Origin of the sequence: Enterobacter sp. 04-C-12-SI-ECC (assembly GCF_047530715.1) — a bacterium.
Lineage (GTDB): Bacteria > Pseudomonadota > Gammaproteobacteria > Enterobacterales > Enterobacteriaceae > Enterobacter > Enterobacter bugandensis.
The window spans coordinates 56,092-111,479 of the sequence record NZ_JBLKDI010000009.1 but is presented as its reverse complement, the minus strand read 5'-3'; the positions used below and the strand labels follow the sequence as shown (position 1 = coordinate 111,479).

General features: G+C 58.7%; 53 protein-coding genes and 2 pseudogenes (2 of these 55 only partly in view). 25 read left to right on the top strand and 30 right to left on the bottom strand.

All coding sequences use genetic code 11. The features are described 5' to 3' along the window. The 6 genes from ACMWL8_RS14015 to trpS form a co-directional block, all read right to left on the bottom strand. Positions 1-110, bottom strand: partial view of a bacteriocin immunity protein gene (locus ACMWL8_RS14015; RefSeq protein WP_045259639.1) — the beginning only. 139 nt of this gene lie to the left of the window's left edge; 110 of the gene's 249 nt are visible here — the first part of the coding sequence; it begins with the start codon at positions 108-110; the stop codon falls past the left edge of the window. Between the two features lie 58 nt (positions 111-168). Then, on the bottom strand, positions 169-393 hold the full coding sequence (locus ACMWL8_RS14010) for a colicin E3-like toxin immunity protein (protein WP_321029301.1): 225 nt from the start codon (positions 391-393) through the stop codon (positions 169-171). A gap of 72 nt (positions 394-465) precedes the next feature. Continuing rightward, entirely contained in the window at positions 466-717 is a 252-nt protein-coding gene (locus tag ACMWL8_RS14005; protein ID WP_045259569.1) for a hypothetical protein, read from the bottom strand. Then, the gene (locus ACMWL8_RS14000) at positions 717-2,258 is read right to left on the bottom strand and encodes a colicin E3/pyocin S6 family cytotoxin (RefSeq protein WP_045259568.1); all 1,542 of its coding nucleotides are present in this window, start codon (positions 2,256-2,258) and stop codon (positions 717-719) included. The genes ACMWL8_RS14005 and ACMWL8_RS14000 overlap by 1 nt, the downstream gene beginning before the upstream one ends. Positions 2,259-2,261: 3 nt before the next feature. Further along, positions 2,262-2,744 carry a hypothetical protein gene (locus ACMWL8_RS13995; protein ID WP_045259567.1) on the bottom strand — a complete coding sequence of 161 codons (483 nt, stop codon included), beginning with the start codon at positions 2,742-2,744 and terminating at the stop codon, positions 2,262-2,264. A 251-nt stretch (positions 2,745-2,995) separates the two neighbouring features. Next, on the bottom strand, positions 2,996-3,997 hold the full coding sequence (gene trpS / locus ACMWL8_RS13990) for a tryptophan--tRNA ligase (RefSeq protein WP_045259566.1): 1,002 nt from the start codon (positions 3,995-3,997) through the stop codon (positions 2,996-2,998). Between the two features lie 199 nt (positions 3,998-4,196). Between trpS and fosA the strand changes: the two genes are divergently transcribed. After that, the gene (fosA, locus tag ACMWL8_RS13985; RefSeq protein WP_045259565.1) at positions 4,197-4,622 is read left to right on the top strand and encodes a FosA/FosA2 family fosfomycin resistance glutathione transferase; all 426 of its coding nucleotides are present in this window, start codon (positions 4,197-4,199) and stop codon (positions 4,620-4,622) included. Here the strand turns inward: fosA and ACMWL8_RS13980 are convergent. Beyond that, a complete protein-coding gene (locus tag ACMWL8_RS13980; protein WP_045259564.1) occupies positions 4,608-5,615 on the bottom strand; it encodes a LacI family DNA-binding transcriptional regulator in 1,008 nt (335 codons plus the stop codon). The genes fosA and ACMWL8_RS13980 overlap by 15 nt on opposite strands. Positions 5,616-5,800: 185 nt before the next feature. On the opposite strand from ACMWL8_RS13980, the gene ACMWL8_RS13975 reads away from it, so the two are divergent. Then, positions 5,801-6,889, top strand: coding sequence for a cellulase family glycosylhydrolase (locus ACMWL8_RS13975; protein ID WP_045259563.1), 1,089 nt, complete (start codon positions 5,801-5,803; stop codon positions 6,887-6,889). 45 nt (positions 6,890-6,934) lie between these two features. After that, entirely contained in the window at positions 6,935-8,329 is a 1,395-nt protein-coding gene (locus ACMWL8_RS13970) for an MFS transporter (RefSeq protein ID WP_414751597.1), read from the top strand. Positions 8,330-8,363: 34 nt separating this feature from the next. On the opposite strand, the gene ACMWL8_RS13965 is transcribed toward ACMWL8_RS13970, so the two are convergent. From ACMWL8_RS13965 to ACMWL8_RS13940, 6 genes are all read right to left on the bottom strand, one after another. Next, positions 8,364-9,668 carry an McrC family protein gene (locus ACMWL8_RS13965; protein WP_032608430.1) on the bottom strand — a complete coding sequence of 435 codons (1,305 nt, stop codon included), beginning with the start codon at positions 9,666-9,668 and terminating at the stop codon, positions 8,364-8,366. After that, positions 9,665-11,728: an McrB family protein gene (locus ACMWL8_RS13960; RefSeq protein ID WP_045259561.1), complete on the bottom strand. Its 2,064-nt coding sequence runs from the start codon at positions 11,726-11,728 to the stop codon at positions 9,665-9,667. Before ACMWL8_RS13960 ends, ACMWL8_RS13965 begins: the two co-directional genes overlap by 4 nt. A gap of 131 nt (positions 11,729-11,859) precedes the next feature. Beyond that, positions 11,860-12,681 carry an alpha/beta fold hydrolase gene (locus ACMWL8_RS13955; protein ID WP_045259560.1) on the bottom strand — a complete coding sequence of 274 codons (822 nt, stop codon included), beginning with the start codon at positions 12,679-12,681 and terminating at the stop codon, positions 11,860-11,862. A 30-nt stretch (positions 12,682-12,711) separates the two neighbouring features. After that, a complete protein-coding gene (locus ACMWL8_RS13950; protein WP_045259559.1) occupies positions 12,712-14,331 on the bottom strand; it encodes an MFS transporter in 1,620 nt (539 codons plus the stop codon). After that, positions 14,328-14,735 (bottom strand): DoxX family protein, encoded by a 408-nt coding sequence (locus ACMWL8_RS13945; RefSeq protein ID WP_045259558.1) that lies wholly within the window; start codon positions 14,733-14,735, stop codon positions 14,328-14,330. The genes ACMWL8_RS13950 and ACMWL8_RS13945 overlap by 4 nt, the downstream gene beginning before the upstream one ends. Next, on the bottom strand, positions 14,735-16,606 hold the full coding sequence (locus ACMWL8_RS13940; RefSeq protein ID WP_045259557.1) for an amidohydrolase: 1,872 nt from the start codon (positions 16,604-16,606) through the stop codon (positions 14,735-14,737). Before ACMWL8_RS13940 ends, ACMWL8_RS13945 begins: the two co-directional genes overlap by 1 nt. A gap of 219 nt (positions 16,607-16,825) precedes the next feature. Here ACMWL8_RS13940 and ACMWL8_RS13935 point away from each other — a divergent pair, with 219 nt between their 5' ends. The 5 genes from ACMWL8_RS13935 (at position 16,826) to ACMWL8_RS13915 (ending at position 24,048) form a co-directional block, all read left to right on the top strand. Then, on the top strand, positions 16,826-17,512 hold the full coding sequence (locus tag ACMWL8_RS13935) for a hydrolase (RefSeq protein ID WP_023331928.1): 687 nt from the start codon (positions 16,826-16,828) through the stop codon (positions 17,510-17,512). Positions 17,513-17,573: 61 nt separating this feature from the next. After that, the gene (locus ACMWL8_RS13930; protein ID WP_028015362.1) at positions 17,574-17,795 is read left to right on the top strand and encodes a DUF1427 family protein; all 222 of its coding nucleotides are present in this window, start codon (positions 17,574-17,576) and stop codon (positions 17,793-17,795) included. After that, complete coding sequence (locus tag ACMWL8_RS13925) at positions 17,792-18,052, top strand: XapX domain-containing protein (RefSeq protein WP_028015363.1); 261 nt, start codon at positions 17,792-17,794, stop codon at positions 18,050-18,052. Before ACMWL8_RS13930 ends, ACMWL8_RS13925 begins: the two co-directional genes overlap by 4 nt. Before the next feature lie 23 nt (positions 18,053-18,075). Continuing rightward, positions 18,076-18,456 (top strand): response regulator transcription factor, encoded by a 381-nt coding sequence (locus ACMWL8_RS13920; protein ID WP_028015364.1) that lies wholly within the window; start codon positions 18,076-18,078, stop codon positions 18,454-18,456. Positions 18,457-18,465: 9 nt separating this feature from the next. Continuing rightward, entirely contained in the window at positions 18,466-24,048 is a 5,583-nt protein-coding gene (locus ACMWL8_RS13915; RefSeq protein ID WP_045259556.1) for an ATP-binding sensor histidine kinase, read from the top strand. Between the two features lie 3 nt (positions 24,049-24,051). Here the strand turns inward: ACMWL8_RS13915 and ACMWL8_RS13910 are convergent, their stop codons facing one another. Beyond that, positions 24,052-24,669 (bottom strand): response regulator transcription factor, encoded by a 618-nt coding sequence (locus tag ACMWL8_RS13910; RefSeq protein WP_045259555.1) that lies wholly within the window; start codon positions 24,667-24,669, stop codon positions 24,052-24,054. A 179-nt stretch (positions 24,670-24,848) separates the two neighbouring features. Beyond that, positions 24,849-25,235, bottom strand: coding sequence for a VOC family protein (locus ACMWL8_RS13905; protein WP_028015367.1), 387 nt, complete (start codon positions 25,233-25,235; stop codon positions 24,849-24,851). Between the two features lie 85 nt (positions 25,236-25,320). Here ACMWL8_RS13905 and ACMWL8_RS13900 point away from each other — a divergent pair. Both ACMWL8_RS13900 and ACMWL8_RS13895 read left to right on the top strand, forming a co-directional pair. Further along, positions 25,321-25,926, top strand: a pseudogene (locus ACMWL8_RS13900) (ATP-dependent Clp protease proteolytic subunit); the annotation flags it as partial. A 135-nt stretch (positions 25,927-26,061) separates the two neighbouring features. Then, positions 26,062-27,183: a cupin domain-containing protein gene (locus ACMWL8_RS13895; protein WP_045259554.1), complete on the top strand. Its 1,122-nt coding sequence runs from the start codon at positions 26,062-26,064 to the stop codon at positions 27,181-27,183. 38 nt (positions 27,184-27,221) lie between these two features. On the opposite strand, the gene ACMWL8_RS13890 is transcribed toward ACMWL8_RS13895, so the two are convergent. Further along, entirely contained in the window at positions 27,222-27,410 is a 189-nt protein-coding gene (locus ACMWL8_RS13890) for a hypothetical protein (protein ID WP_028015370.1), read from the bottom strand. Positions 27,411-27,629: 219 nt separating this feature from the next. On the opposite strand from ACMWL8_RS13890, the gene ACMWL8_RS13885 reads away from it, so the two are divergent. The 3 genes from ACMWL8_RS13885 to foxA all read left to right on the top strand — a co-directional run bounded on the left by ACMWL8_RS13885 (position 27,630) and on the right by foxA (position 31,185). Beyond that, positions 27,630-27,863, top strand: coding sequence for a DUF2171 domain-containing protein (locus tag ACMWL8_RS13885; RefSeq protein ID WP_028015371.1), 234 nt, complete (start codon positions 27,630-27,632; stop codon positions 27,861-27,863). Positions 27,864-28,001: 138 nt separating this feature from the next. Beyond that, a complete protein-coding gene (locus ACMWL8_RS13880) occupies positions 28,002-28,955 on the top strand; it encodes an AraC family transcriptional regulator (protein WP_045259553.1) in 954 nt (317 codons plus the stop codon). A gap of 121 nt (positions 28,956-29,076) precedes the next feature. Further along, on the top strand, positions 29,077-31,185 hold the full coding sequence (foxA, locus tag ACMWL8_RS13875) for a ferrioxamine B receptor FoxA (RefSeq protein WP_120266847.1): 2,109 nt from the start codon (positions 29,077-29,079) through the stop codon (positions 31,183-31,185). A 79-nt stretch (positions 31,186-31,264) separates the two neighbouring features. Here foxA and ACMWL8_RS13870 read toward each other — a convergent pair whose 3' ends face one another. Beyond that, entirely contained in the window at positions 31,265-32,680 is a 1,416-nt protein-coding gene (locus tag ACMWL8_RS13870; protein WP_041911335.1) for a PLP-dependent aminotransferase family protein, read from the bottom strand. A 176-nt stretch (positions 32,681-32,856) separates the two neighbouring features. Here ACMWL8_RS13870 and ACMWL8_RS13865 point away from each other — a divergent pair, with 176 nt between their 5' ends. Further along, positions 32,857-33,018, top strand: a complete 162-nt coding sequence (locus ACMWL8_RS13865) for a DUF1127 domain-containing protein (protein WP_032644967.1) — start codon at positions 32,857-32,859, stop codon at positions 33,016-33,018. A gap of 37 nt (positions 33,019-33,055) precedes the next feature. On the opposite strand, the gene ACMWL8_RS13860 is transcribed toward ACMWL8_RS13865, so the two are convergent. Further along, positions 33,056-34,444, bottom strand: coding sequence for a PLP-dependent aminotransferase family protein (locus ACMWL8_RS13860; RefSeq protein ID WP_045259551.1), 1,389 nt, complete (start codon positions 34,442-34,444; stop codon positions 33,056-33,058). Positions 34,445-34,545: 101 nt separating this feature from the next. Here ACMWL8_RS13860 and ACMWL8_RS13855 point away from each other — a divergent pair, with 101 nt between their 5' ends. Then, positions 34,546-35,025: a carboxymuconolactone decarboxylase family protein gene (locus tag ACMWL8_RS13855; RefSeq protein WP_045259550.1), complete on the top strand. Its 480-nt coding sequence runs from the start codon at positions 34,546-34,548 to the stop codon at positions 35,023-35,025. On the opposite strand, the gene ACMWL8_RS13850 is transcribed toward ACMWL8_RS13855, so the two are convergent. Beyond that, positions 35,012-35,914: a LysR family transcriptional regulator gene (locus ACMWL8_RS13850; RefSeq protein ID WP_045259549.1), complete on the bottom strand. Its 903-nt coding sequence runs from the start codon at positions 35,912-35,914 to the stop codon at positions 35,012-35,014. The two genes, ACMWL8_RS13855 and ACMWL8_RS13850, sit on opposite strands and share 14 nt — an antisense overlap. 100 nt (positions 35,915-36,014) lie before the next feature. Between ACMWL8_RS13850 and ACMWL8_RS13845 the strand changes: the two genes are divergently transcribed. The 7 genes from ACMWL8_RS13845 to ACMWL8_RS13815 all read left to right on the top strand — a co-directional run bounded on the left by ACMWL8_RS13845 (position 36,015) and on the right by ACMWL8_RS13815 (position 41,622). After that, positions 36,015-37,427 carry an aldehyde dehydrogenase family protein gene (locus tag ACMWL8_RS13845; protein ID WP_045259548.1) on the top strand — a complete coding sequence of 471 codons (1,413 nt, stop codon included), beginning with the start codon at positions 36,015-36,017 and terminating at the stop codon, positions 37,425-37,427. A 75-nt stretch (positions 37,428-37,502) separates the two neighbouring features. Next, positions 37,503-37,826: an antibiotic biosynthesis monooxygenase family protein gene (locus tag ACMWL8_RS13840; RefSeq protein WP_045259547.1), complete on the top strand. Its 324-nt coding sequence runs from the start codon at positions 37,503-37,505 to the stop codon at positions 37,824-37,826. Next, complete coding sequence (locus ACMWL8_RS13835; RefSeq protein ID WP_045259546.1) at positions 37,819-38,214, top strand: amino acid-binding protein; 396 nt, start codon at positions 37,819-37,821, stop codon at positions 38,212-38,214. Before ACMWL8_RS13840 ends, ACMWL8_RS13835 begins: the two co-directional genes overlap by 8 nt. Beyond that, on the top strand, positions 38,189-38,884 hold the full coding sequence (locus ACMWL8_RS13830; protein ID WP_045259545.1) for an ArsR/SmtB family transcription factor: 696 nt from the start codon (positions 38,189-38,191) through the stop codon (positions 38,882-38,884). The genes ACMWL8_RS13835 and ACMWL8_RS13830 overlap by 26 nt, the downstream gene beginning before the upstream one ends. A gap of 149 nt (positions 38,885-39,033) precedes the next feature. Beyond that, entirely contained in the window at positions 39,034-39,504 is a 471-nt protein-coding gene (locus ACMWL8_RS13825) for a MarR family winged helix-turn-helix transcriptional regulator (protein WP_028015381.1), read from the top strand. After that, entirely contained in the window at positions 39,501-40,568 is a 1,068-nt protein-coding gene (locus tag ACMWL8_RS13820) for an HlyD family secretion protein (RefSeq protein ID WP_028015382.1), read from the top strand. Before ACMWL8_RS13825 ends, ACMWL8_RS13820 begins: the two co-directional genes overlap by 4 nt. Continuing rightward, complete coding sequence (locus ACMWL8_RS13815; RefSeq protein ID WP_045259544.1) at positions 40,558-41,622, top strand: DUF2955 domain-containing protein; 1,065 nt, start codon at positions 40,558-40,560, stop codon at positions 41,620-41,622. Before ACMWL8_RS13820 ends, ACMWL8_RS13815 begins: the two co-directional genes overlap by 11 nt. Here the strand turns inward: ACMWL8_RS13815 and ACMWL8_RS13810 are convergent. Further along, on the bottom strand, positions 41,613-41,993 hold the full coding sequence (locus ACMWL8_RS13810; protein WP_045259543.1) for a tautomerase family protein: 381 nt from the start codon (positions 41,991-41,993) through the stop codon (positions 41,613-41,615). The two genes, ACMWL8_RS13815 and ACMWL8_RS13810, sit on opposite strands and share 10 nt — an antisense overlap. After that, the gene (locus ACMWL8_RS13805; RefSeq protein ID WP_028015385.1) at positions 41,993-42,301 is read right to left on the bottom strand and encodes a carboxymuconolactone decarboxylase family protein; all 309 of its coding nucleotides are present in this window, start codon (positions 42,299-42,301) and stop codon (positions 41,993-41,995) included. The genes ACMWL8_RS13810 and ACMWL8_RS13805 overlap by 1 nt, the downstream gene beginning before the upstream one ends. 97 nt (positions 42,302-42,398) lie before the next feature. Between ACMWL8_RS13805 and ACMWL8_RS13800 the strand changes: the two genes are divergently transcribed. After that, positions 42,399-43,262 carry a LysR substrate-binding domain-containing protein gene (locus ACMWL8_RS13800; RefSeq protein ID WP_045259542.1) on the top strand — a complete coding sequence of 288 codons (864 nt, stop codon included), beginning with the start codon at positions 42,399-42,401 and terminating at the stop codon, positions 43,260-43,262. Here ACMWL8_RS13800 and ACMWL8_RS13795 read toward each other — a convergent pair. From ACMWL8_RS13795 to ACMWL8_RS13785, 3 genes are read right to left on the bottom strand one after another with little or no spacing between them, the layout of a single operon-like run. After that, complete coding sequence (locus tag ACMWL8_RS13795; RefSeq protein ID WP_028015387.1) at positions 43,243-44,520, bottom strand: DUF445 domain-containing protein; 1,278 nt, start codon at positions 44,518-44,520, stop codon at positions 43,243-43,245. The two genes, ACMWL8_RS13800 and ACMWL8_RS13795, sit on opposite strands and share 20 nt — an antisense overlap. Before the next feature lie 3 nt (positions 44,521-44,523). Then, positions 44,524-45,177, bottom strand: coding sequence for a LysE family translocator (locus tag ACMWL8_RS13790; RefSeq protein WP_045259541.1), 654 nt, complete (start codon positions 45,175-45,177; stop codon positions 44,524-44,526). Between the two features lie 47 nt (positions 45,178-45,224). Continuing rightward, positions 45,225-45,968 (bottom strand): AraC family transcriptional regulator, encoded by a 744-nt coding sequence (locus ACMWL8_RS13785; RefSeq protein ID WP_045259540.1) that lies wholly within the window; start codon positions 45,966-45,968, stop codon positions 45,225-45,227. A 151-nt stretch (positions 45,969-46,119) separates the two neighbouring features. Between ACMWL8_RS13785 and ACMWL8_RS13780 the strand changes: the two genes are divergently transcribed. Next, the gene (locus ACMWL8_RS13780) at positions 46,120-47,490 is read left to right on the top strand and encodes an NAD-dependent succinate-semialdehyde dehydrogenase (protein WP_045259539.1); all 1,371 of its coding nucleotides are present in this window, start codon (positions 46,120-46,122) and stop codon (positions 47,488-47,490) included. A 45-nt stretch (positions 47,491-47,535) separates the two neighbouring features. On the opposite strand, the gene ACMWL8_RS13775 is transcribed toward ACMWL8_RS13780, so the two are convergent. Both ACMWL8_RS13775 and ACMWL8_RS13770 read right to left on the bottom strand, forming a co-directional pair. After that, complete coding sequence (locus tag ACMWL8_RS13775) at positions 47,536-47,856, bottom strand: hypothetical protein (protein ID WP_045259538.1); 321 nt, start codon at positions 47,854-47,856, stop codon at positions 47,536-47,538. Continuing rightward, the gene (locus ACMWL8_RS13770; RefSeq protein ID WP_028015391.1) at positions 47,856-48,401 is read right to left on the bottom strand and encodes a YfaZ family outer membrane protein; all 546 of its coding nucleotides are present in this window, start codon (positions 48,399-48,401) and stop codon (positions 47,856-47,858) included. Before ACMWL8_RS13770 ends, ACMWL8_RS13775 begins: the two co-directional genes overlap by 1 nt. 410 nt (positions 48,402-48,811) lie before the next feature. Between ACMWL8_RS13770 and ACMWL8_RS13765 the strand changes: the two genes are divergently transcribed. Then, a complete protein-coding gene (locus tag ACMWL8_RS13765; protein ID WP_045259537.1) occupies positions 48,812-50,170 on the top strand; it encodes an esterase-like activity of phytase family protein in 1,359 nt (452 codons plus the stop codon). Positions 50,171-50,235: 65 nt separating this feature from the next. Here the strand turns inward: ACMWL8_RS13765 and ACMWL8_RS13760 are convergent. The 4 genes and pseudogenes from ACMWL8_RS13760 to ACMWL8_RS13745 form a co-directional block, all read right to left on the bottom strand. Continuing rightward, positions 50,236-52,084 (bottom strand): annotated as a pseudogene (locus tag ACMWL8_RS13760) (3'-5' exonuclease). A gap of 186 nt (positions 52,085-52,270) precedes the next feature. Beyond that, positions 52,271-53,224: a GTPase gene (gene yjiA, locus ACMWL8_RS13755; RefSeq protein ID WP_045259536.1), complete on the bottom strand. Its 954-nt coding sequence runs from the start codon at positions 53,222-53,224 to the stop codon at positions 52,271-52,273. A gap of 10 nt (positions 53,225-53,234) precedes the next feature. Further along, positions 53,235-53,438, bottom strand: a complete 204-nt coding sequence (locus tag ACMWL8_RS13750; protein ID WP_003856610.1) for a YbdD/YjiX family protein — start codon at positions 53,436-53,438, stop codon at positions 53,235-53,237. 54 nt (positions 53,439-53,492) lie between these two features. After that, positions 53,493-55,388 carry the 3' portion of a carbon starvation CstA family protein gene (locus ACMWL8_RS13745; protein ID WP_045259535.1) on the bottom strand. It continues 258 nt past the right edge of the window, so the window shows 1,896 of its 2,154 coding nt (coding positions 259-2,154); its start codon lies off the right edge, out of view; the stop codon is at positions 53,493-53,495.

Sequence of the window (55,388 nt, the reverse complement as noted above, 5' to 3'; positions counted from 1 at the left end):
AATTCGAGGATGTTTTTTATATCTTCAGCTTCAGTGGTACCAGATACATCAAAAATTTTTCTTACAAATTCCAAAAATTGCTCTTCTGTGTAATCTTCAATTTTATCCATTTTTAAATCGTAGATGAGATCTTTTAATGTGCCCGATAAGATTATCGGGCAATGCCTCTCACCAATTATCCCTATAGTCGAAAGAAACCTGATAGTCATAAATAGTGGGGGTTATTTTATGTACGAAGTGGGGCTGAAGAACGGGTATCCATTCGGCTTCAACATCAAAAAAACCATTATTCACATTGTTCTTAGTCGGCATATGAAAACCTTTGGTCATGATCTTCGCATTATCGCCGAAATCGTTCGAAAATTCTCTACCTTCACCTAGTTCAGTCCTCATATCATACCATTGCAATCTAATTTTCAAACCCATGGTAGCCCTCTTTTTTAAATTATTGATTCTAAAGTTAGGTTAAATTTCCCCTCCAGAGAGCTGAAAGGTTAAATCATCAGAATAAAATTTTTTCCCAAGAAGGCTTTCTAAACGATGTGCCTGATGCTCATTGATATTATAGACGCCGATACCATGCGAAAAATCGCTTCTATCTTCTGCATTCATTCCCATAATCATGCATAGATCATTGAGGTTTTGATGCGGTATTTCGATTTCGAAAAGCAAATTTTCATCCGTTTTACTGTATGCATCAATTGTGTAAACGATCATTATTTTTCTACCTTTCTGGTTGGATCTGCTGGTTTAGTTTGCTTACCCGTAGTGGGATCAAACTCACCGAGGTGACTGCGTCCTGAGCGATCATAGACCTCAACTGTACCGTGTTGAGAATCCCATTCGTAAATTTTACCTTTTGAATCCTTCCAACGGGTACGAAGTTTTCCTCCCCCCTTAATTGGTGTTTTCGCTTGAGCTTTCTTAGCATCAGGAAATGCAGATAAGGGAGGATTTCCTTTAGGAGGTGAATGGTATTTGTGATCTGAATTACTATAGACATAAATCGGCGGCACCCCGCCCACCGGCAGAATCAGAATATAATCCGCAAACGTCCTCTCTTCCGGTGTCGGGCTGGTCGTCACACCAATCCCCGTATCCTCCGGCAGCGGGTCAACCACAACCGGGTTCGGTATCCGTACCGGGTTGTGATTGCCCGTATCCCACGGCTTACTGTCTCCGGTGCGGTCCGGTGTCCAGATGAGGGTGATACCGGGGTCTTCTTCGGTGGTAAAGGTGTACGCCTGGCGTTGGCTATCCCACTCCATCCTGCGAACGCGCACGCTGTCTTTGCCCGGCGGCGTATGCCAGCCGCGCGGTGTCGGGTTACCGCTGGCGTCGTTCTCCCAGGTGAAGCGAACGCGGGTAGGGGCTTCCCGCATCTGTTCGGCGCGCATCCTGTCGATAAAATCCTGTTCGCCGTCGTTCAGCTTGCCGGGGTACATTCCTATCAGCAGCCCTGCGACAGGGGCACCAAGGCCTCCCGTGGCTATCTCGCCAAGTGCAGCGCCGCGCACGGCCCAGGTGCCAGGAGTGATTGTGCTCCCGCCAACCAGAACAAGTTCGCTGGCATCGGCGATCGCGGTCCGTGCAATCCAGGCCCTTTCTTCGTCCGCAACGGCAGCCTGATAGTCCATCTCCTCGTGATGCCCATTCCACCAAAGATAAAGCGCGCTGCGTTGCTTCGGCTTTGGGATCGCCTTACGCTTTGCCGCCTGAGCGTGTTGCGGGGCGTCTTTAGGCATGGCCTGGTAAAATGCCATCTCGGCGAAGTTGGTGTGCGGCTCGCTTCCGGTGCCTGCATCGTTACAGCCTTCACCACGCAGGCAGGATTTCGCAAAGACCCGATTGCGATCGCGTTCTTCTGTTCGCCGCAGCGCTTCGGCCTCTTGCTCTTTTTGGCGCACTGCGAGCATGGCCTGATGCTTTTCCTGTGCGATCTGTTCAGGAGAGGGACCGGATCCGAGCCACTCTCCCGATGGGGCAATCACGCGGTTGGTTCCGCGCGGGCATCCACAAATGACGACAGAACCATCGACGGCTGAGGCTTGCCCCATCCAGTTGACGCGTGGCTCACCGTTGGCAATCACGCCCTGTTTGCCGCATTTAGGGCATGCCGTGGTTTTATCGCCAACACGAACGATGCCGCGACCATGCTCGGTGCAGTTGGGCAGAGTTGTGCAGCATATTGCGCCGGTGGTTGTTCTGTCGCCGTGCAGCGCCTGACCGCGTCCATGGTTATCGGAACGGTAGCCCATGTCCTATTCTCCGGGCCAGGTTAAGAAGTCCTCATGAGGTGGAATACCTTCGCGGGTGACCAGATAAGTACTGCCTAGCGGTGTGCTGATAATCTCGTCATCGTTATCAAGCAGGCTGCCAACCAGCGCAACGCCCTGACGTCTCCAGGAAAACGCTTCGCCAGCTGAGGTCATAATCGTGGCGAGCGTTCCATCCGGATAGGCCACACAGTCTCCTTCGACAATCACGCTGGTGTAACTCCCATCGTCCATGAGCATTGTGGCTTCACGATCGACGGGAAGAACAACGCCGCCCAGTCGGGTCTGGCTGCCAGCCGTGGCGATCCGCCAGATGGCGGTGACGGGATGTTGTCGATGAAAGGCTTCCTGTTCGGCAATGATGGCGCGCGCGTCCTCGGGCATGGCGGCCAGTTCTTCATCGGAAAACGGTGAACGATCTATTTCCGCTTTTAACTCAGCGGTAAATTCATTGGTATAAAGCTGCATGACAATTCCTTGTAGGGGCAGAAGAGTAAATGCAGCAATGCTAGGTTTTAGACTGTATGGCGAATATACATAAAGTGGTTAATAAACCGGGCTAAAATCCGAAATAAATATCCAGATTGATATCAGTCATATTCTAATCCAGGGGCTGTAATGGTTCCTGTTAATTAAAAATGTAATACTCTCTGAGTTGCCGATAAATAATATTATGCAGCGCATGTAATATTTGAATACATACGCTGCATGACGTTATTTCAAAACACCGGCACCCCCAGCCCAACCTTCACCTCCCTCAACGTCTCCTGCGTCACCCCCTGCGCCCGTTCGGTCCCGTGCTTCAGCATCGCCATCAACTCCCCCTTGTCCTGCATATACATCGTCCGCCGCTCCCGCATCGGTGCAATCAGTTCCTGCAAACACGCCTCCAGTTCGTTCTTACATACCCGGTCACCCAGCCCGCCCGCCTGATAGTGCGCCTTCATCGCCGCCACTTTCTCCTTGTCCGGATGAAACGCGTCGAGGTAAGTAAACACCACGTTCCCCTCAATCTGCCCCGGGTCGCTCACCTTCAGGTGGTTCGGGTCGGTGTACATCGCGCTGACCGCACGATGAATGGTCTCTTCGCTGGCCGAAAGGTGCAGCGTGTTGCCCAGCGATTTCGACATCTTGGCGCTGCCGTCGATGCCGGGCAGGCGGCTGGTGTCGCTCAGCATCGCCTTGCAGTGGCGCAGCACCGGGGCGGGCAGCAGGCTGTTCATCTTGTGCACAATCTCGTTGGTCTGCTCAATCATCGGCAGCTGGTCGTCGCCGACGGGCACGCACTCGGCCTTAAACGCGGTGATGTCCGCCGCCTGGCTGATGGGGTAGGCCATAAACCCGACCGGCAGCGAGCGGGCGAAGCCCTTCTGCGCAATCTCGTTTTTCACCGTCGGGTTACGCTCCACGCGGGCGACGGTGACGATGTTCATGTACAGCATCGTCAGCTCGGCGAGGGCGGGCAGGGCGGACTGGAGGCAGATCGTGGTCAGGTTCGGATCGATGCCGGCGGCGAGGTAGTCGGCCAGCACTTCGGGGATGTTGTCGCGAATTTTTTGCGGGTTGCTGCCGTTGTCGGTCAGCCCCTGAAGGTCGGCAATCAGCACAAACTGGTTGTGTGTGTGCTGGAGCGCCACGCGCTGGCGCAGCGATCCGACAAAGTGGCCGAGGTGCAGCGGGCCGGTTGGGCGATCGCCGGTGAGGATGGTGGGTGCGTTCATAAAGACTCCTTAACGTTGTAATGCCGAAAGGGGTCTTAGAAAAGTGAAAGCCGCCTTTCGGCGGCTATCTGAAAATGGGGAAAACTACTCCGTGCCGCCTTTAAGAAGGCAGCCACCAGCGGTTTACGGTGAGGACGGCTTGGTTTATGTTCATCTCTTTACCGTACCACGTCCGGCGCGAAAAACAAAAGGGCACGTCATGCTGCAATCACTCAACCACCTGACCCTCGCGGTCAGCGACCTGCAAAAAAGCGTCACCTTCTGGCACGAGCTGCTGGGACTAGCGCTGCATGCCCGTTGGAATACCGGGGCCTATCTCACCTGCGGCGAACTGTGGGTCTGCCTGTCGTACGACGAGGCGCGCCGGTACGTGCCGCCGCAGGAGAGCGACTATACCCACTACGCGTTTACCGTGGCGGAAGCGGATTTTGAACCGTTCTCGCAAAGGCTTGAGCAGGCGGGCGTCACCGTCTGGAAGCAGAACAAAAGCGAGGGGGAATCGTTCTACTTTCTCGACCCGGACGGGCACAAGCTGGAGCTGCACGTGGGCAGCCTCGCCGCGCGGCTGGCGGCGTGTCGCGAGAAGCCCTACGCGGGCATGGTGTTTACCTCAAACGAGGCTTGAGGCGCGCACCTTCAGCCTGCCCGCCAGCGTCACGTGCGTGGCGGCATCTTCCTGATTGCACAGGTACTCCACCGCCAGCCGTCCCAGCTCGCTGTAGGGCAGTTGGATACTGGTCAGCGGCGGGGTGAGCTGCTCGGAGATCTTCTGGTTGTCGTAGCCCGCCAGCAGCATGTCCTGCGGAATGCGCACGCCGTTCACCGCCAGCGCCTGATAGCAGCCAATCGCCAGCCAGTCGCTGGCGCAGAAGATGGCGTCCGGGCGCTCGGCCAGTTCCAGCAGGGCCGTGGTCGCGGTAAAGGACTCGCTGAACTGCCAGTTGGTCTGGCGCACCAGGCCGTCGTCGCACGCTAATCCGGCCTGCTGTAGCGCCGCCCGGTAGCCCGCCAGACGCTGGCGGGAGGCCTCCATCCAGCTCTCGCCGGTGATGTGGGCGATGCGCGTGGCCCCGCAGGCGATGAGGTGTTTAGTCACCTGGAATGCGTTGGCGTAGTCGTCCGGGATAAACGACGGCAGCAGCGGCGAGCCGGGGTCTCGCTGGTTGAGTAGCACCAGCGGGATGCGGGGGCAGTCGTGAAACGCCGTCATGTCCACCAGCGTGGTGACCGGAGAGGCGAGAATAATCCCGATGCAGTTGCGCTTCTCCAGCTGGCGGATAATGTTCAGCGCCAGCTCCACGTCGTCGCCGTAGTCGTAGACGGTGAGCAGGGTCTCGTTGCGCCACGCCGCTTCCCGCGCCTGGCTGATGGCGTCGATAAACGGGTCAAAGCTCTGCAGCGAGCTGACCAGCAGGGCGATCTCTTCCTGGTTGCGTGGGGCGTGAACGGCGGGGAGGCGGTTGTAGCCGAGCTCGGTGGCGACGCTAATCACCCGCTGGCGGGTGTCGTCGCTGAGCTTGATGTTGCGGGACTGGTTGAGCACCAGCGATACCGTTGCCTGCGACACCCCTGCCGCCCGCGCAATATCGTTCATCGTCACTTTTGTTTTTCGCTTCATCCGTCCTCTCCCTTTCGCGACTTCGCATCATACCCTAACCGCACGCTTTAGCGCCGTCGATCACGTTTCTCATTCATCGAAGCGTGAACTTTGTGAGGGGCATCGCTTTTCTAAACGCCGTGATTTGCGCATTTATCCCGCAACTAATATTTATTAGCTAAACATTATCAGTAAGAGGATGCGTAATGAAAGAGCAGTGGAGCAGGGAGCAGGCACAGGCGTGGTATGAGCAGAAAGGCTGGCTGTGCGGGTTTAACTATTTGCCGTCGACGGCGGTGAACTGGACCGATATCTGGCAGGCAGAGACCTTCGATGCCGCAACCATTGACCGCGAGCTGGGCTGGGCGGCGGAGGCGGGCTATAACACCCTGCGCATCAACCTGCCGTTTATCGTCTGGGAGCATGACCGCGACGGGCTGATGGCGCGCATCGACCGCTTTTTGACGATTGCCGACGATCACGGGTTCAGCACCATGCTGACCCTGATGGACGACTGCGGCTTCTCCGGTGACGAGCCGTACCTCGGCCCGCAAAAGCCGCCCGTGCCGGGCAAACACAACAGCCAGGCGGCGGCGAGCCCCGGTCGCGATAAGGTGTGCGATCCCGACTGCTGGGAAGACATTGAACGCTATATCCGCGACGTTGTTCGCCAGTTCCGTGACGACAGGCGCGTGCTGCTGTGGGATCTCTATAACGAGCCGGGCAACCGCGGCATTTTCGCGACGGGCACGCAGGAGGTGCAGTACGACGCGAAGCTGGAGACCTGCGCCCACGCGCTGATGAAGCTGGCGTTCCAGTGGGTGCGTGAAGAAGACCCGACCCAGCCGCTCACCGTCTGCGCGTGGCGCGTCCCGCCGGAAGAGGAGGGCGAGACGTTCTTCCAGCACCCGCTGGACCAGACCGCGCTGGCGCTCTCGGACGTGGTGAGCTTCCACGCCTACACCCACACGGGGCGCATGACGGCGATGATTCAGCAGCTGCAAAAGCTCGGTCGCCCGCTGTTCTGCACAGAATGGCTGGCACGCCACGTGGGCAGCACAATCGAAGAGCAGCTTCCGCTGATGTACATGGCAAAGGTTGCGCCGTATCAGTGGGGGCTGGTGCGCGGCAAAACCCAGACGTGGCTGCCGTGGCCGGTGGTGATGAAAGAGTCCACGGACTACTGTCGCCTCTGGTTCCACGACGTGTTTGAGGAGAACGGCATTCCGTTCTCGCGCCGTGAAATCGCCCTGATGCAGCAGCTGCGCAAAATCGCCCCGAATCCGCAGGGCTAATAATAACGACCCGGCGCGCTGTCGCCGGGCAACCAGGTACGCACTATGGCAACGACAATGAAAATACCGTCTCGCGAGTTGTGGTCTTATTTTGGCTATGGTTTAGGTCAGTGTTTTAGCTTTGGTTTAGTGGGTTCGTTTATTAACTATTTTTACACCGACGTGCTGGGGATCTCGGCGCTGGCGGCGAGCACCATCTTCCTGATTGCCCGCGCGTGGGACGCGGTTCACGATCCGCTGTTTGCCAGCATAATGGACACCATTAACAGCCGGTTCGGCAAGTTTCGGCACTTTTTGCTGATCGCGCCGCTGCTGATTACCGGCATCACGCTGCTGTCGTTTTATAAAATCGAAGCGGACATGACCACCAAAATCCTCTACGCCGGGGTGACATATATCCTGTGGGGGACGCTGTACGCCATCTCCGATATCCCGTTCTGGTCGATGTCGTCGGTGATGACCAACGACTCCGCCCAGCGCACCCGCGCGGTGACGGCGGCGATGCTCGGGGTGAACGCCGGGATTGCCTGCGCCAATATCTTCTTCCCGAAGCTGGCGGCGTTCTTCGCCCAGTACAGCAACGATAAAGGCTACTTTATGGCGGCGCTGGTGATGATGCTGGTGGGCCTGCCGCTGATGCTTAACGGCTTTATGCAGATCAAAGAGCGCGTACCGCCGAGCCCGGAAAAGGTGACCATCCGCGACACCTTCCACAACCTGCGCCAGAACAAGCCGCTGTTTATCGTCCTGCTGTCGTTCTTCTTTTGCGTGTTCCACAACGTGGCGGGCGGGCTGTATATCTATTTCTTTATCAACAACCTGGGCGACGGCAGCCTGCAGATGGCGATTGGCGTGATGGGCATTGTGGCGGCGGTGCTGTGCCTGGTCGCCCCGATGCTGACGCGCCGGATGCAGAAGCGGAAGCTGTTTATGATCCTCTGCGGGCTGGACGTGGCGGTGCGCGTGGTGATGTGGTTTGTCGGCTATCAGCAGGTGACGATGCTGTTTATTCTGCTCGGCCTGAGCACCCTGTTCGTGATGATGACCAACATCCTCACCTCGTCGATGATTGCCGACACCATCGAGTACGCGGAGTACCACACTAACAAGCGCTGCGCGGCGATCACCTTCTCCGGGCAGACCTTTACCGGCAAGATGTCGGTGGCGGTGGGCGGCGGGTTAATCGGCGTGTTTCTGACGATGATTGGCTACGTGCCGCAGGCGCAAATTCAGAGCGAAGGCGTGCTGTCGGGTCTGTTCTTTGGGATTTGCCTGCTGCCGGCGATTGGGTCGCTGATCCGGATTGGGTTCATGTCGCGCTTTACCTTTACCGAGGAGAAGTATGCGGAGGTTTGTCGGCTGCTGGCGGAGCGCAGGCGGGGGAGCGAGCAGAATGGCATCGTGGATGAGGCGTTGACCCGCCCGGTATCGGTCAATTAATCGCTTCAGACGCCTGCTTTGCAGGCGTCTGCTTCTAATTCCGCAGCTTCAGGGACTCGGGGAGGTGGAGTATCGAGCTCTGAATACTGGTTCCGATGGTAAAAGGGACGATCCATAAACGTAGCGCATGGCTGTCCGGCTTATGAAGTTCGAAGGGATGGGGAAGCGCATCGCTAAAACCGTCATGCTGCGGGTAGATCAGGATCATATCGCCGCGGCTATCGAGATATTTCGTTCCGTAGGCCAGCATCTGGTAAAGATCGCTTTGCGAAATGTTAAAGCCAGGTTTATGAGGCTTAATCTTTTTCCATTTCGTATCGCAAATAATTGAAGAATGTTTCGACGTGTCATACGGGCGAAGCCAGATATCCGGCTTGAGTCTAAACATATACCTGGTGTGATAGCGAGCCAGAGTGTGTGTTTTTGCTTGGGTATCAATTTGGTAACGTTGATGATGATGATGCCTCATCCACGCCGCAACAAAGGATTCAAATACCGCTTCCATTGGAAAGAGCAGCGATATGGCATCAGCATGACCCTGCATACAAAGTGGTGACTCCCCGTGTAGGATCAATTTGGCCCACTCCAGCGCCTGTTCATAGTGATGCATATGCCTGTCGAGGCGAACCAGATCGAACGCGTGAGCGGTATCAACAACGGGAGGAATACCTTCGAAGGCCGACTGCAAGGGGCGAAGCTGCTGGATGAGCTGAGGGTTGCGGGTCAGGCGCGAAACCGTATCGATGGCCGTTTTGAGAATGCGGTTCTCCGGTCGGTCAACACTGTACTCGTCATACTCCACCTGAAAGCGATCCCGGCGAACGCTATTTGTCGACAGTTGTGCTGAAACCCGCAGTTTTCCCTTCATCCACGGTAGATTCTCCTGCTGGCGAAGGTAGTCACGCTTAAGACCCTGCTGCAGGACCGCCTGGACGCTCTGGATAAATTGATGAATAAAGATATCCATCAGCGGCATGCGCGAGGTTTTGATACTGGCGGAGGTTGTGGCGATGTGCCGGAAGGTTTTCAGCGTGCGCAGCATCATCATCAGCTGTTCGCGGGCGTTATCATGGCCGGTCTTTGGCAACACCTCGATGAACGCTCCTCCCGGCAGCGCAATGACGCCGACATAGTTTTTCACCTGCAGCACCTTCACGCGCCCGACCGTTTTCAGCGTTAGCAGGCGCGCGTCGTATTCCGCATCGTCGTTCAGGCAGCATTGCTCCAGCCACGCAAAACAGGCCGGAGGAAGCTCCACTGCGTCCTTAACCCGGCCGCTGTCCTCTTTACTGACCAGATAACCGTATTCAAAGGTGGACCACTGCCGCCGCCCGGTCATTCGTCGTTCTCCGCGCCTCGCGCACCTGCATCGTAAATCTGACGCCAGGCGATGGCATTATTCCAGACAGGATCGTCTTCGCCTGCAAGGTGATAGCGCTCTCCCTCTTCCTGCAGATCGTCCGATGCATCCGTTCCAAACAGCCGCTGAATATTTCCCTCGTTTTTGATCGAACGGATGAAGCACAGGGCGGGATCCTGCTTCTGGTTATCTCCAAGGACCAGACGAATTTTCTGCCAGTCGTTGTAAAAGTACTCCTCCAGCAGCGGCAGTACTTTATTTTTCATCACCCGCTGCAGACGGGCGAAAGCAATGTCATCGTCCTCCGTCTCAATTACCGGTATGAAAAAAGCGTGCCCGAGCGTGTGCTCGCTATCATACAGCGCCTCAATGCGTTCATTGAGCATCTGCAGTAGCCGTTTGAGATCGATACCTTTGATGACGTGGCCTTCCAGAATGGAGGCTTTCGGCAGCATGGCCTTAAACTCGAAGCGGCGGCGCAGGGCGGTGTCCAGAGCGGTCAGGGAACGGTCCGCGGTATTCATGGTGCCGACCAGGAACAGGTTGTTTGGCACGCTGAATTTTTCGCCCGAATAGGGTAGCGTCACGCTCAGGGCCTCGGGTTCACCCATGCGCTTGGATTTCTCAATTAAGGTGATGAGCTCTCCGAAAATTTTGGAGATATTGCCACGGTTAATCTCGTCAACAATCAGCACGTAGTTCTGGCGTTTTGCCGGTGCATTTTTTTTCGGTGTGACGGGAAGATTATAATTATCATGAAGATAGTTGAGGATACCCCGGACATACGACTCGTTGTGGATATCAATCCCGTTGTTCTGATACCAGGCTTTGATGTCCTTCACGTAGGCGTTGTATCCATTCCCCAGATCCCCTTTTTTGCTGTTTAAAGGGAAGATGCCGAAGTTCGTTTCACTTTTATAGGTGACGCCGAACGGTTTACCTGATGTCGTTTTGAGCGTGGCGGCTTCGCCATTCAGCAGTTCTTTTTGAAACTTTGATAGCGCCTCGTTCAGCGCCAGCTGTTCACCTGCGTAACCAAACGCCGCATCCTCACAGATTTGCTTAAAGACGCCGGATTTAATGTCATAGCGAACGTTACCGTCACGGGTGGTATCGGCGCGTAGCCCTTCAATAAACTCTTCATAACCAAAGCTTTGGTGGAAAGTGACAAAGCGGATGCGCTGTTCGGAGACCAGCCGGTCATAAAGCGCTTTAAGTGCGTTCCGGTAATCACTGCCCTGAAGGCCATCCAGCAGGCGGGAATACTCAGCGGGTTCACAGGCGCGGACGGCATGCTCAACGGTGGAATAGGTTTTACCCGTCCCCGGAGGGCCATAGAGAATGACGTTCAGTGGAACATCCGCCACGCTCTCATCCGTATCCTGATCGTCGTCTTCGGCCCAGGACTCGCTACCTACCAGGCCGATATCGCTCTTATCTTTGATGAAATGCGTGTAGAGATGCCACAGCGACATATTGAGTTCGACAGGGTCTACATGGCCGCCCAGCTCGCGGTTCAGAGCCGCCTTCAGCTCCAGGTTTTTTTCAAACCACGTCCCTTTCCCGGCGAGCCCAAGCCCGAAGCGGTTATTACAGTAGTTATAAATGCGGGAAAACATTTTGGTATTTACCACGTTCGAAACCCGCTCAGGGTACAGCGTGGCAAAAGCCCGGTGACACAACGCCCAGTACTGTTTCTTGAGAATGGATTTGGCCTTAAGCGCCTGTAGCTTGTTGACCACCTTTTCATATACGGCCGGGGTGCAGCCCTGTGCCATCAGGGTTGTGATTTCCCGCAGGTGAATCTGGGCCGCATTGTATTCGTTCTGCGACATTCCACCCTGTTTAATGCTGGCGACGCCGTTGGAGCGTTCATACCAAAGTGCCTTGATAAGGCTTTGATCACGAAACTCGGGCCGCTCTGTCGCTACGCGTTTGACCATCTGGTGATAGGCTGGCCCCCATTTAGGGCTGTATCGGCTGTTGTTATTGATATGCTCATTAAAGAAGGGGGCTAACGCGGTGCGATCCTGAACCATCACAAACTCCGGAAGTCGGGTAAAGGCGGTAAAGGTCAGTATCTTATAGGATTAATCTGAATAGTGTCACTGCTTGTTCAGGTGGGTTGAGGTGATAAGGGGGCTGTCGCCATTGGCGTCAGCCCTCAGACTTACAGCGACTTCACAAACGCCAGCAGATCTTCGTTGAGCTGGTCCTGGTGGGTCAGCGCGAAGCCGTGCGGCGCGTTGTCGTACACCTTCAGCGTGGCGTTTTTGATCATCTCCGCCGCCAGCTTGCCGGTGCTTTCAAACGGCACGATCTGGTCGTTGCTGCCGTGGATCACCAGCGTCGGCACGTCGATTTTCGCCATATCCGGGCGGAAGTCGGTTTCGCCGAACGCGGTCACGCAGTCGATGGTGCCCTTCAGGGACGCCAGCAGGGCGATGTTCAGCGTCTGGGTCAGCGCGCCTGCGGACACGGTCTGCCCGGCGTTGATGCCGTAGAACGGCGTCGCGAAGTCGCTGATGAACTGGGCGCGATCTTTACGCAGTCCGTCGCGAATGCCGTCGAACACGCTATGATCCACACCCTCCGGGAAGGAGTCGGATTTACCGAAGATCGGCGTCACCGCGCCCAGCAGCGCCAGACCGGCCACGCGCGCGCTGCCGTAGTTGTTGATGTAGCGGGTCACGTCGCCGCCGCCCATGGAGAAGCCCACCAGCGTCACGTCCTGGAGGTCCAGGGTGGTGATCAGGTCGTTAATGTCGGACGCAAAGGTGTCGTAGTCGTAGCCGTTCCACGGCTGATCCGAGCGGCCAAAGCCGCGACGGTCAAAGGCGATGGCGCGGAAGCCGCGCTCCGCCAGGTAGTTCAACTGGCTATCCCACATGTCGCCGTCCAGCGGCCAACCGTGGCTGAAGAGAACCGGTTTGCCCGCGCCGCAGTCTTTGTAGTAAATCTGCGTGCCGTCTTTTGCCTTAAACGTTGCCATAGTGTGTTCCTGTACAGGTGATGGTTATGGTTATACCGGCGCGACCAGATAGCGAATTGCCGGTGATGTTGTGCCCTGATGAAAAGCCAGAACGCGGCTCTGCAGCAGGAGGTCATTCATGGTGTGGCGCTCCTGCTGGCGCAGATGCTCAATCCACGAGCCCATCAGGAAGGTCTCGATAAACAGACCGGGGCGCTCAATATCCTCGTACACCGCCCAGCTCATCGCGCCGGCGCGGCGGCGCACCCGGCGCAGCTCGTGTACCGCCTCCAGGAAGGCTTTCGCGTTCTGCGGGTCGATGATGTACTCGTGCGACACCAGCACCGGGCCGCGCTCGTTCGGCAGCTCAATCTCCACGCCGTCCAGCGGCTGGCCGCTCAGGTCGAGGTTCAGGTCCGGATCTTTCTCCAGCTTCCAGCGGAACACCGTGGCGCTTGCCAGCACCATCCCCAGCGTGGCGACAACCAGCGAGGTCGGGGTGCCAAACTGAGAGGCGATCTGCCCCCAGATGGCGCTGCCCGTGGTCATCGAGCCGAAGAACACCGTCAGGTAGACCGCCAGCGCGCGGGCCTTCACCCAGCGGGCGGCGCTGCGCTGCGCGCCGAGGTTGAGGGTGGAAAGCACCGCAATCCACGCAAAGCCGGTGAAGAACTCAAACAGGTTGAGCAGCCAGACGTGGCGCACGAACGCCAGCGCCAGCATGGTGAGGGCAAAAACCAGGCTCGCGGCCACCATCAGCCGATCGGCGTTCAGCCGCTGGCGCAGGCGCGGCAGCAGGATCGCCCCGGCAATCGCCCCCAGGCCGATGCACGCCAGCATCACGCCGTAGCCCGCCGGGCCTAAGCCCAGCTCGCGGCGCGCCACCAGCGGCAGCAGCGCCCAGCCCGCGCTGCCGAAAACGAAGAAGGCCACGGTGCGCACCAGCACGTTGCGCAGCACGGGCGCGGCGTGCACGTAGCGAATACCGGAGCGCACCGCGGAGAAGAAGTGTTCCGGCGGCAGGCGCTGCACGGACGGGGCCGGACGCCAGCGCCACAGCACCCACGCGACGCCCACCACGGACAGCGCGTTCAGGGCAAACACCATCCACGGCCCGGCGAGCGAAAGCAGAAAACCGCCCAGCGCGGGACCAATCGCCCGGCTGATGTTCACCCCGAGCGAGTTCAGCGCCACGGCGGCACCCAGCTCCGGCTTGCTCACCAGATCGGGCACCACGGCCTGGAACGGCGGCGAGCTCATCGCCGCGCCCACGCTCAGCAGGAACGTCGCCACCAGCAGAACCGTAGGGGTGACGTGTCCGGTGAAGGAGAGCACCGTCAGCCCGGCGGCGGCGATGAACACCCACAGCTGGGAGAAGAGCAGGTATTTACGCCGGTCAACGATGTCCGCCATCACCCCGGACGGCAGGGCGAAGAGAAACATCGGCAGGCTGCTCGCCGCCTGCACCATCGCGATATCTAGCAGGTCGGCACTCAGGGTCAGCATGCTCCAGTTGATGCCGACGTCGCTCATCCATGAGCCGACGTTAGAGACCACCGTGGCGATCCACAGCATGCGGAACACCGGCTGGCTCAGCGGCTGCCAGGGCGAAACCGCCCGCGCGGGCGCCGTCTCGACGTGTGCGTCGCGAACGTCGTTAACCTGGGTCATGCGAACCTCTCCGTTGCCTTACGCTGCAGCCGCCACTGGCCCGGCCCGGTGAGGGCGAGAGTGGTGAAGATAATCAGCAGCAGCCAGCCAAACTGCCCTTCGGCAATCGACCAGTCCGGGTGTACCGCCAGCATCGCCACCAGCAGCACGGCGATAATCGGCAGGCACGCCAGGCGGGTGTAGACGCCCGCAATGATCAACAGCGGGCAGATGACCTCGGCGACGATCGCCGGGATCAGGCTCGCGTAAGGCCCGAAGCCGAACGGATCTTCAATGCGCGTCAGCTCTTCGCTGAAGTGGAGCACCTTCGGCAGGCCGTGCACGTAGAGCAGCAGCAGGCTGCCGGTGAGGCGCAGGAAGAACAGCCCCAGGTCGACCCGGGGCGGCATAGTAGTGTTTTCCATCAGAATGCAAAGCAGCTGCAGCCCAGCGCCCCCCAGAAAGCGTTATCGTCGGACACCGGCATCTCTGACGTGCGGGCGAAATCATGCTGGTGGCTGTGAACCCCGCACGGGCCGCTGCAGTGGTGAGCCACACTCATGCCCACGCGCGTAGCCTGCGGCGGCGCGCTGCGGTAGTGGCCCGGTACCTTCACCACCGGGGACCACTCGGGCAGGACCGGAATGGCCGGTGGCGCGAGCGGGCCGAAGGTGCCTGCGGCGTAGACGATGTCGCCGTTGACCACCGTCAGGACGGACTCGATGCCCTTGATCTCCTCTTCCGGCACGCGGAAGTAGTCTTTGCTCAGCACCGCCAGGTCGGCGAGCTGGCCGACCTTGATCTGCCCCTTCTGGTTCTGCTCGCTGGAGAACCACGCGCTGCCCTGGGTCCAGAGCATCAGGGCGGTATCGCGGTCCAGACGGGCGCTGTGATCGTACATCTGCATCCCGCCGACGGTGCGGCCGGAGACCAGCCAGTAGAGCGCGGTCCACGGGTTGTAGCTCGCCACGCGGGTGGCGTCCGTCCCTAAGCCCACCGGCACGCCGGTCTCGAGCATTTTTGCCACCGGCGGCGTGTGGCGGGTAGCTTCGATGCCATAGCGCTCGGCAAAGTACTCCCCCTGGAAGGCCATGCGGTGCTGGACGGCAATGCCGCCGCCCAGCGCTTTGATGCGGTCGATGTTGGCCTGGGTAACGGTTTCCGCATGGTCGAAGAACCAGTGCAGGCCGTTGAACGGAATATCGCGGTTCACCTTCTCGAACACGTCCAGCATGCGGCTGATGGATTCGTTGTAGGTGGCGTGCAGGCGGAACGGCCAGCGGTGCTCCACCAGATGGCGCACCACGCGCTCCAGCTCGTCCTCCATGCCCGGCGCGAGGTCCGGGCGCGGCTCGAGGAAGTCTTCAAAGTCGGCGGCGGAGAAGACCAGCATCTCGCCCGCGCCGTTGTGGCGGAAGAAGTCGCTGCCCTGGCCCGGCGTGAGCATGTCGGTCCATTTTTCAAAGTCTTCCAGCTCGTGGCCCGGACGCTGGGTAAACAGATTATAGGCGATGCGGATGGTCATCTGCTTTTTCTCGTGCAGCTCGGCAATCACCTCGTAATCTTCCGGGTAGTTCTGGAAGCCGCCGCCCGCGTCGATGGCGCTGGTCAGCCCCAGGCGGTTCAGCTCGCGCATAAACTGACGGGTGGAGTTAACCTGCTGCTCCAGCGGCAGCTTCGGCCCTTTCGCCAGCGTGGCGTAGAGGATCATGGCGTTCGGGCGGGCGATCAGCATCCCGGTCGGGTTGCCGTTGGCGTCGCGCTGGATCTCGCCGCCCGGCGGGTTCGGCGTATCCTTGGTGTAGCCGACCACCTTCAGCGCGGCGCGGTTGAGCAGGGCGCGGTCGTACAGGTGCAGGATGAAGACCGGGGTGTCCGGCGCGGCGTCGTTAATCTCGTCCAGCGTCGGCATGCGGCGCTCGGCAAACTGGAACTCGCTCCAGCCGCCCACCACGCGCACCCACTGGGGCGACGGCGTGCGCAGGGCCTGCTCTTTCAGCATCCGCAGGGCGTCTGCCAGGGACGGCACGCCTTCCCAGCGCAGCTCGAGGTTGTAGTTCAGCCCGCCGCGAATGAGGTGCAGATGCGAGTCGTTCAGGCCGGGGATCGCGGTGTGGCCTTTTAAATCCACCACCTTAGTGCCGTCGCAGTGGTGCTGCATCACCTCGGCGACGGTACCCACTTCCAGAAATTTTCCGTCGCGCACGGCAACGGCTTCCGCGACAGGGTTCTCGCGATCGACGGTGTGAAACTGGCCGTTAACCAGAATAAGATCGGCTTTACCGAGGGTAACCATAACTGCTCCTGACTGAGAGGGGGAATGGTCAGGATTATGGGAACCGGTTTCGGCAAAGATCCAGTTATACAATAGGATAGGTATACCAAAGTATAACTATACCTAAGGTTAACTATACGAAGAGATAATTACGCGCGGCGACGGAAAACCGCAGGATGAGGGTGACTTTATCGTCGCGGCGCTCGCGGCGATTTCTACCCTTAACCACTGGAAAATGCTATGACCTCTTCAAAGCTCGAAGTGTTAACCCCTGCGAACTGTCAGATCATCTTTATCGATCACCAGCCACAGATGGCGTTTGGCGTGCAGTCGATTGACCGCCAGGTGCTGAAAAACAACACCGTGGCGCTGGCGAAAGCGGCCAAAGTGTTCAACATCCCGACCATCATCACCACCGTAGAGACCGAAAGCTTCTCCGGTAACACCTATCCGGAGCTGCTGGACGTGTTCCCGGGCCAGGACATTCTGGAGCGTACCTCCATGAACTCCTGGGACGACCAGAAGGTGCGCGACGCGCTGAAGGCTAACGGCAAGAAGAAGGTGGTGGTTGCCGGCCTGTGGACCGAAGTGTGCAACAACAGCTTTGCCCTGTGCGCGATGCTGGAAGGCGACTACGAAATTTATATGGTGGCGGACGCGTCCGGCGGCACCTCCAAAGAAGCCCACGACTTCGCGATGCAGCGCATGATCCAGGCAGGCGTGATCCCGGTGACCTGGCAGCAGGTGATGCTGGAGTGGCAGCGCGACTGGGCGCGTAAAGAGACCTACACCGCGGTGATGGATATCGTGCGCGAACACTCCGGCGCGTACGGCATGGGCGTGGATTACGCCTACACCATGGTGCACAAAGCACCGTCTCGCCAGAAGAGCGAGCACCGCACCTTAGCGCCGGTTCCGGCTCGCTAAGTTCCGCTGGCGGGCTGGTCCCTCATCCGGCTCGCCGCTGCCTCTTTCTCTGGAGTTCACAATGAGTACTGGGCTGATATCCCTTGCCGCAGGCGTGTTGATTGGCCTGATGTATGCCGTGCTGAAGGTGCGCTCCCCCGCGCCGCCCGCGCTGGCGCTGATTGGCCTGCTGGGGATGCTGGCGGGTGAACAGGCGACGCGCCATCTGTTATCCCGCGACGGTGCGCCGCCTCCTCAGGTAACGGTTCCGCAGGTGAAATCGCAGACGGGAGCGACGTCATGAGAGCATGGATAATTTCGCTGGTGTGCGGCGTGGTTGCTGGGGTAATTTACGCCCTGCTCGACGTTCATTCCCCGGCACCGCCGGTTGTCGCCCTGCTTGGCCTGTTTGGCATGCTGGTGGGTGAACAGCTCATCCCGGTGGGACGGCGTTTACTGAGTCGCGAACCGTTTACCCTCGCCTGGTTTCGTCACGAATGCGTGCCGAAAATCAGCGGCACGGCGCCCCCCGCGCCCGCGAAGGACGATCGCGACGTTTAATGATTTTTTTGAGGAAAGACAGCATGACGCTGCCGTGGCGCATTGCCATCATTGATGACGAACGTTCCGTCCGCAGCGGGCTGAGTAATCTCCTGGAGTCGGAAGGGTATGCCGCCGATACGTTTGATTCGGCAGAGGTGTTTCTGAGCCATCCGCTCGCCCTGTCCGGCGCGGCGCTGGTGATCGCCGATATCAAGCTGCGGGGCATGAGCGGCCTGGAGCTGTTTGACAAGCTGCGGCTGCTGGCCGTTCCCCCGCCGCCCGTGATCTTTATCTCCGGTCATGCTGATGAAAATATGCAGCGGTACGCTCTTAGCCTGGGCGCCGCTGCATTTTTGCGTAAACCCATTAACATCGATATTCTGCTGGATCATATACAGCGGGAGCTGGCCCGCCGACGATAAGGATCGCGGATGAACGAACACGAGCAGCCTGCATTCTGGCCCGCCCAGGGGAATCTTCACCAGGGGCGGGTTTTTGTCCTTAAAGAGGATGTGATTTTTACCGTGCTGGCGCAGGAGGGCGGTATCGCCTGGATGCACGCGCGCCATCCCCATTCAGGCGGCTCGTTCATCATTGCCACCGCAGTGAGCGACGAAGAGGAAGAGCGGGCCACGCGGCTGCTAAAAAACGAATTTGCGCTGCGTGACGTGCTGCAGGACAGCTGGGCCATCCGCGCCGTTGCCTCCACCCAGTACCGGGGACGTTTCGCGCTGGTGTATGCGCCGTTTGCGTTTGAACTGCTGGCGCGGCGCGCGGGCAGGGCGATCTCGGGGATCTCGCGCTTTATTGAGATGGCGATCCAGATCTGCGTTCCCCTGCGCCAGATGCACCTGCAAAACCTGATCCACGGCGATATCAAGCCCGGCGCGATTTTTGTTCATCACGATGCCACCTGCCGTCTGGGCAGCTTTGGCCTCTCCTGTAGCCTCTCCGGTGCCTTCTCCCAGACCCGGCTTGCCGTTTCAGGCGGTACGCCCGCGTATATGTCGCCGGAGCACACCACCCGCACCCGGCGTCCCGTTGACGGCCGCAGCGATCTCTACAGCCTCGGCATGGTGCTGTATGAACTCCTGACCGGACGCCTGCCGTTTGAGTTGGGGGAGGACGATCAGACCAACTGGGCGCACTACCATATTGCCTCGGAGCCGCTGGCCCCGGACGAGATTCGCCCGGACGTGCCGGGGATGCTGTCGACTATCATCCTCAAGCTGCTGGAAAAGCACCCCGATAACCGCTACCAGACGGTCGACGGGCTGATTGCCGACCTCCGCCGCTGCCAGGCGACGCTGACCTGCGAGGGCGAGATCGTCGCCTTTACCCCCGGACAGCAGGACCGCACTCCCGCGATCCATCTGGCGGACTCCCTGTTCGCGACGCATCCGCAGGCGAATGACGTCATTGCCGCGTTTGAGCGGGTGGGGCAGAACCTGGTGCCGGAGCTGGTGACGATCGGCGGGCCGTCGGGGATTGGCAAATCGTCCATCATCGCGACGGCGCTCAAAACGCTGCAGCAGCGTCAGGTTTTGCTGGCGGTGGGGAAAGTCGATCAGTTCTCGCCGTCTTTGCCCTACGGCGTATTAAGCTCCGCGTTCCGCACCCTGACGCTGCACCTGCTGGGGCTGCCCGCGGAAGATGTAGCGAAGTGGAAAATCCGCCTGTCGCGCGCCCTGGAGGGGTACGAAGCGCTGGCCGTCAGCCTGGTGCCCGAGCTGGGGCTGCTCCTTGAGAGCAAGCCGCGCTACTCGGCGGATACCTTTTCCATTGATGCCCGGGCGCGCTTCAGCCATATGGTGCTGGCGCTGGTTAAAACCTTTGCTTCTCAGGGCTGCCCGCTGGTGCTGGTGCTCGACGATCTCCAGTGGAGCGACGCGGCCAGCCTGCATACGCTGAAACATCTGCTGGTGACCTGCGGCGCTATCCCGCTGCTGCTGGTGGTTGCCCACCGCGATATTGGTTCGTTGTCCGAACCGACACTGCAACAGCAGCTGGCGAGCCTGCCGGAGGCGGCGCAAAACGCGACTGAAATTGTCCCGCAGGCGCTGTCCGTGAAGGCGGTGGCGCGCTGGCTGGCGACGATATTTCGTGCCCGCAGCGCGGCGACGACCGACCTCGCCACGCTGATCCACGAGAAAACCGGGGGCAACCCGCTCTTTGTGCACGAGTTTTTCCGCCGCATCGTGGATGACGGGCTGGTGGTGCACAACAAATATCAGGATAAGTGGCACTACGATCTGCAGGCGATCCGCGCCCGACACTACACCGAAAACGTGGTCACTCTGGTGCTGGAGCAGCTCGAAGAGCTGCCCGACGAGACGCGCCGCCTGCTGGGCAGCCTCGCCTGCCTCGGCGGCACGGGCGAGATGGAGATGATCTGCCGGGTGGTCAGCATGTCGATGGCGGAAATGCGCTATGCGCTGCATCCGGCGGTGATGGCCCAGCTCATTGTGCTGACGGAAAAAGAGTACGCCTTCACCCACGACCGGGTGCAGGAGGCGGCCTTTGCGATGCTGGATCAGCATGAGAAAAGCCATCTTCACCTGACCACCGCCAGCCTGCTGGCCGACGCCGCGCGTCAGGCCGCGGGGAACGAACTGCTGTTCCGCGCCGTTCACCACGTCACGGCCGCGCTGGACTGCATCCAGCCCGCGCCGCAGCGCCAGATGTTCCGCGAGCTGAGCCTGCTGGCCGCACGACGGGCAAAGCGTTCGGGGGATTATCCATCGGCGCTCAGCTATATCCAGACCGCCAGAGCGCTGGGCAACGCCGGGACGGTGTCAGACTTTATGCTTGATATCGAAGAGGCGGGCTGCGAGTTTGCTCTGGGGCACCTGGAGCGCACCCGCGAGCTGTGTGACGCCATCCTCGGCTGCCCCGGCGGGCTGACCGAAAAGGCGCTGGCAGCCAACCTGCTGGTGGAGGTATACATTCGCCAGTCGGACAGCCGTCTGGCGCTGGAGGCGGCGCTCTGTTGGCTGGGGATTTTTGGTATTCAGATTGGCCGCCACCCGGAAGACGCCGACTGCGACGAGGCCTGGGAACACTTCTGCAACCGCACGGCCGACGCGCCGCAAAGCCTTTTTGCCCAGCTGTCGCGAATGGATAACCCGGAAACCGAAGCGGTGATGAACCTGCTCTACAGCGCCAGCATTTGCGCCAGTTTCATCTGCCCGCGCCTGCATTTTTTGCTGCTCTGCCGCATGATGCACCTCACTCTCGACTACGGCATCACTGGCGCCTCCACCACGGCGATGGCCTGGTTTGGCGTGCTGATTGGCCAGCGCTACGCCGAGTACCGCCTCGGGTTCCAGTACGGCACCCTGGCCCGCGAGCTGGTGAACCGCCACGGCTACGACGCGTTCGAAGCCAAAACCCTGCTGCCCCTCGACCAGCTCAGCGTCTGGACCCAGCCGCTGTCATTCACCATTGAGTGCGCAAAAGCCTGCTTCACCGCCGCCGTTACCCACGGTGATATGACGGTGGCCTGCTTTGCGGCCTGCCATCAGGTCATTAACTTCCTCTCACGGGGCGATCACCTGGACGGGGTGTTGACCAGCATCGATCGCGGCCTGGCGTTTGTACGTAAAACCCACTTCCAGGACGTGGAGACCATATTGATGCTCCAGCGCACCTTCGTGGAGTTTTTGCGCACGCCGACGATTGGCACCTGGACCGCGTCGCAGGCGCTGCCCGAGGCGCTGCTTCCCGCGTCGCCGGAGCAGGCCCCGGAGCAGACCTCCACCATGCTGTTCTGGTACTGGCTCTACCGTGGCATGGCGCACTTTACCTGCGGCGAGTATACCGACGCGCAGGCGGATCTTGAGATGGCGGGCTGGTACGCGTGGTCTGCGCCGGGCCATATCCATCTGCTGGATTACCATCTCTACAGCGCGCTGGCGCTCTCACGTCAGCTGACGCCGGAGACGTTTTCGGCGAATCACCGCCGCAGCATTCACGCACACTACGACAAAATCGCCCTCTGGGCGCGCATTAATCCCGGCACGTTCGCGGATAAAGAGGCGCTGATCTACGCCGAAATTGTCCGTCTGGACGGGATGAACAGCATTGCGCTTGAGCAGTATGAGAAGGCGGTCCGGCTCTCCCGCGAGGGTGGCTTTAACCCGATTAACGCCCTGGCCCACGAGCTGGCGGGCCGCTTTGCGCTGGCCTGCGGCTACCCGACCGCATCAGACGCGCACTTCCGCGGCTCGATTGCCGCCTGGGGCCGCGCGGGCGCGCAGGCCAAGGTGCGCCAGCTGGAGCAGGATTTCCCGCACCTGCTGGCCTCCGGGCAGGCCAGCGCCTACGACACGGTGGCGTTTGCTCAGAACGAGACGATCCGCGATCTGCAGAGCGTGATCAAGGCTTCCCGCGCGCTGTCGGAAGAGATCAATCTTGAGCGCCTGATTGAAAACCTGATGACCATCCTGCTCGAACGCGCCGGGGCGCAGCGCGGCCTGCTGCTTCGCGTGAGCGATAACCTGATCCCGGAGATCGAGGCCAGCGCCTGGACCAGCACCGACGGCGTGCGGGTGCGGATCCTGAAAGACGTGCCGATGGCGACCGACATGCCGCTGTCGGTGCTGGCTGCGGTGATCCGCACCGGGCAGGAGATCCGCACCGGCAAGCCGGAGGAGTTTCATCCCTTCAGCCAGGACCCTTATCTGGTGACCTCGGGGGCGGCGGTGATGTGCGTCCCGATGTTCAAACAGGCGCGGCTGGTGGGCGTGCTCTACCTGGAAAACCGCCTGATGCCGGAGGTCTTCACCGCCGAGCACTCGCGCGTGGTCAGCCTGCTGGGCGCGCAGGCAGCGGTATCCCTGGAGACGGCGCGGCTCTACGCCGAGCTGCTGGCGGAGAACATTCAGCGCCGCCGGGTGGAAAAAGAGCTGCGCGCCAGCCAGACCTCGCTGATGCTGGGCGAGCAGATCAGCCACACCGGCAGCTGGCGCTGGGAGCTGGAGCAGGATCTGATGTTTGTCTCGGAAGAGTACGCCCGCATTCTCGGCCTGCCCGACCAGCAAAAGATGATCTCCATGGCGGAGTTTTTAACCTTCGTCCACGAGGACGATTACGCCCGCATCAGCGCCATCGTCACCCAGAGCGTGCGCGACGGGCTCTCCATGCGCGCGGAGTTTCGTATAAAGCGCACCGACGGCTCAACGCGCTACATCCTCGGGATTGGCGATCCGGTGGGGGTGGGCAGCGAGGTGAACGAGTACTACGGCATCATTACCGATATCACCAGTCAGCGCGCCGCGGAAGATGCTATGCGGGTGGCGCAGGCGGATCTGGCGCGCGTTTCCCGCGCCACCACCGTCGGGCAGTTGACCTCCTCCATCGCCCACGAGATCAACCAGCCGCTGATGTCCATCGTCTCGAATGCCGGGGCGAGCCTGCGCTGGCTCAGCCGCGAGCCAGCCCGCCTGGATAAAGTGCGCGAAGGGCTGGAGGAGATCGCCGCGGAAGGCGCGCGTGCGGGGGAGATCATTCGCAGCATCCAGTCCCTGACGCGCAAGCAGGATCCCACCTTCTCGCGCATCGATATGCACTACCTGATCCACCATATCATCACGCTTTCGCGCAGCGAGCTGGAGCAGAGACACATTAGCGTTGATTATCTGTTGAACGCCAGCGACAGCTTTATCACCGGGGACAGCGTGCAGATCCAGCAGGTGCTGCTTAATCTGGTGATGAATGCGGTAGAAGCGATGGCCGAGGTGAGGGATCGCGCCACCACCATCATCCTCAGCACCGCCAACGCGGACGGGAAAGTGATCGTTGAGATCGCCGATACCGGGAGCGGCATTGAGCCCGAACGGCTGGAGCAGATTTTTGACTCGTTCCACTCCACCAAGCCGCAGGGGATGGGGATGGGGCTGACCATCAGCGCCAGCATCATCGAGCGCCACTGCGGAAAGCTGAGCGCGCGCCGCCGGGAGCCGCACGGCACGGTGTTTACCTTCGCGCTGCCGCTGGCCGCGCAGGAAGGGTAAACGTTATTCCGCAGGCTGGCTTTTGGTCAGGCGCTCAACGGCCCTGACCAGCTCGGCCACGGAGCGCACCTGCATTTTCTCCATCACGCGGCGGCGGTGCACCTTCACCGTGATCTCGCTGACGCCCAGCTCGGCGGCAATCTGCTTGTTGAGCTTGCCGGTGATGGCAAGCTCAAGCACCTCGTGCTCGCGCGGCGTGAGGGACAAATGGCGCTGCTTCAGGGCGTAGTGCTCTTTATTGCGCACGGCGTTGTTTTCCGCCAGCTGCAGCGCGGACTCAATGGCGTCGATAAGCGCGGCGGATTCAACGGGCTTGGTGAGAAATTCATACGCGCCGCCTTTGATGGCGCGAACCGACATCGGGATAGTGCCGTGGCCGGTGAGAAAAATAATCGGGATCTCGCGCCCGCTGTCTTTGAGCGCGTCCGCCACCTCAAAGCCCGAGATGGCGGGCATCTGCATGTCGAGGATCACGCACGACGGCAGATCCTCAAACCGGTGTTGAAGAAACGTTTCTGCTGATGAAAAGCCGATGGCGTTTAAGTCTGCCGATTCCAGCAGCCCGATTACGGACTGCCTGACCGCGTCATCGTCATCAACCACATACACAATGTGTTCCATTCACCGCCCCGGTGCTGATTTAAATGTCGAGGATGCAAACAGTCCCAACGGTGGCGTAAGAGACTGTTTATGCTGACTTTCATCTTAACACATTAAATATCATTATCATTTAACAATATGATAACCATATGAAGTATAGCGAGCCGGGGCGGGGGCGGTGAAGGAATGAAACGCTGTTTTTATGCACCGACAAGCTCGATGCGGTTGCCGTCCGGGTCCGCGATTACCGCTTCATAGAAGCCGTCCCCGGTCATGCGCGGGGCGCTGAGCAGCGTGCCGTTTGCCAGCGCCCGCTCGGCCATGCTGTCCACTTTTGCCTTGCTGCCGACGTTAATGGCGATATGCGCCCAGCCGATAAACTCCGGGTGCGACGGGGCGTCGGGCAGGTCCGGCAGCGTCATCAGCTCGAGGGTCGGCCCGTCATCCAGGGTAATAAAATGGGATTCAAACCCCGGACGGTTTTTGCTGACGTAGCGTTCGTTACTGCGGCCATTAAACACCGTTTCCCAGAACTGAACCTGGGCTTCAAGGCTGCGGGTCCAGAGTGCGACATGTGCAATATTCATAAGATCCCTCGTTATTTGTCTGTGAGGACTTTCACCGATAAAACAGGCTACACTCTGGTTTTGAGCGCGACAAGCTGAGGAAACAACAATGCACTACACACTGAAAGAAAGCGACAAGGACAAAGCGGAAGGGTCAAGCGGCGCGGGCGCTCTGCAGCAAAAACTGCTGGAGTCCCGTTCGATTGTCATCTCCGGCGAGATCAACCAGGAGCTGGCGCAGAAGGTCATTACCCAGATGATCCTGCTGCAAAGCGTCAGCAACGATCCGATCAAGCTGTACATCAACAGCCAGGGCGGCCACGTGGAAGCGGGTGACACCATTCACGACTTCATCAAGTTCATCCGCCCGGAAGTGCACGTTATCGGCACCGGCTGGGTGGCAAGCGCCGGGATCACCATCTTCCTGGCAGCGAAAAAAGAGCACCGCTACTCGCTGCCGAATACCCGCTTTATGATCCACCAGCCGCTGGGCGGCGTGCGCGGTCAGGCGACGGATATTGAGATCGAAGCGCGCGAGATCATCCGCATGCTGGATCGCGTCAACAAGCTGATCGCTGACGCCACCGGCCAGCCGCTGGAAAAAGTGAAAAAAGACACCGACCGCAACTACTGGATGTCTCCGGCAGAAGCGCTGGACTACGGCATCGTGGGCAAACTGATTACCCATTACGACGAGCTGAACCTGGATTAAGTTTTACTGCCGTGTACGTGTCGGGTAGCGGCTTCGCCTTACCCGACCTACGCGCGCTCGTTTGACCCATGACAAGTTCCCCCTCTGCCTTCTTGCCTATAATCGCGCCTGTTTCCCCTCTCACTGGTGCTACCCATGGCGTATCAATTGAACCTGAACTGGCCGGAATTTCTTGAGAAATACTGGCAAAAACAACCCGTAGTGCTGAAAAATGCCTTCCCGAATTTTGTCGACCCGATTACCCCGGACGAGCTGGCAGGCCTGGCGATGGAGCCGGAAGTCGATAGCCGTCTGGTGAGCCACGCTAACGGCAAATGGCAGGCCAGCAATGGTCCGTTTGAGCACTTTGACGGTCTGGGCGAAACCGGCTGGTCGCTGCTGGCGCAGGCGGTGAACCACTGGCATATGCCCGCCGCGGAGTTGGTGCGTCCGTTCCGCGTCCTGCCGGACTGGCGTCTGGACGATCTGATGATCTCCTTCTCCGTGCCGGGCGGCGGCGTGGGTCCGCATATCGATCAGTACGACGTGTTTATCATTCAGGGGATGGGCAGCCGCCGCTGGCGCGTGGGCGACAAGCTGCCGATGCGTCAGTTCTGCCCGCATCCGGCGCTGCTGCACGTGGATCCGTTTGAGCCGATCATCGATGAAGATCTTGAGCCGGGCGATATTCTCTACATTCCGCCTGGATTCCCGCATGACGGCTTCACCCATGAAACCGCGCTCAACTACTCCGTCGGCTTCCGCGGGCCGAACGGCCGCGATCTGATCAGCAGCTTCGCCGATTACGCGCTGGAAAACGATCTGGGCGGCGAGCACTACAGCGATCCGGATCTGACCTGTCGTGAACATCCTGGCCGCGTAGAGCAGTACGAGCTCGATCGTATCCGTCAGATGATGATCGACATGATTAGCAAGCCGGACGATTTCACGAAATGGTTTGGCAGCTTCGTCTCCACGCCGCGCCACGAGCTGGATATCGCCGCCGCCGAGCCGCCGTATTCGGCAGACGAGGTGCTGGACGCGCTGCAGGGCGGCGAAACGCTGTCTCGCCTGAGCGGCCTGCGCGTGCTGAACGTTAACGGCAGCTTCTTTATCAACAGCGAACAGCTGGAAACGGCGGATGTGAACGGGGCAGATGCGCTGTGCCGCTACACCGAACTCGGCCAGGCCGAGCTGGGCGATGCGCTGAAAAACCCGGCGTTTGTTGACGAACTCACCGGGCTGATTAACCAGGGGTACTGGTACTTCGACGAGTAACAGGAGGCGGCGTTTAGCCAGCCTAAACGCCGCTACGTTTAAACCAGCATATTACATGCCTTCCAGTAGTTCAAAAGCCGCTCGTCGTCGCGCTCTTTCTCCGCTTTGATTTTCATCGCCTGGGCGAGATTCTCTCGCGATAACTCATGGCCTTTTTGCACGATGTCCAGGACCGCTTCACCAAGAGCCAGCGAAATTTCTGCCCGATTATTATTGCGAATCGTCATAAATACCTCCTCGTTGGTTGCGATAATTTAATTATGAACGGGAAATAATCAGTCGGTAATAATTCATCTTATTCTTATTTTTTCAATTCGGCGTTAAATAGACATCATATTCCATTCTGTCAATGATGTTTCAAAATGCTAATAAATCTTTTAAGCCTGAATTTATGCGCTACAGTTATTTTCGTGCAACAGGCAAATAACCGAAACAGGAGAATGATTATGGTAGATAAAAGCGCAATTAAGGATCACACTCAGGTTGTCGCCAGCTGCGGAACGCACGTCGGGGTTGTGGACCATTTAGACGGCGAGCGTATCAAGCTTGCTAAGAGTGACCCTGAATCAGGCGGCAAGCACCACTTTATTCCTCTCGGCTGGGTCGATAAGGTCGAAGATAATAAAGTTATCCTGACCAAAAACCATAAAGAGGTTTTTGCTGAGTGGCAGGAAGCATAAATATATTTCTCGTAAAGGAATATATATCTTCGCTCCGGCTTAGTCCGGAGCGTAATAGTGTCTGCGCCCGGTGATTGCTGATATGGCAAAGGGATGGTACTGTTTTGCCTGTCCTTTTCCCGATGCAGGCCCCGAATTATGCTCCAGAGTGAAAATAGATCAGCGAAACGCATATTTTTTGTTGAGGATTTTCAGGTATTCGGCGAGCGCTACGGCATCGACTACCGTTTCCCGCTGTTAAAAGGGGAGCAGATCAGCGGCAGCCCGGTGTTGCAGGGTAATGTGGAAGAGATGACGCTCTCGTCCGGCATTTCGCTGACCCACTCCGACGTGCATGTATTACAACCCTACGAAACCACATCCCGCCACAGCAGCCCGCTCTATATGCTGGTAGTCCTGGAAGGGTGCGTTACGATCGCGCTCAATGGCATCGACTATCACGTTCGTCCCGGCATGGCGTTCAGCGCCCGTCTGAGTGAGGAACAGGTGATGAGTGCGCGTCACGACGCCGACAGCGCGCTGAAAACGCTCTCGTTTGGCGTGTACCCGCATGAAGCCGGGCGTGAAGCCCTGCTTGAGTCGCTGCTGCTGGAATGGCAAAACCTGAATACACCCACGTTTGTCTGGCACGTTCCCGAGTTTGTTATGTCAGGCATTCAGCATGCGCAGCAGCAGAGGGGAAGCATGCTCGCGCGTAAGCTATTGCTGGAGGGGCTGATGTACCAGCTGCTCGGCCACGGCCTGAACCAGCGCCAGCAGCCCTGCCCGAGCCGCCCTGAGCATGCGCGCCTGGAACGCGTACGGAGCATGCTGGAACAGTCTCCTGAACGGGATCATACTCTCGCGCAGCTGGCAGCCCTGGCTGCAATGAGCCCAAGCAGCCTGCGCAGCAAGTTCCGTCAGCGCTACGGCTGCACCCTCTTCGATTATCTTCGCGACTGTCGCCTTGCGCTGGCGCGCCGCTATCTGCTGGAAGGCCACAGCGTGCAGCAGGCGGCCTGGATGTGCGGGTATCAGCATGCCACCAACTTCGCCACCGCGTTTCGTCGTCATTACGGGATTTCTCCGGGCGACGTGCGCAAACTCCGCTAACGTAATTTCGCCCATCGCGCGAACGCATCCCGTGCGGTTTAGCATCGCGCATACGTAACCTGGCGGCGCGCATAGCCGTTTGCACTCTCAAAAAGGTAATAATTCTTATTAACAATAAGAAATATCTCTGGAGAGGGTTATGTTTGCTAAATCGCGTCTGGCACTGCTGGTGGGATGGGTTACCGGTAGCGTCGCTTTTCCTTTACTGGCGCAGGATGCGCAAAAAACTGACACCGTGGTGGTGACCTCGCAGATGCAGTCTGCGGCCACCAAGCTTGAAACGCCGGATATTGAAACTCCGCAGTCGGTCTCTATCGTCACGCGCGAGCAGTTCGAAGAGCAGGGCGCAACCAGCGTGCGTCAGGCCGTGAGCTACACGCCGGGGGTCTACAGCAACCAGATTGGGGCGTCTAACCGCTTTGACTACATGGTGCTGCGCGGCTTCTCTGACGGCAGCCTGGACAACGTCTACCTGGACGGCCTGAAGATGATGGGCGACACCAACTCCCACAGCTCGCTGGTGGTTGATCCGTGGTTCCTGGACAGTATCGAAGTCGTGCGCGGTCCGGCCTCCGTGCTCTATGGCCGTTCATCGCCGGGCGGGATTGTGGCGCTTACCTCCCGTAAGCCGTCGTTCGATCCGGGCGGGGAGATCAAGCTCTTCGCCGGGAACAATAGCCAGCGTGGGGCGATGTTCGACGTCACTGGCCCGGTTGATGATAATGACCGCGTGGCGGTGCGCCTCAGTGGGATGACCCGCTATGCCGATTCCCAGTTCGATCCGCTGAAGGAAGAGCGTTACGCGCTGATGCCGAGCCTGACCTGGCGTATCACCGATAACACCCGTCTGGATCTGATGGCCTACCTGCACCGCGATCCGGAAGGCGGCAGCCACTCCGGCCTGCCGTACGAGGGCACGGTTGTGCTGCACAGCGGGAAGAAAATCTCCAACACGTTCTTTGAAGGTGAAGACGATTACGACAAGTACGATCGTCGGGAAAACATGGTCGGCTATAACCTTGAGCACCTGTTTGACAGCGGCTGGTCCGTGCGCCAGAAGCTGCGCTACCTGCACACCAAAGTGGAGCTGAACCAGGTGTATGCCGCAGGCTGGCTGAATGACACCGAGCTGAACCGCGGCTATTCCGGCTCTGACGAGAAGATGAACGCCATCACCCTGGATAACCAGGTCGACGGCAGCTTCGACACCGGGGCGGTGAACCACCGCGTGCTGATCGGCATGGACTACCAGGACCGCACCAACAACGTGACCGGCTACTATGGCGGCTTCCCGCCGATTGACGCCTTCCACCCGGTTTACGGTGCGAAGCCGGACTACATCACCCAGTACAGCAGGGAAAAGCATAAGCTTCGCCAGACCGGTTACTACCTACAGGATCAGATGTCCGTTGACCGCTGGCGCCTGACGCTCGGCGGGCGTTACGACCAGGTGAGCGTGTCGAACGTCGACAACTTCAACCATACCCGCAGCGATCTGGATAAAAACAACTTCAGCAGCCGCGCGGCGCTGCTGTATCTGTTTGATAACGGCGTTGCGCCGTACGTCAGCTACTCCACCGCCTTTACGCCGACCAGCTTTGCCGACGAGCAGGGCAATATCCTGGATCCGATGAAGGGCAAGCAGTGGGAAGCGGGCGTGAAGTATGAGCCAGAAGGGATGAACAGCCAGTTCAGCGCCTCGGTGTTTCGCATCAACCAGAAGAACATTGCCACCAAAGAGGAGCCGACCGATCCGTACCGTTCCATCGGTGAAATCGAATCCGAAGGCGTTGAGCTGGAGGCGATTGGTCAGCTGACCGACAGCCTACGCATGCAGGCGGCGTATACCTACACGGATATTCGCTATAAGAAGAGCAGCCCGGAAGAGGAGGGTAAGCGCGCCGTCTATGCCCCGCGTAACATGGCCAGCGCCTGGCTGAGCTACGACGTCAAAACCGGCCCGCTGGACGGCCTGACCGTCGGCTCCGGCGTGCGCTATGTCAACGGGATCACCAGCGATCGCCAGAACACCCATACGCTTCCGTCGTACACGCTGGTGGACATGGTCGTGGGGTATGACCTGTCAAAAGTGGGGCTTACGGGCGTGAGCGCGCAGCTGAACGTCAATAATCTGACGGACAAAAGCTACGTTGCGGCGTGTAACTCGCTCTCTTACTGCTACTTCGGTGCAGAACGCAGCATTGTGGGCAGCGTTTCGTGGAAGTTCTGAGTCGTTGATTTTGCCGGGTGGCGGCTTCGCCTTACCCGGCCTACTCTATTCCGTAGCGCCACCGGCGCTAAAAAACGTGCTACTCCTCCATCGCAATCACAATCGCCTCGCCCATCTTCTTCAACGCTTCGCGATGTTTATCCGTAGGCGGCAGCGCCACGTTGATCCGCAGGCAGTTGCGGTACTTCCCTGACGCGGAAAACAGCGACCCGGCCGCCGCCTGGATCTTCAGGCGGCACAGCTGCTTGCTGACGCACACCATATCCACCTTCTCTGGCAGCTCAACCCACAGCAGGAAGCTCCCCTGCGGGCGCGTGACGCAAATCTCCGCCGGAAAATACTGCCGCACCCAGCAGGTGTAGGTTTCCATATTCTGCTGATAAATCTGGCGCATACGGCGCACGTGGCGATGGTAATGGCCGTCGCGAATAAACGCCGCCACCGCCATCTGGGTGCCCGGCACGTTAAACCCGCCCGCGGCGTATTTCATGTGCATCACCCGGTCGTAATAGCGCCCCGGCACAATCCAGCCGACGCGCAGGCCCGGCGCCACGGTTTTGGTAAACGAGCTGCAGAGGATCACGCGGCCATCGATGTCCATCGAGTGAATGGTGCGCGGGCGCGGGTACTCCGCCGCTAGCTCACCGTAGATATCATCCTCCACAATCACGATATCGTGTCGCTGGGCGAGGGCTAAAACCTGTTTTTTCCGCGCTTCCGGCATGATAAACCCGAGCGGATTATTGCAGTTGGGCACCAGGATCACCGCCTTGATCGGCCACTGCTCCATTGCCAGCTCTAACGCCTCAATGCTGATCCCGGTTTCAGAGTCGGTGGGAATTTCAATCGCCTTGATGTCAAACCCGCGCAGCATCTGCATGGTGCCGTGAAAAGATGGCGACTCCACCGCCACGATGTCCCCCGGTTTACACACCGAGAGCAGGGCGATCGACAGCGCGCCGTGGCAGCCGTTGGTGATCACAATGTCGCTTGCCGAGACGGTAGAGCCGCCGTCCAGCATCAGGCGGGCGATCTGCTCGCGCAGCTCCAGCCGCCCGTCGAGCACGTCATAGCTCAGCATCTCGCTCGGGTTATGCTGCGCAAGGCGGCTCATCTCGCGCCACAGGGGCTTCAGGCTCGGCTGGTTAATGTCCGGCGAACCGCCGCCAAAGGAGATCATCTCTTTGTCGGCGCGGGCGTCCAGCAGCATCATCACCTCATCCCACTGGGTGACGTCCACCGGGCGCTGCACCGGGCGCGTCATCGCCGGGACGGGCGGCTGGGCTTTGCGTTTCGAGACAAAATAGCCGGAGCGCGGCTGGGGGGTGATCAGCTGAAGGTTTTCGAGGATCTGGTAGGCCTGCTGTATGGTGCTGATGCTCACGCCATGCTCCTGGCTCAGGGCGCGCACCGACGGCAGACGCTCGCCGCTGCGATACAGCCCTTGTTCAATGCGTTCTGCCAGAAGGTTGGCGAGGTGTTGATAGCGTGTCATGCTGTATCCTTTATTTTCACCATACAGATTATTAAACCAGTACAGATTGCCGCAAAAAACGGCATGCAGATACCGTTTTAGCGGATCTGTATGTTAAACAAAAGTTGTTTTTGCATCTGTATTGCGCAGGTCGATTTCCAGGATGATAACCCCACTGGCACAGTGAGGAGAGCATTATGGAATTCTACGAAAACCGTTCAAAACGTCCGTTCGTCGTATTTGTCTGGATCGGCAAAACGATCCGCAACTGGTATCGCATCAACCGGACCCGCCGCATCCTGAGCCAGATGAGCGACGAGCAGCTCAAGGACGTCGGGTTATCCCGCAATGATATTTAAACCGTGGCCGGGTAAGGCGCAGCCGCCACCCGGCGGTTCAGTTCAACAGCGCAAGCGTCTGCCATTTCGGCCTTTCCAGCAGCTCCAGCGCCTCCTGATACGTCCGCACGTTGTTATAGCCCATCACCAGCCCGTAGCGTTTGCCCGACCCGCGATACCACTCCGAGAGCGCATTGACCTGCAGCTGCTGTTCCTGCCAGCAGCGGGCCACTTCCCGGTCGCAGCTCCCTTTGGTGAGAAACGCCACGATATGCATCCCGCCGTCGTTTTGCTCGGTGAAAAACAGATCGCCATACACCTCGCGCAGGGCGGCAATCATCCAGTCGCGGCGGGTCTGATACAGCGCGCGCATCTTCTTGAGATGGCGTAAAAAATGCCCTTCGTTGAGAAACGCGGTGAGGATCTTCTGCGTCAGCACCGGCTGGCCGCTGGTGGTGATATCCGCGCAGTCGGTAAAGGCTCCGACGGTGCTGGCGGGCATCACCACGTAGCCCATGCGCAGCGACGGCATGATGGTTTTACTGAAGGTGCCCATAAAGATCACCCGGTCGTGCTGGTCGAGGCTTTTCAGCGACGGCAGCACCTTGCGGGTGTAGTGAAACTCCCCGTCGTAATCGTCTTCGATAATCCACGCCTCGTTCTGGCTGGCCCAGTCGAGCAATTGCTGCTTTCGCGGCAGGGAGAGCGTCACCGCCAGCGGGCTCTGGTGCGAGGGGGTGACGATGGCAAAACGCGCGTCACGATGGTGACGAAGCAGGTATTCCGTATCAATGCCGCAGCGATCGACCGGCGCCGTGTGCAGGCGCGGCACGATCCGCTTCAGCAACTGCTGACCCATAAAGTAGCCCGGATCTTCAAACACCACCTTGTCGCTGCGGCTGGCTAGGGTGTCGAGGATCAGCCGCAGGCTGCCGCTGTAGCCGCTGGTGATCAGCACCTGTTCGGCGGTGCAGGACAAGCCGCGTGAGATATTGAGATAGCTGGCGATGGCCTGGCGCAGCGGATACCAGCCCAGGACGGGCGGGTTGAGCATCTCCTCCTGACGCATGGCGCGCGTCGCCTGGCCCGCCAGCAGCAGCCATTTTTTATACGGGAAGCTGTCGAGGGCGGGGATGCCGGGGCGCAGAAATCCGGCCCGCTCGCGCTGACTGATAAGCGAGGCCGGAAGCGTGCCGGTAGGCTGTTCCGCAGGGGCATTGTTATCCGGTAGCAGTAAATCCGGGTTGACCCGCGTGCCGCGCGCGCCCTGGCTCACCAGATACCCTTCACCCGTCAGAATGGCGTACGCCGTTTCGACGGTTTTGCGCGCCACCTTCAGCTCTTCCGCCAGCACGCGGATGGCAGGCACCTTATCGCCCGGCTTCAGCACGCCGCGCGTGATGTTGTCGCGATAGCGGGAATAAATGTCGTGATAGCCCGGCTTCATGTCCTACCTCATTTCACGCTTTTTGTATCTTTTTACTATGTCATGAACGGCGTAGATTTGCCTCATCGCACGGCACATGCCGCACAAAAAGAGGAAAGACAATGAGCACTCGCGTTAACCACCATAAAGTTACACCTGCCCTCGCCAACGCGCTGTCTGCCCTGAGTATGGAGGTGGCAAAAACCTCCATCGACCCGGCGCTGAAGCACCTGATCGACATTCGCGTGTCGCAGCTGAACGGCTGCACCTTCTGCCTGGATATGCACTCTAAAGAGGCCAAAATCGCCGGGGAACGCGAGCTGCGCCTGTACCATCTGACGGCCTGGCGCGAGTCCCCGCTGTTCAGCGCCCGCGAGAAAGCCGCGCTGGCCTTCACCGAAGCGCTGACCCAGATTGGCGTTCACGGGGTGAGCGACGCGCTGTACCGCAGCGTGGCGGAGCACTTCTCGGACGTGGAGATTTCAGAGCTGAACTTCGCCATCGTGGCGATCAACGCCTGGAACCGTCTGGGGATCACCTCCCGCATGGCGCCCGGCTCGCTGGACGCGGCTTACGGGCTGAATAAGGCTAACCTGGAGTAATCCCGCGCTCGCGGATCATCGCCACCAGCGCCCGCAGTCCCGGCGGAACGTGGCGATGGCCGGGGTAATACAGGCGCAGCCCGGCAAAGGGCTGCGCCCAGTCGTTTAAAACGCTCACCAGTTCTCCACGCTCAAGCTCTTCCCGGATATACAGTTCCGGCAAAAATCCTACCCCTAATCCCGCCTTTACGGCGCGGATCGAGGCGAAAAGATCGGATGTCGCAAAGCGCGGCGGTACGGCAAGGGCGTACGTTTCCCCCCGACGCGCCAGCTCCCAGCGGTAGATCCCGCCGTGGGCCATGCGCATGCCGATCCCCTGATGTGAAAGCAGATCGTCCGGCGTCTGCGGAGTACCGTGACGGGCAAAATAGTCCGGCGTGGCGGTCACCAGCTGGCGGATCTCCCCGGTCAGCGGCACGGCGATCATGTCCTGCGGCACGGACTCCTCAAGGCGGATCCCCGCGTCATAGCCTTCCGCAACGATGTCGATCATGCGCGCTTCGCTGACGGTTTCCACGCGCATCTTCGGGTAGCGGATCATAAAGTCGATCAGCAGCTGGTCCAGAAACAGGGTGCCGATATGGTTCGGCACGTTCAGACGCAGCGTGCCGGCGGGTTCCCCGGTGTCGCTGTGGATATCCTCGCTGGCGAGGCGGATCTCCTGCAGCGCCGGGCCAACGCGCGCCACGTAGCGCTGTCCGGCGTCGGTGAGCGCCACGCTGCGGGTAGTGCGGTTAAAGAGGCGGGTATCCAGGCGGCTCTCCAGCCCGGCAATGGCGTTACTGACCGCCGTGGCGGACATGCCAAGCTCCTGCGCCGCGCCGCGAAAGCTGCCGCGCCGCACCACCGCCATAACCACTTCCAGCTCTGTCAGACCTGAACGATGCATAGATTATCCTGAAAATCGAAACAACCCTTGCAGCATAGCGTGGATTATCGCAACGGAGAAGCCGTGGCAGACTGTGCTCACACAGCCTGAGGAGGTTTATATGCACACTATCGAACAGATCTTTATTAACGGCGAATTTGTTACCCCGCACGGCACCGAACGGTTTGATTTATACAACCCGGCGACGGCGCAGGTCATCGGGCAGGTACGCCTGGCGGATGAGGTTGACGCAGCGCGCGCCGTTGCGGCGGCAAAAGCGGCGTTCCCCGCGTGGTCGCAGACGACAAAGCAGGAGCGGATTGCCGCGCTAAAACGTATGCACGCCGCCGTGGCCGCTCGTCACGACGATCTGCTGGAAGCGGTCATCGAAGAGTACGGCGCGCCCGCCTCGCGCTCGGCGTGGATGGCCAGCTATCCGGCGGAGGTGATTGCTCAGGCGATTGAGGCGCTGGAGGCGTTTGAATTCGTCACCCCCGCGGGCGCAGCCACGGTGCAGATGACGCCGCTTGGCGTGGCCGGGCTGATTACGCCGTGGAACAGCGACGCAGGATTTATCTGCGGCAAGCTGGCGGCCGCGCTGGCCGCGGGCTGTACGGCGGTGATTAAGCCGAGCGAAATGAGCGCCCTGCAAACGCAGATTGTCACCGAAGCGCTGTGCGATGCGGCTCTGCCGCCGGGCGTGTTTAACATCGTCACCGGACGGGGTGAGACGGTCGGTGACACAATCAGCCGCCATCCGGACGTGGCAAAAATCTCGTTTACCGGTTCGACGCATACCGGCAAGGCGATCCTGCGCAACGCGGCGGAAAGCTTTAAGCGCGTGACGCTGGAGTTAGGCGGGAAATCGCCGACGATCCTGCTGGATGACGTGGATCTGGCGCAGGCGATCCCGCTTGTCATTCAGGCCGGGTTTATGAACAGCGGGCAGGCGTGCGTGGCCGGTACGCGCATTCTGGTGCCTTACTCGCGTAAGGCGGAGATCGAAACCGCGCTGGCGCAGGCCGTGGCGGCGGTGAACTCCGGCGACCCGCGCAATAAATCAACGGACGTCGGCCCGATGGTCAGCGCAAAGCAGTGGCAGCGGGTGCAGGGCTATATCCGCAAAGGTGTCGAAGAGGGGGCGCGCTTGCTGGCGGGCGGCGAGGGGCGGCCGGAAGGCACACAGGACGGCTGGTTTGTGCGCCCGACGCTGTTTGCTGACGTGAACAACCAAATGACAATTGCCCGCGACGAGATTTTTGGCCCGGTGCTGTGCGTAATTCCCTATCGTGACGAGGCGGAGGCGATTGCCATTGCCAACGACACGGACTACGGCCTGAGCGCGGTGGTGCTGGGCGGTGCGGACCGCGCGCGCCGCGTGGCGCAGCAGATTGTTTCCGGTCGCGTGCTGGTGAACACTCTGGCCCATGAACCGAAAGCGCCGTTCGGCGGGTTTAAGCACTCCGGCGTGGGGCGCGAGATGGGCGAGTGGGGGATCCGGGCGTTTATGGAGCCGAGGTCGATTCTGGGCTAAAGCTTCGCTCTTTACCGAAGCATTGTGCTTTTCCATCCTGCATTCTCTCCTCAACATCACAGCGGAGAGACCATCATGATCGCAGTCCTTTTCGAAGCCAAAGCCGCGCCTGCCCATCAGGCGCGCTACCTCCAACTTGCCGCAGAGCTTAAGCCTTTGCTGGCCGACATCGACGGCTTTATCGACATCGAACGGTTCCAGAGCCTGACGACCGACGGCAAAATTCTTTCCCTTTCCTGGTGGCGGGATGAAGAGGCCGTCCGCCGCTGGAAGCAGAACGTCTTCCATCAGGCGGCGCAGGCCGAAGGGCGGGAGTCGATTTTCTCTTTCTACCGTATTCGCATGGCGCAGCTGGTGCGGGAGTACAGTTCCGAAACGGGAGGGCGCGCGAATGTATGACGTTCACGTGATTTTCCGCGACGGGCCCGGCGAGCTGGCGCGCTTTGGACAGCTGTTGGGGCGCAACGGCGTGGGGCTTGAGGGTGGCGGCGTGTTCGGTACGGAGGCCCATTTCCTGGTGGAGGACGGGGAAAAAGCCCGCCGCGTGCTGGTGGAGGCCGGGTTTACCGTGCAGGCGGTGCGCAGGCCGGTGATCAGAAAACTCAGGCAGGCGCGCCCCGGCGAGCTGGGTGAAATTGCGGCGGCGCTGGCGGCACGCGGCGTGTCTGTTCTTACCCAGTACAGCGACCATGCGAATCACCTTATTCTGCTGACGGATGATGATAAGCTGGCCGCAGAGATCACCGAACCCTGGGCAGCACATGTTAAAGATAAGCTTACCGACTGATAACGGCGCGGCGCTGGAGCAGGCCATTGCGGCGGTGGCGGCGGCAATGGCCGATCCGTCACGCGTGAAGATGCTGTGTGCGCTAATGGACGGACGGGCGTGGACTGCCACCGAACTGAGCGCGGCGGCAGATGTAGCGCCGTCGACCGCCAGCGGGCATCTCGCCCGGCTGGTGGAGGGAAAGTTGATTACCTGTCTGTCTCAGGGGCGGCACCGCTACTATCGTCTGGCGGGGCACGACGTGGCGGAGCTGATCGAACAGATGATGGGGCTCTCCTGGAGCCGCATTGCGCCGCCGGAAACCACCGCGCCGAAGGCCATGCGGGAGGCGCGCACCTGCTACGATCATCTGGCGGGCGCGGTGGCGGTAAAGATCTACGATTTCATGCAGGCGGAAGGCTGGCTGGAGGCAGACGGTTCAGCGCTCACGCTGTATGGCCGGGAGCAGTTTCTGAAGCTCGGCGTGTCGTTAAGCGCTCATCCGCGCCGCAAGGCCTGCTGCGCCTGTCTGGACTGGAGCGAGCGGCGATTTCACCTCGGAGGCGAAGCTGGCGCGGCGCTGCTTATTCATCTGGAAAGCAAAGGGTGGATCCAGCGGGTGGCGGGGTACAGGGAGGTGGTGGTGACGACATCGGGAAAAAGTGCCGTCAGGAGGCATTTTAGCCGCTAAACTTCACTGCGGGCTGGTGCCCTCACCCCGACCCTCTCCCACAGGGAGAGGGAGACATCGTTTTCGCAATTCCTGCTCTTTCGTCTCGCGTTTCTTGATACTTACCCTGATAACTATTATCTTGACCGCGTGTGACGAGAGGTTTCCCCATGAGTGAAGAAGCGCTGTTTAGCCGCAGGCCGATGGGCATGCGGATGGCGATGATCGTGCGCCAGTGGCGTGCGGTGATTGATGATGCCATTCTCGATACCGGCTTAACCCAGTCGAGCTGGACGGTGATGATGCAGCTTCATCAGCTCGGGGATAACGTCTCAATGAGTGAGCTGGCGGAGGTGCAGGGTATTGAACTGCCGCCGCTGATGCGCACCCTGACACAGCTGGAAAAACAGGGTTACCTGCTGCGCACCACATCGCCTTATGACAAGCGCATCCGGCTTCTGACGCTGACGCCTGAGGGAAAAGCCATTTTAAAAAGGCTCACTCAGGTGATTGAGACCTATCAGGCACGCGTATCGCAACACATCGCGCCGGAGCATATCGAGATTTTCAGCGCCACGTTAAATCAAATCGCCTGCAATTTGCGGACAATCCGCGAAGAAGACAACAAGACCGAAAAATAATGACCCCTGAACAAAAGTTTGCCCGCTGGGTAAGGGTGAGTATTGCCTCTTTCCTGCTGATGTTTATCTATTTTGTCGTCGCGGATATCTGGATCCCGCTGACGCCGGACTCCACCGTCATGCGCGTGGTGACGCCGGTTTCTCCACGCGTCTCCGGCTACGTGGCGGCGGTACATGTCCACAACAACAGCCAGGTGAAGAAAGGCGATCTGCTGTTTGAGCTCGACGACACGCCGTTTCGCAATAAAGTGGAAGCGGCGCAAATCGCGCTGGAGCAGGCGCGTCTTTCTAACGAACAGCTGGACGCGCAGATCGCCGCCGCGCAGGCCAGCCTGAAAACCGCGGTGCTGACCGCGCGTAACGACAAGGTGACCTTCGAACGCTATCAGAAGCTGAGCACGTTACAGAACGTCTCGCAGGCGGATCTGGATAAGGTCCGCACCGCCTGGCAGAGCAGCGAGCAGTCCGTCAGCACGATTCAGGCCAACATCCGGAACCTGCGCATCCAGCGCGGCGAGCGCGAAGAACACCGCAACGTGACGCTGCAAAAATACCGCAACGCGCTTGATGAAGCAGAGCTGAACCTCGGCTGGACAAAGGTCTACGCCCAGGCGGACGGCACGGTCAGTAACCTGCAGTTAAGCCCCGGTTTTTACGCCTCATCCGGCTCCGCCGCGCTGGCGCTGGTAAACAACCAGACCGATATCGTGGCCGATTTCCGCGAGAAGAGCCTGCGCCATACCCGTCAGGGCACCGATGCCGCCGTAGTGTTTGACGCCTTCCCGGGGCAGGTGTTCCGCGCCCACGTGGCCAGCAGCGACGCGGGGATCCTCGCAGGCCAGGAGGCGGTTAACGGCCAGCTCTCCCAGCCGGAGACCTCTAACCGCTGGGTACGAGACGCTCAGCGCATGCGCATTCACGTCACGCTGGATGAGCCGCTGCCGAAGCCGCTGCCAACCGGCGCGCGGGCGACCGTGCAGCTCTACAACAGCGAAGGGCCATTTGCGCGCTTCTTCTCCGGAATGCAGATCCACCTGGTGAGCCTGCTTCACTATGTCTATTAATACGCTGGCGCGGGTCTTTACCCCGCACGGTAACATCGTCTACACGGCAAACGACTTTCGCCAGACCCTGCGCATCGTTTTTGCCGGGATGATTGCCCTGAGCATATCGAGCTTCTACAACACCAGCTACGGCGTGTTTTTCGTGGTCTATCCGATCATGCTCCTCTCGCTGGTGCCAGTGTTTAACCGCCACGTGGCGAAGCAGTTTATCTTCAGCGCATCGCTGAACTGCGTCGAAATGGTGATTATCATCGGCTATCTTTCCCAATGGCCGGTCATCATGACGCTGGTGGTATTTGCCCTTTACGTGATGCGTTTTCGCTTTATGAGCAAAGGGCCGCTGTTCCTGTTCGGCTCGATGGGTGTTGTGTGCCAGAGCGTAATGCTCAACTTTATGAGCTACCCCACCACCAACTGGCACACGCTGCTGTTTTCCAACATTGAAGCGAGCGTGATGGCGGTGTGCCTGAGCGCGCTGATGAACTACCTGCTGCCGGACGTGGAGCCCCGCAAGCCGCCGCCGCTGATTGAGAAAGACGACGCCCGCGTGCGCCACGAGTCGCTGCTCTCCGGCAGCGTCGCGACGATGATTTTCGTGGTGTTTCAGATTAGCGACTTAAGCGATTCGCTCTCGGCGCTGATGGCAGGAATTCTGATCCTGTTCCCTATGCACTACCGCGGCGCGGTGATGAGCTCCATCTGGCGCGTGGTCGGGGTAGTGCTGGGCTGCCTCTACATTCTGGTGGTGCAGCTTATCCTCTACGATCACAGCAGCCATATGCTGCTGATGATGCCGCTGATTGGCCTCGGCCTTGCGTTTGGCGCGCGGCTGCACGTGATGGAGAAAGTGGGCGCGGGCGTGGGGTTTTCCAGCATCACGACCATCGGCATTATGTTCGGGCAGAACATGCACCCGGACAGCGACCTGGTGTTCAGCGATCTCTATCGCATCACCTCCGTGACCTTTTCGCTGGTGGCGACGCTGACGATGGTCTTTCTGGTGCATTTGATCCTGAACCGTTTCGCCGCCACGCGCTACGTCATTCAGGGCTGATAGCGTTTGCCGCCGCTGAAGCTCCAGTCCTCAGCGGCCGTAAACTGGATAACGACCATCACGTCTCCACCGTCAATGCCCATCTTCTCATTCAGTTGCGCAGCCAGCTGGTGGTAGAGGGCAGATTTCTGTTCAGTGCTCCTCGGTTTACCAGCAACGATATTAAACAGTATCGCCCCCTCCGTTCTGCCCGTGCTGAGATAGTGCCGATCAATGTATCGATCCCCGGCCGCGAAGCATTCAAAAAAATGGAACCTGTCCTGTGCGGGAACGGCGAAGGTTTCCGTCAGCGCCTGGTGCAGAATGTCCGAGATCTGCTTTTGCTGCATCTCGCTATAGCGGTCACCCGTCATGATACGAACAAACGGCATTATTGTTTCTCCTCCGCAAGGCTGCTCAGCGCGCTGACGGCGGCCGGCCAGCCTGCGTAAAACGCCAGATGGGTAAACGCTTCGGCTATTTCGTCGTCCGTCACGCCGTTTTGCCGGGCGAAGCCGATATGCCAGGGAAGCTGCGCGGTGCGCCCCAGGGCTGCCAGCGCGGCAAGCGTGATCAGACTGCGATCCCGCGGGGCTAGCTGCGGACGCTGCCAGATATCGCCAAAAAGTACCTGCTGGCTCAGTTCCGCCAGCTTAGGGGAAACCTGCGCAAGCGTGTCGCGATTCAGTGTTGTGCTCATTTTTATTCCTCCTGTCGTCTGGAAATCACTCTCGCAGGCTGCCACCATAAATAAAATCGCAATGTTCAGGACTGAATGTCCTGAAAATGAGGATGATATGGATAAACGCTTTTCAGCATTAGACCTGGACGCGCTGCGCAGCTTTGTGGAGGGGATTCAGTCCGCCAGTTTTGCCGAGGCGGCGGACAGGCTGTGTCGGTCCACCTCTGCGGTCAGTGCCCAGTTAAAAAAGCTGGAGCAGCAGTGTGGCGTGGCTCTGACCGTTAAGCAGGGGCGTACGCTGGCACTGACCCGAGAGGGTGAAATTCTGCTGAGCTACGCCCGACGCATGCTGGTATTAAATGATGAAGCGCTCCGGGCTATCAGAGGTGAGTTGCTTCAGGGCGAGGTGCGGCTGGGTATGCAGGAGGACTTTGGCGAGTCCGTGATGCCGAAGGTCCTCGGCGATTTTCACAGACAACACCCTGAGCTTCGCATGACGGCACGTGTCGATCGCAACCCGCCGCTGCTGCGCGGCGTGGCGGCGAATGAACTCGATCTGGCGCTGGTCTGGCAGGAAGGTCGAGAAGGCGACTACGTGCGAAGCGAACCGCTGGCATGGATTTGCCGATCCCGCGAGGATATTGAGGTCCTTCTGCAACGAGGTGAGCCGCTGCCGCTGGTGATGTTTGACGCGCCCTGCCTCCTGCGAAGCCGGGCCATCGCGGCACTGGATGCCGCAGGTATTCCCTGGCGTATCGCTTATACCAGCTATAGCCTGAGCGGGCTGTGGGCGGGAGTTAGCGCGGGGCTGGGTATTACGCTCCGCACGCGTATTGGTCTGCCCGAGACGTTACGGATCGACAGCCACCTGCTGCCAGATGCAGGAGAACTGGGAATCGCGCTGCATCAGGGGAACGCCTCCCCCGATGCAGCAATTACCAGCATGAAGGCGCTGATCCTCAGGACGCTGAATGGATAAGCGTTGGGACTTGCGAGAGTAAGAACAGGATTAGGCCAATCGTCCCGCCCACCAGCGTGCCGTTGACGCGGATGAACTGCAGGTCTTTGCCGATGTTCAGCTCAATCTGGCGGGACATGTCTTTGGCGTCCCAGCTTTTAACCGTGTCGCTGATGTGGCGGGTCAGGAACGCGGCGAAATCTGGCGCGACGCGGTGCGCGGCCTGCTCCAGATGCTCGTTCAGCGACGCGCGCAGGCTGGCGTCGTTTGTTAGCGTTTCGCCAAACCACAGTCCGGCGTTGGCGATGCGTTGCTTCACTCGCGAGTCCTCGCTCTGCATATCCGCCTTCAGCCACTGGCGCAGGTCAGCCCACATCTCGCCCAGATAGCGGTTAAACGCCTCATCGTTTTTCAGGTAGTGCTTGATGTTGTCGGCTTTCGCCGCCATTTCCGGATCGTTTTTCAGGTTGTCGATAAGCTTCAGCGTCGCGCGGTCGAACGCCTGACGGATCTGGTGCGTGCGGTCGTGGCTGATATCGTCCAGCAGCGTGTTCACCGCGTTCGACACCATCTCCGCGCTTTGATCGCCCAGCCATTCGGTAGGCAGCACCATCGCCTTGCGCGGGTGTTCGGTTTTCAGCCAGTGGACGATCTGATCGGCAATAAACTCCCGCGTGCTTTCCCGCTGAATCAGGGTAATCAGGCGGTTGATGATGGCGTCCAGCAGTACCTGATGGCGGTTATTTTTGGTCATGCTCTCGAGCATGACGGCGCTGGTTTCGGTGAAATCTACCTTGTCGATAGCTTTATGCACCGCGCGTTTGAGCAGGCGCTGAATACGTCCGTCATCGGTCAGCTCGAGAAAACCGCTCATCACCTGCATCAGATGCAGCCCGACGCGCTGGGCGTTGTCGGGCTTGCTGAACCAGGCGCCAATCATTTGCGCGGGCTCATAGCGGCGGATCAGCGCCACAAGCGACTGAGTATCAAGAAACTTCTCCTGCACGAACTGGCCGAGATTGTCGCCGATTCGGTCCTTATTGCGCGGAATAATCGCCGTATGGCGTGAGATAAACGGAATGGGAACCCGGCGGAACAGCGCGACGACGGCAAACCAGTCCGCCAGCGCGCCGACCATCGCCGCCTCGGCAATGGCTTTGACGCCGCGCACCCAGAAGGTTTGCGGCAGGAACAGGGTGGTGACAAAGGCCGCGGCGGCAATCAGCAGCAGCGACAGCGCCAGCAGCTTGGCGCGTTTGAGTTCAGCGATTTTTTCCATGGGTTAAGGATAGAGGGAAGCGGGGGAAAAGTGCAAAAATCGCCACAGCACCCACCCGCCAAACCCCATCAGCACCACGCCCGCCGTGCGCTCAATCCACCACAGCGAACGGCTAAGCTTCTGTTGCACCGCCGATAGCCCCATCATCGACACCAGCGCCAGATCCCACGCCAGCACCACCATCACCATCCAGACGCCGCAGGTCGCCTGCTGAAGCAGCGTGACGTCCGGCCCGAGTAACGCCGTCATCAGCGCCAGGTAGAACAGCGCATTTTTCGGATTTAACAGCGCCGACCCCAGCCCCAGCAGGATCTGCTTCATCAGAGAAGGACACCGCTGTCGGGTTTCTGCAAGCGCCAGTGCCTGCGGTTGGCTGCGCACCAGATGCGAGCCGATCCAGAGCAGGTACAGCGCCCCGCATACCTTGATAAGCGTAAACAGCCACGTAAACTGGCGCAGCGCGCTCCAGCCGATAATCACCAGAACAATATAGAGCGCGTTACCCGCGGCGATGCCGACGCACAGCCCGGCGCTGCCGCGCAGCCGATAGCGCGCCGCGTAGCCCACAAGCAGGAAAAAATCCGGACCCGGGCTCAACAGCGCAACAAAATGCGCCAGCGCCAGAGCGAGAAAAGCGGAAGGGAAGAACAATTCCATAGCGACCTCAGTTAACCATCTGAGGACAGGCTACGGTGCTGCAGATCCTATTTATTGTCTGATATTGATCGGCCCGTGGCGTACTGGCGCGGCGTGGCGGCGGTATAGCTGACGAAGGTCTTATGAAAATGGCTCTGGTCGGCAAAGCCGCTCTGGTAGCCGACGTCGGCGATGTCGTCCCCGGCACGTAGCCGCGCTTTGGCGAACTCCACGCGGGAGATGTTGAGGAAGCTGCCCGGCGTCAGGCCGGTGTCCTGCCGGAAGGTGCGGATCAGCGTCTCCTTGCGCAGCGAGAAGCGTTGGGCAAGTTCGTCGAGAGAGGGCGGGCTGGTGAGATTGGAAAGAAACGCCTCCTGAACCTGCTGGCTGGTTGGGCGAAGCGCGTCTGCGTTATCCGCGCAGCGGGGAAGGGCAGAAAGTAGCGCCTCCACGGACGCTGGAGACATTGTCTTAACGACGTCCAGGTAATGGGCAAACAGGGCAGGGTTACGAATCACCTGTAGCGCCAGAGGAAGATCGGTGTCGATATAGAGCATATGGTAGCTGCGCGGCTGCCCGTCGACGGGGTTGCAGCTGTGCGGCACATAAGCCGGGATCGCAATGAGGTCCCCGGGATGAAGAATGTACTCTTGGTCATGGCACACGCAGCAGGTCTGGCCCTCAACAATCGCGCCGATGGAGAGTTGAGGGTGACAGTGGCGTTTGTACGCCCGCGTGCTTTGCCAGGTACTGCGCAGCTCAATGCCCCTGGTGCGGTGAAAAGTCTGGCGAATGTGTCGGGTATCGGTCATGGAAACTCCTTCTGGACGTTTTTTATACCACGTCAGCGAACCGTCCGGCACTGCTTAACTCAGAACCTTCCGGATATACCCAACTTTACGTCCACAGCCAGTCATGTTGACTACCCTTAATACCCTAAGCGGTAAAACATGGAGATTCGATATGGCTTATCAGACAGTAAATCCTGCCACTAACCAGCTCATCAAAGAATACCCCTCACATACCGACGCGGATATCGAAGCGGCGCTCAAGGCGGCCGATGCGCTTTACCATTCGGAATGGGCGAAAGGCGACATCAGCCAGCGCCTGCCGGTGCTGCATAAGCTTGCCGACCTGATCGACGAGCGCGTGGAGGATCTGGCCAAAATCGCCAGCCAGGAGATGGGTAAGCTCATCGAACAGAGCCGCGGCGAGGTGAAGCTTTGCGCGCAGATCGCCCGCTACTACGCCGACAACGCGAAGCAGTTCCTCGCCCCGGTGAAGTACGACTCTGAACTTGGGGAAGCATGGGTGGAGCATCACCCTATCGGCGTACTGATGGCCGTCGAGCCGTGGAACTTCCCGTACTACCAGCTGATGCGCGTCCTGGCACCAAACCTGGCGGCGGGTAACCCCGTTATCGCCAAGCATGCCAGCATCGTGCCGCACTGCGCCGAGACCTTTGCGCATCTGGTGCGCGAGGCGGGTGCGCCGGAAGGGGCGTGGACGAACCTGTTTATCTCTTCCGAACAGGTGGCGAATATCATCGCAGACGATCGCGTGCAGGGCGCAGCGCTAACCGGCTCTGAAAAGGCGGGCAGCGTGGTGGCCGCGCAGGCGGCGAAGCACATTAAGAAATCGACCCTCGAACTGGGCGGTAACGATGTCTTCGTGGTGCTGGACGACGCGGACCTGGATAAAGCGGTTAAGATTGGCGTGAATGCGCGACTCAACAACGCCGGGCAGGTCTGTACCGCGGCGAAGCGCTTTATCCTGCACGAGAAAATTGCTGACGCGTTCCTCAGCAAATTCACCGAGGCGTTTAAGCAGGTGAAGATTGGCGATCCGCTGGACGAGAGCACCACGCTGGGGCCGCTCTCTTCCAAAGATGCGCTGGAAACGCTGACCAAACAGGTTAACGAGGCGGTCAAAAACGGCGCAACGCTGCACTATGGCGGCAAGCCGGTGCAGCGCGACGGGAGCTTCTTCGAACCGACGATCCTGACGAATATCTCGCGTGAGAACCCGGCGTACTTCGAAGAGTTTTTCGGCCCGGTGGCGCAGATGTACGTGGTGAAAAACGACGATGAGGCGGTCGCGCTGGCGAACGACTCCCACTACGGTCTGGGCGGCGCAGTGTTCAGCCAGGATAGCGAGCGCGCGAAGAAGATGGCGTCGCGTATCGAGACCGGGATGGTGTACATCAACTGGCTCACCGATACCGCGCCGGAGCTGCCGTTCGGCGGCGTGAAGCGCTCCGGTTACGGACGCGAGCTGTCGGATCTGGGGATCAAAGAGTTTGTGAACCAGAAGCTGGTGGTGGTGCGCAAGTAACGCCAGAGATAAAAAACCTGCCATCTGGCAGGTTTTTTTAAGGGATTATTGCACTACGATCTTGTCCCAGCCGCTTTTGAACATGCAGCTGTCGACTAACGTATCCCGGCTATCTGCATTCGCGTCTTCAACCGTGTAGCTCGTGGAAATATCCTTTTTCTTGTTCTTTTTGTCCGTTTTTTCCGAGCTCGAACCGGTCACCACGTTATCCGGGGGAAGATCGATCAGCGCCTGCGCTTCGCATTCCGTGAGCTTTTTATTCATCTCTGCGTCGCTGACGCCCGGTTTTACCCATTTGTACTGGACGCAGCCGGTAAGCATCAGCGTGAGGCTCAGAACGCAAAGCGCGGTTATGCGGTGTTTCATCAGAAGCTAACTCCACCGCCTACGTATGCGCCGTCAATCAGCGTGTGGTTCGGACGACCGTCTTTGCCATCCACGCTCACGTGGCGGTAGCCTACTTTCAGCGTAACCGGTTTGATCGGAGTCCAGCTTACGCCGCCGTTAGCTTCAACGTAGTTTTTCACGCTGTTGTTCAGGCCTTCTGGTGCCGCATAGCCTTCGCCATAGACGTGGATGCTGTCGGTCAGCGCAACGTTTACGCCGCCGCCAATCGGGAAGGCCACGCCGTTATCGCCTTTTTTCGGGCCGATGTAGATGGCTTTTGCGCCCGCATTCAGCATCACCGGGCCCACTTCCAGGTTGTAACCTGCGCCCACGCCACCGGTCTGGGTACCGTCGTCGGTGTTTTTCAGCCAGTTACTTTCGAGATAAACACCGGATGAGGATTTGCCCATTTCCAGGTTGAGGTTGGTAAAGTTTTTACCCTGCTCAATGCTGCCGCCCATTGCCAGTGCGGAACCCGAGATGGCGGTCAGTGCAGAAAGAAGAAGAATGTTCAGTTTTTTCATGTTTCGTGCCTCATCATCAAATTAATCTGGGGGCACCTTAACAAGCGATGTTTATGACTGCAAATGTGATGCAAATCGACTTTTCATGCTGTAATTGTTAATTCTTTTATCTTTATTTGTAACGCTTAAGTTGGGTTGTCGGTGTGTCAACGCGCAAATTTCAGGTGTTGAGGAAAAGTTTAATTTTTTGACTAAACGAAATCTGAACGAGGCAGGGATAGTGATTTGAGATGCATTAATTGCGCTTCTAATAATTTCCAATTCCATTTCTAAAATCACATAAAAAAACAAATTTTTACATTTTTATGGTCATTATTCGTTCAGATGTCCGGCTACGTTTCCTTTCCATGTCATTTTTCTGACACGTTTGTTCATTACGTTGTGGGCTTCACTTTCCGGATGCTAACAATATGAAAAGAAAAATCATTCCTGTGCTTATCGGCTGTACGCTCTCTTTCTCTGGCCTGGCGGCGCAGCCCACGGCTGAGCGCTATGTTGTCAGCTTCCCTGACGGCTCACACGTGAAATACAGCGGCGCGTTTGCCGGTGCGTTTCCGAATGGACTCCCGGTAGGGATTGGCTCCGGCCTGCTGTTTACGGGCAAGCAGGGCGATGCTCTGACCTTCGCGACCGTAACCGATCGCGGTCCTAACGCCGATGCGCCCAAAATGGGTAAAAACGAAGCCAAAATTTTTGTCACGCCGGATTTCGCGCCGCAGCTGATGACCATCCGCGTTCAGAACGGCAAAGCGGAGGCAACGGATGCCCGCCCGCTGCATGATGATAAAGGCGAGATTAACGGCCTGCCGCTGCAAAGCGGCGTGATTGGAGCCACCAATGAGGTGGCGTTCAGCGATACCCTCAAAATTCTGAAGGGTGACAACCGCGGGCTGGACACGGAAGGCATCACCCCGGACGGCAAGGGCGGTTTCTGGCTGTGCGACGAGTATGGCCCGTTCCTGATTAACGTCGACAGCAAAGGAAAAATTCTGGCGATCCACGGGCCGCAGGCGGCGGAAGGGGAAAAATCCATCGCGGGCGGTCTGCCAAACGTTATCAAATGGCGCCAGCCGAACCGGGGCTTTGAAGGCCTGACCCGGATGCCGGACGGGCGGATTATCGCCGCCGTGCAAAGCACGCTGGATATCGACGGTAAGAGTAAAAAGCAGGCGCTGTTTACGCGTCTGGTCAGCTTCGACCCGGCGACCGGGAAAACGGCGATGTACGGCTACCCCATCGACAGCGCGGCCTACAGCAAAAACAGCGACGCCAAAATCGGCGACATCGTGGCGCTGGATAACCAGCACATCCTGCTGATTGAACAGGGTGAGGATAAAAATGACGCGATGCGTAACCTTATCTACAAGGTGGATCTCAGCAAGGCGAGCGATCTGACCGCTTTCGACAAGCCGGGCGAGTACCCGGAGTTTGATGATGAGAAAACCCTGGCGCAGCGCGGCATTACCCTTGCTGCAAAAACGCAGGTCGTCGATCTGCGCGCGCTGGGCTGGAAACAGGAGAAGGCCGAAGGGCTGGCGCTGATCGACGGCAAACGGCTTGCGGTGGCGAACGATAACGACTTTGGCGTGAAGGTGGCGATGCAGCATCCGGTTGAGGGCAAAAAGCTCAAGGACTATCGGGTGAACGAGGAAGGCAAGCTGACGCTGGACGATAAACCGGTGGAAACCACGCTCAGCGTGAAGCCACTGAAGAAGCCGGAGTCAGAGAGCGAGCTGTGGATTGTGACGCTGCCGGAGGCGGTGAAATAAGTTTACCCCTCTCCCCACAGGGGAGAGGGGATTGTTTGGTACAGATATTTATCAACGCGGAGCAGCTAGATCGTTTTAACGCTCTTTTCCCAGGTCTCGACCAGATGATCTCGCAGGCTTCCGGTTCCGTGCATTGTCACCAGAAGATTCTGTCGTGCGCGGGTAAAACCGACGTAAAGGCGCTTGATATCGTCACTCAGATCTTCACTGTCCCTTTCTTTTGCCGCATCCATAATGGCGACTGAGTGAAATTCAAGACCTTTACTGCTGGGCAGCGGCATGACGCAGAGGAAATCATTCTGCGGTGACCAGTGCTTTTTATCATCGCTGGATACAATCATCTGGTAGGGGATCTTGCGGGCTTCGAGCCGTGGTCCGAGCATACCTGAAATGCTGTAGGTGGATGGGCACAGTATGGCGATTTCCGACCCATGAAACCCCCTGCTGACGCTGCTCTGTGACCCAATCAAGGACGCGTGTAATCTCCTCGTCCTGATTATCAAAGCTGTCCAGCGCCGGATACTGCCCTGACAGCCCTCCTGTGGCAGGCTGCTGGTATTTGAGAGAGGCTTCTATGTGATTATTGAGATAATTAAATGCTACGCTGCTGGCAAAATGGAGTATTTGCCGGGTATTGCGATAATTGGTATCCAGAATCGTTGTGCGGCCCTGAGCCTTTATATCGACGCTGGAGAGGGTAAAATCGAGCGCTTTCTTTTTCTGATAAATTGACTGAGCGTCATCGTAGAGGAAAAGCAGGGAGCTATCTTTATTGTCCGGCATCCTGGCGAGGATCCTTAGCCATTCCGGCTTAAAATCGTGTCCTTCATCGATCAACACGGCGCTGTACTGCTCTGGTTTGATCACGCCCTCTTCAAATGCCACCGTCAGCGCATTTTCCATCAGTTCAATAAAGTTTTTGCTCCTGGGGGGAAGACGCCGATGCGCGTTTAATTGTTGATAACACCAGGCGTGGAAATGGGTAATTTCGACAGGAAGACGGAGAGTGTGTTGCTCCAGTTGCGCTTTGAGTTTTTTGGCGAGCGTGATGTTGTAGCAAATCACCAGTATCGGTTTGGTGTTTTCAATATTGTTGGCAAGCTCTATACATCGGTGGTGCAAAATGAGCGTTTTGCCGGAGCCTGCCACGCCGTGAATGACCCTGTGTCCCGCCCCCATACTTCTGGCGAGTTGTTCCTGGTTCCTGTCCATCATGCAGACCACATCAGGGGTGTGGAACGTAAAATTATCCAGGTCGACCCGCGTCACGGATGCGTTAATACGTGCATCGGGATAAAGATGCCACCGAATGCGGTCAAGTTGCTGTGGTGTAGTCTGATGGACGAAGCGATGTCTGAGAAGGGATTCGAGCCGGGCAGAGATCTGATCTCTGGTCATAAACTCTGTCAGCTCATCTTTGCATATCACCTGGCTGGTGGGCAATATTTCATTCAACTCCTCGGGTTTAAAACTCTTTTCCAACTGTGCCCGGGTGATGTTGCTCAAATAAACGCCATATCCATACGGCATAATAAAACCGCCCTCATGATCACCCTGCTGCTGGCGAAGAAGGGGATCTTTTTTCAGGCTGTTGATGATATGGAAGGTGTATTGTCGAACCTGTTCGAGTGGGTTCTTCAACGGCTCAGTGCCGTTTTTGGTTTCATAATTAATATGCGTTTTGTTAGCCGATTTTATTTTTGTGATAAACCAGTCTTTCACTTCTATAAACAGCAGCCCTTTTTCAGGGGCCAGAATCACAAAATCAGGATGATCGTCTTTTTCTCCCATTCGGGTATCATACCAGCAGGTACACTGTTCGCTGAGCCCACCCTCCAGAAGCCTTGCCAGCCTTTTTTCTCCCGCTGTTATCTTCTCGCTACAGCTGCTGATTGTGGGAATAATGATTGCCATATTACGCCTACCAATTCATGAGAATTATATAAATCCATTTAATTAATATTTTAAGGAATATTAATCAAAGCATGATTGCATTATTGGTAAGAACATTAACAGACAATATAGCAAACAGAAAGGGCGACACCCGCATTTTGCCTGAATGAAATACGCTCCCTTTTCTGATTAAAAGGGAGCGACGATTTACTTTTTCAGCCCCGCAAACGCTGCCCGAATCTCCTCCTCCGGCAGCTGAATACCAATAAACACCATCACGCTGTGCGGCGCTTCATCGCCCCACGGGCGGTCCCAGTCGGCGCTGTACAGGCGCTGTACGCCCTGAAACAGCAGGCGGTTCGGCTCGCCGTCGATCCACAGCATGCCTTTGTAGCGCAGCAGCCTGTCGGCAAACGACAGCAGCAGGTTTTCCATTACCCGGGAGACCTCGCTGATGTCCACCGGATAGTCCAGCTCCACCACAATTGACGCCACGTCGTTTTGCTTGTCTCCCATAAAGTGGAAGCGCGGTTTCGTGGTGACGTTCTCCTCCAGCATAAAGCCGTTGGTGTTAAACAGCTGGGATAGATCGATATCGCCATGCGTCACCGTATAAATCGGCGCGCGTGAGTTGATGCGCGTCAGGCGCTCGCGAAGCTTTTCGCTGTCGCCCGCCACGTCGGTTTTAGTGAGCAGGATGCGGTCGGCGTAGCCCACCTGAGACTGGGCGATGGTGAACTGGTTCATCTGCTCGTCGGCGTGGACCGCATCGACCAGTGCAATGACGCCATCCAGCAGGTAGCGCTGGCACAGAACGTCATGGGAGAAGAAGGTCTGGATAATCGGGCCCGGATCCGCCATGCCGGTGCACTCGATCACCAGGCGGTCAAAGTCGATGTCGCCGCGATCGCGGCTGTCGAGCAGGTCCAGCAGGGCGTCTTCCAGTTCGTTAGAGCGGGTGCAGCAGATGCAGCCGTTGGTCAGGGTTTTGATTTGCGTGGCGCGGTCTCCGATTAATTGATCGTCAACGGAGACTTCTCCAAATTCGTTTTCGATGACGGCGATTTTGAAGCCGTGCTGTTCATTCAGGATGTGGCGCAGCAGGGTGGTTTTACCGGCGCCGAGGAAACCGGTCAGCAGGGTAACGGCAATCGGGGTCATGGTCTCTCCTTTAGCAGCAGCGGACGCCGCCTTCTCCACTTCCGCCATAGCGCGCTTCCTGACGCTCGCGGAAGAATTCGGTGTAGGTCATGTACGGCTTATCCGGATGGTTGGTCTTCATATGCTCAACGTAGTTGTCATAGTCCGGAATGCCAATCAGCATTTTCGCCGCCTGACCGAGGTATTTTTTTGCTTCGCCTAAGTTACCAAACATAGTCCATCCTGATAAGAACAAAGCCCCGCCGGAGCGGGGCTGAATACAACCAGATTAATGGTGTGAAGAGGTCTTCACGCCGCCTTCCGGCACCGGCACGTACGGGGTCTCTTTATCCGTACGGCCTTGGGTGTTGCGCACTTTCATCCAGGTTTTGATGCCGTAGAAGATAATGCTGTACACCACCACCAGGAACAGAATGCTCAGTCCCGCGTTGGTGTAGTTGTTCACCACGATATGGTTCATGTTGGCAATTTGCTGCGCGGTCAGATCCGCGCCGCCTGCGGCAATCTTCTCTTTGTACTGGTTTGCCATGAAGAAGAAGCCTTCAAGCTGCGGGTTGGTGCTGAACAGCTTCAGGCCCAGCGCCCAGGTGGTGCAGAGCAGCAGCCACAGCGCAGGAACCACGGTCACCCAGATGTATTTGGTGCGTTTCATCTTCACGAGGACGACGGTACCGAGCACCAGGGCAACGGCTGCCAGCATCTGGTTAGAGATACCGAACAGTGGCCACAGGCTCTTCACGCCGCCGAGCGGGTCGACAACGCCCTGATACAGCAGGTAGCCCCACAGGCCTACGCACCCGGCAGTACCCAGAACACCCGCTACCAGAGAGTCGGTTTTCTTCAGGAACGGCACGAAGTTGCCCAGCAGATCCTGCAGCATGAAGCGGCCCGCACGGGTACCGGCATCCAGCGCGGTGAGGATGAACAGCGCTTCGAACAGAATACCGAAGTGGTACCAGAAGCCCATGTCCGCCCACGGCAGCACTTTGTGGAACACGTGTGCGATACCCACGGCCAGCGTCGGCGCACCACCTGCGCGGTTCAGCACGGACGGTTCGCCGATGTCCTTCGCGGTCTGCATGATCTGCTCAGGCGAAATCACAAAGCCCCAGGAGCTGACGGTCGCCGCCGCGTGTGCGCTGGCCTCTTTCAGCTGCGCCATGATCAGCGCGGTATTTTCCCCGCCCATCTCATGCAGGTTTGGCATGGTGATGCCGAGACCCGCCGGCGGAGTGTTCATCGCGAAGTACAGGCCTGGCTCGATAATCGAGGCCGCAACCAGCGCCATGATCGCCACGAAGGACTCCATCAGCATCGCGCCGTAACCGATAAAGCGCGCGTCGGTTTCGTTAGCCATCAGCTTCGGCGTGGTGCCGGAGGCGATCAGCGCGTGGAAGCCAGACACGGCGCCGCAGGCGATGGTGATAAACAGGAACGGGAACAGGGCGCCTTTCCACAGCGGACCGGTGCCGTCAATGTACTGGGTCACCGCCGGCATTTTCAGCTCAGGGTTGATGATGACAATCCCGATCGCCAGCCCGACGATGACACCGATTTTCAGGAAGGTCGCCAGGTAGTCGCGCGGAGCCAGAATCAGCCACACCGGCAGCAGGGCGGAAACGAACGCGTAACCGATCAGCGCGAAGGTGATGGTGGTGTCTTTAAAGGTCAGCGCCGGGCCCCAGTACGGGTCGTGCGCAATCACGCCGCCGAAGTAGATGGAGGCGACCAGCAGCACGATACCGATCACCGACACCTCGCCCACGCGGCCAGGGCGCAGGAAGCGCATATAGATGCCCATGAACAGCGCAATCGGTACGGTAGAGCAGACGGTGAAGACGCCCCACGGACTTTCGGCCAGCGCTTTCACCACGATCAGCGCCAGCACCGCGAGGATGATGATCATGATCAGGAAGCAGCCGAAGAGGGCGATAGTGCCCGGCACGCGGCCCATCTCTTCTTTGATCATCTCACCCAGCGACGAGCCGTTACGGCGCGAGGAGATAAACAGCACCATAAAGTCCTGCACCGCCCCCGCCAGCACCACGCCCGCCAGCAGCCAGAGCGTACCCGGCAGGTAGCCCATCTGGGCGGCCAGCACCGGGCCGACCAGTGGGCCAGCGCCTGCAATGGCGGCAAAGTGGTGACCAAACAGCACGTAGCG

Coding starts and splice junctions, on each gene's coding strand:
- ACMWL8_RS14010 (WP_321029301.1), bottom strand. CDS start 393: ATGAGGACTGAACTAGGTGAAGGTAGAGAATTTTCGAACGATTTCGGC.
- ACMWL8_RS14005 (WP_045259569.1), bottom strand. CDS start 717: ATGATCGTTTACACAATTGATGCATACAGTAAAACGGATGAAAATTTG.
- ACMWL8_RS14000 (WP_045259568.1), bottom strand. CDS start 2,258: ATGGGCTACCGTTCCGATAACCATGGACGCGGTCAGGCGCTGCACGGC.
- ACMWL8_RS13995 (WP_045259567.1), bottom strand. CDS start 2,744: ATGCAGCTTTATACCAATGAATTTACCGCTGAGTTAAAAGCGGAAATA.
- trpS (WP_045259566.1), bottom strand. CDS start 3,997: ATGAACGCACCCACCATCCTCACCGGCGATCGCCCAACCGGCCCGCTG.
- fosA (WP_045259565.1), top strand. CDS start 4,197: ATGCTGCAATCACTCAACCACCTGACCCTCGCGGTCAGCGACCTGCAA.
- ACMWL8_RS13980 (WP_045259564.1), bottom strand. CDS start 5,615: ATGAAGCGAAAAACAAAAGTGACGATGAACGATATTGCGCGGGCGGCA.
- ACMWL8_RS13975 (WP_045259563.1), top strand. CDS start 5,801: ATGAAAGAGCAGTGGAGCAGGGAGCAGGCACAGGCGTGGTATGAGCAG.
- ACMWL8_RS13970 (WP_414751597.1), top strand. CDS start 6,935: ATGGCAACGACAATGAAAATACCGTCTCGCGAGTTGTGGTCTTATTTT.
- ACMWL8_RS13965 (WP_032608430.1), bottom strand. CDS start 9,668: ATGACCGGGCGGCGGCAGTGGTCCACCTTTGAATACGGTTATCTGGTC.
- ACMWL8_RS13960 (WP_045259561.1), bottom strand. CDS start 11,728: ATGGTTCAGGATCGCACCGCGTTAGCCCCCTTCTTTAATGAGCATATC.
- ACMWL8_RS13955 (WP_045259560.1), bottom strand. CDS start 12,681: ATGGCAACGTTTAAGGCAAAAGACGGCACGCAGATTTACTACAAAGAC.
- ACMWL8_RS13950 (WP_045259559.1), bottom strand. CDS start 14,331: ATGACCCAGGTTAACGACGTTCGCGACGCACACGTCGAGACGGCGCCC.
- ACMWL8_RS13945 (WP_045259558.1), bottom strand. CDS start 14,735: ATGGAAAACACTACTATGCCGCCCCGGGTCGACCTGGGGCTGTTCTTC.
- ACMWL8_RS13940 (WP_045259557.1), bottom strand. CDS start 16,606: ATGGTTACCCTCGGTAAAGCCGATCTTATTCTGGTTAACGGCCAGTTT.
- ACMWL8_RS13935 (WP_023331928.1), top strand. CDS start 16,826: ATGACCTCTTCAAAGCTCGAAGTGTTAACCCCTGCGAACTGTCAGATC.
- ACMWL8_RS13930 (WP_028015362.1), top strand. CDS start 17,574: ATGAGTACTGGGCTGATATCCCTTGCCGCAGGCGTGTTGATTGGCCTG.
- ACMWL8_RS13925 (WP_028015363.1), top strand. CDS start 17,792: ATGAGAGCATGGATAATTTCGCTGGTGTGCGGCGTGGTTGCTGGGGTA.
- ACMWL8_RS13920 (WP_028015364.1), top strand. CDS start 18,076: ATGACGCTGCCGTGGCGCATTGCCATCATTGATGACGAACGTTCCGTC.
- ACMWL8_RS13915 (WP_045259556.1), top strand. CDS start 18,466: ATGAACGAACACGAGCAGCCTGCATTCTGGCCCGCCCAGGGGAATCTT.
- ACMWL8_RS13910 (WP_045259555.1), bottom strand. CDS start 24,669: ATGGAACACATTGTGTATGTGGTTGATGACGATGACGCGGTCAGGCAG.
- ACMWL8_RS13905 (WP_028015367.1), bottom strand. CDS start 25,235: ATGAATATTGCACATGTCGCACTCTGGACCCGCAGCCTTGAAGCCCAG.
- ACMWL8_RS13895 (WP_045259554.1), top strand. CDS start 26,062: ATGGCGTATCAATTGAACCTGAACTGGCCGGAATTTCTTGAGAAATAC.
- ACMWL8_RS13890 (WP_028015370.1), bottom strand. CDS start 27,410: ATGACGATTCGCAATAATAATCGGGCAGAAATTTCGCTGGCTCTTGGT.
- ACMWL8_RS13885 (WP_028015371.1), top strand. CDS start 27,630: ATGGTAGATAAAAGCGCAATTAAGGATCACACTCAGGTTGTCGCCAGC.
- ACMWL8_RS13880 (WP_045259553.1), top strand. CDS start 28,002: ATGCTCCAGAGTGAAAATAGATCAGCGAAACGCATATTTTTTGTTGAG.
- ACMWL8_RS13870 (WP_041911335.1), bottom strand. CDS start 32,680: ATGACACGCTATCAACACCTCGCCAACCTTCTGGCAGAACGCATTGAA.
- ACMWL8_RS13865 (WP_032644967.1), top strand. CDS start 32,857: ATGGAATTCTACGAAAACCGTTCAAAACGTCCGTTCGTCGTATTTGTC.
- ACMWL8_RS13860 (WP_045259551.1), bottom strand. CDS start 34,444: ATGAAGCCGGGCTATCACGACATTTATTCCCGCTATCGCGACAACATC.
- ACMWL8_RS13855 (WP_045259550.1), top strand. CDS start 34,546: ATGAGCACTCGCGTTAACCACCATAAAGTTACACCTGCCCTCGCCAAC.
- ACMWL8_RS13850 (WP_045259549.1), bottom strand. CDS start 35,914: ATGCATCGTTCAGGTCTGACAGAGCTGGAAGTGGTTATGGCGGTGGTG.
- ACMWL8_RS13845 (WP_045259548.1), top strand. CDS start 36,015: ATGCACACTATCGAACAGATCTTTATTAACGGCGAATTTGTTACCCCG.
- ACMWL8_RS13840 (WP_045259547.1), top strand. CDS start 37,503: ATGATCGCAGTCCTTTTCGAAGCCAAAGCCGCGCCTGCCCATCAGGCG.
- ACMWL8_RS13835 (WP_045259546.1), top strand. CDS start 37,819: ATGTATGACGTTCACGTGATTTTCCGCGACGGGCCCGGCGAGCTGGCG.
- ACMWL8_RS13830 (WP_045259545.1), top strand. CDS start 38,189: ATGTTAAAGATAAGCTTACCGACTGATAACGGCGCGGCGCTGGAGCAG.
- ACMWL8_RS13825 (WP_028015381.1), top strand. CDS start 39,034: ATGAGTGAAGAAGCGCTGTTTAGCCGCAGGCCGATGGGCATGCGGATG.
- ACMWL8_RS13815 (WP_045259544.1), top strand. CDS start 40,558: ATGTCTATTAATACGCTGGCGCGGGTCTTTACCCCGCACGGTAACATC.
- ACMWL8_RS13810 (WP_045259543.1), bottom strand. CDS start 41,993: ATGCCGTTTGTTCGTATCATGACGGGTGACCGCTATAGCGAGATGCAG.
- ACMWL8_RS13805 (WP_028015385.1), bottom strand. CDS start 42,301: ATGAGCACAACACTGAATCGCGACACGCTTGCGCAGGTTTCCCCTAAG.
- ACMWL8_RS13800 (WP_045259542.1), top strand. CDS start 42,399: ATGGATAAACGCTTTTCAGCATTAGACCTGGACGCGCTGCGCAGCTTT.
- ACMWL8_RS13795 (WP_028015387.1), bottom strand. CDS start 44,520: ATGGAAAAAATCGCTGAACTCAAACGCGCCAAGCTGCTGGCGCTGTCG.
- ACMWL8_RS13790 (WP_045259541.1), bottom strand. CDS start 45,177: ATGGAATTGTTCTTCCCTTCCGCTTTTCTCGCTCTGGCGCTGGCGCAT.
- ACMWL8_RS13785 (WP_045259540.1), bottom strand. CDS start 45,968: ATGACCGATACCCGACACATTCGCCAGACTTTTCACCGCACCAGGGGC.
- ACMWL8_RS13780 (WP_045259539.1), top strand. CDS start 46,120: ATGGCTTATCAGACAGTAAATCCTGCCACTAACCAGCTCATCAAAGAA.
- ACMWL8_RS13775 (WP_045259538.1), bottom strand. CDS start 47,856: ATGAAACACCGCATAACCGCGCTTTGCGTTCTGAGCCTCACGCTGATG.
- ACMWL8_RS13770 (WP_028015391.1), bottom strand. CDS start 48,401: ATGAAAAAACTGAACATTCTTCTTCTTTCTGCACTGACCGCCATCTCG.
- ACMWL8_RS13765 (WP_045259537.1), top strand. CDS start 48,812: ATGAAAAGAAAAATCATTCCTGTGCTTATCGGCTGTACGCTCTCTTTC.
- yjiA (WP_045259536.1), bottom strand. CDS start 53,224: ATGACCCCGATTGCCGTTACCCTGCTGACCGGTTTCCTCGGCGCCGGT.
- ACMWL8_RS13750 (WP_003856610.1), bottom strand. CDS start 53,438: ATGTTTGGTAACTTAGGCGAAGCAAAAAAATACCTCGGTCAGGCGGCG.